57 protein-coding genes, 1 tRNA gene and 1 pseudogene (2 of these 59 running past the window's edge) are annotated in these 55341 nt (G+C 67.5%); 33 read left to right on the forward strand and 26 right to left on the reverse strand.

Annotation, left to right across the window (positions count from 1 at the left end):
* From gap to thiE, 7 genes are all read left to right on the forward strand, one after another.
* Window positions 1–512: the 3' portion of a type I glyceraldehyde-3-phosphate dehydrogenase gene (gene gap, locus G432_RS17975; RefSeq protein ID WP_015460246.1), read on the forward strand. Its footprint begins 499 nt before the window's first position; the window shows 512 of its 1011 coding nt (coding positions 500–1011); its start codon lies beyond the left edge, outside the window; the stop codon is at window positions 510–512.
* Between the two features lie 12 nt (window positions 513–524).
* Window positions 525–992 (forward strand): MOSC domain-containing protein, encoded by a 468-nt coding sequence (locus G432_RS17980; protein WP_015460247.1) that lies wholly within the window; start codon window positions 525–527, stop codon window positions 990–992.
* The gene (locus G432_RS17985) at window positions 989–2167 is read left to right on the forward strand and encodes a phosphoglycerate kinase (RefSeq protein ID WP_015460248.1); all 1179 of its coding nucleotides are present in this window, start codon (window positions 989–991) and stop codon (window positions 2165–2167) included. Before G432_RS17980 ends, G432_RS17985 begins: the two co-directional genes overlap by 4 nt.
* A 623-nt stretch (window positions 2168–2790) precedes the next feature.
* Window positions 2791–3219: a VOC family protein gene (locus tag G432_RS17990; protein WP_015460249.1), complete on the forward strand. Its 429-nt coding sequence runs from the start codon at window positions 2791–2793 to the stop codon at window positions 3217–3219.
* A gap of 68 nt (window positions 3220–3287) precedes the next feature.
* On the forward strand, window positions 3288–4202 hold the full coding sequence (locus G432_RS17995; protein WP_015460250.1) for a class I fructose-bisphosphate aldolase: 915 nt from the start codon (window positions 3288–3290) through the stop codon (window positions 4200–4202).
* A 19-nt stretch (window positions 4203–4221) separates the two neighbouring features.
* Window positions 4222–4608, forward strand: coding sequence for an antibiotic biosynthesis monooxygenase family protein (locus G432_RS18000; RefSeq protein ID WP_015460251.1), 387 nt, complete (start codon window positions 4222–4224; stop codon window positions 4606–4608).
* Window positions 4605–5306 (forward strand): thiamine phosphate synthase, encoded by a 702-nt coding sequence (gene thiE, locus G432_RS18005; RefSeq protein ID WP_015460252.1) that lies wholly within the window; start codon window positions 4605–4607, stop codon window positions 5304–5306. Before G432_RS18000 ends, thiE begins: the two co-directional genes overlap by 4 nt.
* A gap of 22 nt (window positions 5307–5328) precedes the next feature.
* On the opposite strand, the gene G432_RS18010 is transcribed toward thiE, so the two are convergent.
* The 10 genes from G432_RS18010 to G432_RS18055 form a co-directional block, all read right to left on the reverse strand.
* The gene (locus tag G432_RS18010; protein WP_041865555.1) at window positions 5329–5883 is read right to left on the reverse strand and encodes a YcbK family protein; all 555 of its coding nucleotides are present in this window, start codon (window positions 5881–5883) and stop codon (window positions 5329–5331) included.
* A 204-nt stretch (window positions 5884–6087) separates the two neighbouring features.
* Complete coding sequence (rplL, locus tag G432_RS18015; RefSeq protein WP_015460254.1) at window positions 6088–6468, reverse strand: 50S ribosomal protein L7/L12; 381 nt, start codon at window positions 6466–6468, stop codon at window positions 6088–6090.
* Window positions 6469–6527: 59 nt separating this feature from the next.
* A complete protein-coding gene (gene rplJ / locus G432_RS18020; RefSeq protein ID WP_015460255.1) occupies window positions 6528–7043 on the reverse strand; it encodes a 50S ribosomal protein L10 in 516 nt (171 codons plus the stop codon).
* A gap of 386 nt (window positions 7044–7429) precedes the next feature.
* Window positions 7430–8137 (reverse strand): 50S ribosomal protein L1, encoded by a 708-nt coding sequence (gene rplA / locus G432_RS18025; protein ID WP_015460256.1) that lies wholly within the window; start codon window positions 8135–8137, stop codon window positions 7430–7432.
* A 3-nt stretch (window positions 8138–8140) separates the two neighbouring features.
* A complete protein-coding gene (gene rplK, locus G432_RS18030; RefSeq protein WP_015460257.1) occupies window positions 8141–8572 on the reverse strand; it encodes a 50S ribosomal protein L11 in 432 nt (143 codons plus the stop codon).
* 86 nt (window positions 8573–8658) lie between these two features.
* Complete coding sequence (nusG, locus tag G432_RS18035) at window positions 8659–9198, reverse strand: transcription termination/antitermination protein NusG (RefSeq protein ID WP_015460258.1); 540 nt, start codon at window positions 9196–9198, stop codon at window positions 8659–8661.
* A 20-nt stretch (window positions 9199–9218) separates the two neighbouring features.
* Window positions 9219–9422, reverse strand: a complete 204-nt coding sequence (gene secE, locus G432_RS18040) for a preprotein translocase subunit SecE (protein ID WP_015460259.1) — start codon at window positions 9420–9422, stop codon at window positions 9219–9221.
* A gap of 167 nt (window positions 9423–9589) precedes the next feature.
* Window positions 9590–9665 (reverse strand) — tRNA-Trp (locus G432_RS18045).
* A gap of 101 nt (window positions 9666–9766) precedes the next feature.
* Window positions 9767–12061, reverse strand: a complete 2295-nt coding sequence (locus G432_RS18050) for a putative bifunctional diguanylate cyclase/phosphodiesterase (protein ID WP_236626816.1) — start codon at window positions 12059–12061, stop codon at window positions 9767–9769.
* Between the two features lie 168 nt (window positions 12062–12229).
* Window positions 12230–13990 (reverse strand): fatty acyl-AMP ligase, encoded by a 1761-nt coding sequence (locus G432_RS18055; protein WP_084673701.1) that lies wholly within the window; start codon window positions 13988–13990, stop codon window positions 12230–12232.
* A gap of 183 nt (window positions 13991–14173) precedes the next feature.
* On the opposite strand from G432_RS18055, the gene G432_RS18060 reads away from it, so the two are divergent.
* The 6 genes and pseudogenes from G432_RS18060 to G432_RS24355 form a co-directional block, all read left to right on the forward strand.
* Window positions 14174–14707, forward strand: coding sequence for a regulatory protein RecX (locus tag G432_RS18060; RefSeq protein WP_015460262.1), 534 nt, complete (start codon window positions 14174–14176; stop codon window positions 14705–14707).
* 98 nt (window positions 14708–14805) lie between these two features.
* Window positions 14806–15390, forward strand: a complete 585-nt coding sequence (locus G432_RS18065) for a cold-shock protein (RefSeq protein ID WP_015460263.1) — start codon at window positions 14806–14808, stop codon at window positions 15388–15390.
* A 38-nt stretch (window positions 15391–15428) separates the two neighbouring features.
* Window positions 15429–15923, forward strand: coding sequence for a DUF192 domain-containing protein (locus tag G432_RS18070; RefSeq protein ID WP_041865557.1), 495 nt, complete (start codon window positions 15429–15431; stop codon window positions 15921–15923).
* Window positions 15924–15981: 58 nt separating this feature from the next.
* The gene (locus G432_RS18075) at window positions 15982–16371 is read left to right on the forward strand and encodes an NADH:ubiquinone oxidoreductase subunit NDUFA12 (RefSeq protein WP_015460265.1); all 390 of its coding nucleotides are present in this window, start codon (window positions 15982–15984) and stop codon (window positions 16369–16371) included.
* A 2-nt stretch (window positions 16372–16373) separates the two neighbouring features.
* Complete coding sequence (gene mlaD, locus G432_RS18080) at window positions 16374–16886, forward strand: outer membrane lipid asymmetry maintenance protein MlaD (protein WP_015460266.1); 513 nt, start codon at window positions 16374–16376, stop codon at window positions 16884–16886.
* Window positions 16887–17173: 287 nt separating this feature from the next.
* Window positions 17174–17341, forward strand: a pseudogene (locus G432_RS24355) (DUF2155 domain-containing protein); the annotation flags it as partial.
* Window positions 17342–17376: 35 nt separating this feature from the next.
* Here the strand turns inward: G432_RS24355 and aat are convergent.
* The 6 genes from aat to aroQ all read right to left on the reverse strand — a co-directional run bounded on the left by aat (window position 17377) and on the right by aroQ (window position 21687).
* The gene (gene aat, locus G432_RS18085; RefSeq protein WP_015460268.1) at window positions 17377–18126 is read right to left on the reverse strand and encodes a leucyl/phenylalanyl-tRNA--protein transferase; all 750 of its coding nucleotides are present in this window, start codon (window positions 18124–18126) and stop codon (window positions 17377–17379) included.
* A gap of 72 nt (window positions 18127–18198) precedes the next feature.
* Entirely contained in the window at window positions 18199–18978 is a 780-nt protein-coding gene (locus tag G432_RS18090; protein WP_015460269.1) for a ParA family protein, read from the reverse strand.
* Between the two features lie 42 nt (window positions 18979–19020).
* A complete protein-coding gene (gene arsC, locus G432_RS18095) occupies window positions 19021–19362 on the reverse strand; it encodes an arsenate reductase (glutaredoxin) (RefSeq protein ID WP_015460270.1) in 342 nt (113 codons plus the stop codon).
* Window positions 19359–20714: an acetyl-CoA carboxylase biotin carboxylase subunit gene (accC, locus tag G432_RS18100; protein WP_015460271.1), complete on the reverse strand. Its 1356-nt coding sequence runs from the start codon at window positions 20712–20714 to the stop codon at window positions 19359–19361. The genes arsC and accC overlap by 4 nt, the downstream gene beginning before the upstream one ends.
* Before the next feature lie 6 nt (window positions 20715–20720).
* A complete protein-coding gene (gene accB, locus G432_RS18105) occupies window positions 20721–21200 on the reverse strand; it encodes an acetyl-CoA carboxylase biotin carboxyl carrier protein (RefSeq protein WP_015460272.1) in 480 nt (159 codons plus the stop codon).
* A 52-nt stretch (window positions 21201–21252) separates the two neighbouring features.
* Entirely contained in the window at window positions 21253–21687 is a 435-nt protein-coding gene (aroQ, locus tag G432_RS18110) for a type II 3-dehydroquinate dehydratase (RefSeq protein WP_015460273.1), read from the reverse strand.
* A gap of 115 nt (window positions 21688–21802) precedes the next feature.
* On the opposite strand from aroQ, the gene thiS reads away from it, so the two are divergent.
* The gene (thiS, locus tag G432_RS18115) at window positions 21803–22807 is read left to right on the forward strand and encodes a sulfur carrier protein ThiS (protein WP_015460274.1); all 1005 of its coding nucleotides are present in this window, start codon (window positions 21803–21805) and stop codon (window positions 22805–22807) included.
* Here thiS and G432_RS24360 read toward each other — a convergent pair.
* From G432_RS24360 to purM, 3 genes are read right to left on the reverse strand one after another with little or no spacing between them, the layout of a single operon-like run.
* The gene (locus G432_RS24360) at window positions 22804–23169 is read right to left on the reverse strand and encodes an MmcQ/YjbR family DNA-binding protein (RefSeq protein ID WP_041864993.1); all 366 of its coding nucleotides are present in this window, start codon (window positions 23167–23169) and stop codon (window positions 22804–22806) included. The two genes, thiS and G432_RS24360, sit on opposite strands and share 4 nt — an antisense overlap.
* Entirely contained in the window at window positions 23166–23747 is a 582-nt protein-coding gene (gene purN, locus G432_RS24365) for a phosphoribosylglycinamide formyltransferase (protein WP_015460276.1), read from the reverse strand. The genes G432_RS24360 and purN overlap by 4 nt, the downstream gene beginning before the upstream one ends.
* Complete coding sequence (purM, locus tag G432_RS18130) at window positions 23737–24831, reverse strand: phosphoribosylformylglycinamidine cyclo-ligase (protein WP_015460277.1); 1095 nt, start codon at window positions 24829–24831, stop codon at window positions 23737–23739. The genes purN and purM overlap by 11 nt, the downstream gene beginning before the upstream one ends.
* Before the next feature lie 59 nt (window positions 24832–24890).
* On the opposite strand from purM, the gene G432_RS18135 reads away from it, so the two are divergent.
* The 4 genes from G432_RS18135 to G432_RS18150 all read left to right on the forward strand — a co-directional run bounded on the left by G432_RS18135 (window position 24891) and on the right by G432_RS18150 (window position 30524).
* A complete protein-coding gene (locus G432_RS18135) occupies window positions 24891–26156 on the forward strand; it encodes a hypothetical protein (RefSeq protein WP_015460278.1) in 1266 nt (421 codons plus the stop codon).
* A complete protein-coding gene (locus G432_RS18140; protein ID WP_015460279.1) occupies window positions 26153–26761 on the forward strand; it encodes an HdaA/DnaA family protein in 609 nt (202 codons plus the stop codon). Before G432_RS18135 ends, G432_RS18140 begins: the two co-directional genes overlap by 4 nt.
* A gap of 22 nt (window positions 26762–26783) precedes the next feature.
* Window positions 26784–28949, forward strand: a complete 2166-nt coding sequence (locus G432_RS18145) for an RNA degradosome polyphosphate kinase (protein WP_015460280.1) — start codon at window positions 26784–26786, stop codon at window positions 28947–28949.
* A gap of 108 nt (window positions 28950–29057) precedes the next feature.
* Window positions 29058–30524 carry a Ppx/GppA family phosphatase gene (locus G432_RS18150; protein ID WP_015460281.1) on the forward strand — a complete coding sequence of 489 codons (1467 nt, stop codon included), beginning with the start codon at window positions 29058–29060 and terminating at the stop codon, window positions 30522–30524.
* A gap of 32 nt (window positions 30525–30556) precedes the next feature.
* On the opposite strand, the gene G432_RS18155 is transcribed toward G432_RS18150, so the two are convergent.
* The 3 genes from G432_RS18155 to rnd form a co-directional block, all read right to left on the reverse strand.
* A complete protein-coding gene (locus G432_RS18155) occupies window positions 30557–30868 on the reverse strand; it encodes an I78 family peptidase inhibitor (RefSeq protein ID WP_015460282.1) in 312 nt (103 codons plus the stop codon).
* 16 nt (window positions 30869–30884) lie between these two features.
* Entirely contained in the window at window positions 30885–31745 is an 861-nt protein-coding gene (locus tag G432_RS18160) for a Coq4 family protein (RefSeq protein ID WP_015460283.1), read from the reverse strand.
* A gap of 126 nt (window positions 31746–31871) precedes the next feature.
* Complete coding sequence (rnd, locus tag G432_RS18165; RefSeq protein ID WP_015460284.1) at window positions 31872–33047, reverse strand: ribonuclease D; 1176 nt, start codon at window positions 33045–33047, stop codon at window positions 31872–31874.
* Between the two features lie 96 nt (window positions 33048–33143).
* On the opposite strand from rnd, the gene aspS reads away from it, so the two are divergent.
* A complete protein-coding gene (aspS, locus tag G432_RS18170; RefSeq protein WP_015460285.1) occupies window positions 33144–34934 on the forward strand; it encodes an aspartate--tRNA ligase in 1791 nt (596 codons plus the stop codon).
* 100 nt (window positions 34935–35034) lie between these two features.
* Window positions 35035–35823, forward strand: a complete 789-nt coding sequence (locus G432_RS18175; RefSeq protein ID WP_015460286.1) for a polyphosphate kinase 2 family protein — start codon at window positions 35035–35037, stop codon at window positions 35821–35823.
* Window positions 35824–35842: 19 nt separating this feature from the next.
* Here the strand turns inward: G432_RS18175 and greB are convergent, their stop codons facing one another.
* Both greB and G432_RS18185 read right to left on the reverse strand, forming a co-directional pair.
* A complete protein-coding gene (gene greB, locus G432_RS18180) occupies window positions 35843–36331 on the reverse strand; it encodes a transcription elongation factor GreB (protein WP_015460287.1) in 489 nt (162 codons plus the stop codon).
* A gap of 13 nt (window positions 36332–36344) precedes the next feature.
* Window positions 36345–38354: a lytic transglycosylase domain-containing protein gene (locus G432_RS18185; protein WP_015460288.1), complete on the reverse strand. Its 2010-nt coding sequence runs from the start codon at window positions 38352–38354 to the stop codon at window positions 36345–36347.
* A 92-nt stretch (window positions 38355–38446) separates the two neighbouring features.
* Here G432_RS18185 and dapA point away from each other — a divergent pair, with 92 nt between their 5' ends.
* The 9 genes from dapA (at window position 38447) to G432_RS18230 (ending at window position 48616) form a co-directional block, all read left to right on the forward strand.
* Window positions 38447–39322 carry a 4-hydroxy-tetrahydrodipicolinate synthase gene (gene dapA / locus G432_RS18190; protein ID WP_015460289.1) on the forward strand — a complete coding sequence of 292 codons (876 nt, stop codon included), beginning with the start codon at window positions 38447–38449 and terminating at the stop codon, window positions 39320–39322.
* A gap of 57 nt (window positions 39323–39379) precedes the next feature.
* A complete protein-coding gene (gene smpB / locus G432_RS18195) occupies window positions 39380–39862 on the forward strand; it encodes an SsrA-binding protein SmpB (RefSeq protein ID WP_015460290.1) in 483 nt (160 codons plus the stop codon).
* Window positions 39863–39867: 5 nt separating this feature from the next.
* Entirely contained in the window at window positions 39868–40413 is a 546-nt protein-coding gene (locus tag G432_RS18200) for a DUF2062 domain-containing protein (RefSeq protein WP_015460291.1), read from the forward strand.
* 80 nt (window positions 40414–40493) lie between these two features.
* Window positions 40494–42902 (forward strand): ATP-binding protein, encoded by a 2409-nt coding sequence (locus G432_RS18205; protein WP_015460292.1) that lies wholly within the window; start codon window positions 40494–40496, stop codon window positions 42900–42902.
* Between the two features lie 88 nt (window positions 42903–42990).
* Window positions 42991–43353, forward strand: coding sequence for a response regulator (locus tag G432_RS18210; protein WP_015460293.1), 363 nt, complete (start codon window positions 42991–42993; stop codon window positions 43351–43353).
* A 94-nt stretch (window positions 43354–43447) separates the two neighbouring features.
* Window positions 43448–44521 carry a recombinase RecA gene (gene recA, locus G432_RS18215; protein WP_015460294.1) on the forward strand — a complete coding sequence of 358 codons (1074 nt, stop codon included), beginning with the start codon at window positions 43448–43450 and terminating at the stop codon, window positions 44519–44521.
* Window positions 44522–44703: 182 nt separating this feature from the next.
* Window positions 44704–45195: a MerR family transcriptional regulator gene (locus tag G432_RS18220; RefSeq protein WP_015460295.1), complete on the forward strand. Its 492-nt coding sequence runs from the start codon at window positions 44704–44706 to the stop codon at window positions 45193–45195.
* Between the two features lie 21 nt (window positions 45196–45216).
* Window positions 45217–47013 (forward strand): acyl-CoA dehydrogenase C-terminal domain-containing protein, encoded by a 1797-nt coding sequence (locus G432_RS18225; protein WP_015460296.1) that lies wholly within the window; start codon window positions 45217–45219, stop codon window positions 47011–47013.
* 154 nt (window positions 47014–47167) lie between these two features.
* Window positions 47168–48616 (forward strand): MATE family efflux transporter, encoded by a 1449-nt coding sequence (locus tag G432_RS18230; protein WP_015460297.1) that lies wholly within the window; start codon window positions 47168–47170, stop codon window positions 48614–48616.
* Between the two features lie 5 nt (window positions 48617–48621).
* On the opposite strand, the gene G432_RS18235 is transcribed toward G432_RS18230, so the two are convergent.
* Entirely contained in the window at window positions 48622–50793 is a 2172-nt protein-coding gene (locus tag G432_RS18235) for a hypothetical protein (RefSeq protein WP_015460298.1), read from the reverse strand.
* A 97-nt stretch (window positions 50794–50890) separates the two neighbouring features.
* Between G432_RS18235 and G432_RS18240 the strand changes: the two genes are divergently transcribed.
* From G432_RS18240 to G432_RS18255, 4 genes are all read left to right on the forward strand, one after another.
* Complete coding sequence (locus tag G432_RS18240) at window positions 50891–51190, forward strand: hypothetical protein (protein ID WP_015460299.1); 300 nt, start codon at window positions 50891–50893, stop codon at window positions 51188–51190.
* 105 nt (window positions 51191–51295) lie between these two features.
* Window positions 51296–52525, forward strand: coding sequence for a hypothetical protein (locus G432_RS18245; protein WP_015460300.1), 1230 nt, complete (start codon window positions 51296–51298; stop codon window positions 52523–52525).
* A gap of 75 nt (window positions 52526–52600) precedes the next feature.
* Window positions 52601–53704: a DUF2336 domain-containing protein gene (locus G432_RS18250; RefSeq protein WP_015460301.1), complete on the forward strand. Its 1104-nt coding sequence runs from the start codon at window positions 52601–52603 to the stop codon at window positions 53702–53704.
* The gene (locus tag G432_RS18255; RefSeq protein ID WP_015460302.1) at window positions 53704–55083 is read left to right on the forward strand and encodes a sensor histidine kinase; all 1380 of its coding nucleotides are present in this window, start codon (window positions 53704–53706) and stop codon (window positions 55081–55083) included. The genes G432_RS18250 and G432_RS18255 overlap by 1 nt, the downstream gene beginning before the upstream one ends.
* Window positions 55084–55119: 36 nt before the next feature.
* Here the strand turns inward: G432_RS18255 and G432_RS18260 are convergent, their stop codons facing one another.
* Window positions 55120–55341 carry the 3' portion of a sulfotransferase family protein gene (locus G432_RS18260; RefSeq protein WP_015460303.1) on the reverse strand. It continues 948 nt past the right edge of the window, so only the last 222 of its 1170 coding nucleotides appear in the window; its start codon lies off the right edge, out of view — the gene reads right to left on this strand; its stop codon occupies window positions 55120–55122.

A 55341-nucleotide genomic window follows, 5' to 3' on the forward strand; every position in this document is an offset into this window, starting at 1 on the left:
ACACCATCGGCATCGAGCGTGGCCTGATGACCACGATCCACGCCTACACCAACGATCAGAAGATCCTCGATCAGATCCACCCGGATCTCCGCCGCGCCCGCGCGGCCGCGATGTCGATCATCCCGACGACCACGGGCGCCGCCCGCGCCGTGGGCGAGGTGCTGCCGGAGCTGAAGGGCAAGCTGGACGGTTCGGCCGTCCGCGTGCCGACGCCGGACGTCAGCCTCGTCGATCTCACCTTTACGCCGAAGCGCGACACCACCAAGGAAGAGGTGAACGCCATCCTCAAGGCGGCGTCGGAAAGCGGCCCGCTGGCCGGCATCCTCGATTATACGGACGAGCCGCTCGTCTCGATCGACTTCCAGCACACCGCGGCTTCCTCGACGGTCGACAGCCTCGAAACCGCCGTGCTGGACGGCAAGCTGGTGCGCGTCGTTTCCTGGTATGACAATGAATGGGGTTTCTCGAACCGCATGGTCGATACCGGCGCCGCCATGGGCAAGCTGCTCTAAGGCAAGGCAGGCATGACCGGCCGACTCCTGGGGATCGCGCGCCATGATCGGCCGCGCGGCCCCATGGAGACGATCGATGCCGCCACCGTCACCCCCTCGCTCGGCATCCATGGCGATCATCGCGGCGCGGTGAAGCCGGGCGGCAAGGGGCGTCGTCAGGTGACGGTGATCACGCGCGCGGCCTGGGATGCGGCGATGGCGGATCTGGGGTTGGCCCAGCCGCTCGACTGGTGGGTCCGCCGCGCCAACCTGCTGGTGGATGGCATCGATCTCCCGCGCGAGGCGGGCGCCCGCCTTCTTTTCGCGGGCGGGGTGGTGCTGGAAATTACCGGCGAATGCGACCCGTGCCGCCGGATGGATGAAATCGCGCCCGGCCTGCAGGATGCGCTCGTGCCCGATTGGCGCGGCGGCATCACGGCGCGGGTGCTGGCCGGGGGCGAGCTTGCCATCGGCGACGAAGTAAGGATCGGGACATCATGACCTTCAAGACGCTGGACGATCTGGGCGATATCCGCGGCAAGCGCGTGCTGGTGCGCGAGGATCTGAACGTGCCCATGGACGGCGCGAAGGTGACGGACGATACCCGCCTGCGCGCCGCCGCGCCCACCTTGTCCGAACTGTCGGACAAGGGCGCCATCGTGCTGGTTCTGGCCCATTTCGGCCGGCCCAAGGCGCCGACGCCGGAATTGTCGCTGGCGCAGATCGTTCGCCCGCTGGCCGATGTGCTGGGCCGCGAGGTCCGCTACATCGATTGGGAAGGCGACAAGGAAGCTGTGGCGACGCTCCAGCCGGGGGACATCGCCGTTCTTGAAAATACGCGCTTCTTCGGCGGCGAGGAGAAGAATGATCCCGCCGTCGTCCAGCGCTTCGCCGCGCTCGGCGACATCTACGTCAACGACGCCTTCTCCGCCGCGCACCGCGCCCATGCCTCGACGGAGGGGCTGGCGCACGTGCTTCCCGCCTATGCGGGCCGCTCGATGCAGGCCGAACTGGAAGCGCTAGAAAAGGCGCTGGGGAAGCCCGAGCATCCTGTGGCGGCCGTGGTCGGCGGCGCCAAGGTCTCCACCAAGCTCGATGTGCTCAAGCATCTCGTTGCCAAGGTCGATCACCTCATCATCGGCGGCGGCATGGCCAACACCTTCCTCGCCGCGCGCGGCGTGGATGTGGGCAAGTCGCTGTGCGAGCACGACCTGACGGGCACCGCGCTCGAAATCCTCGACGCGGCGGACAAAGCCAATTGCATCGTCCACCTGCCTTATGACGTGGTGGTGGCCAAGGAATTCCGCGCCAATCCGCCGACGCGCACCGTCAACGTGCATGAGGTGGCGGCGGACGAGATGATCCTCGATGTCGGCCCCGCCGCCGTCGAGGCGCTGGGCGATGCGCTCAAGACCTGCCGCACCCTGGTGTGGAACGGCCCGCTCGGCGCCTTCGAGATTCCGCCCTTCGATGCCGCCACGGTGGCCCTTGCCCGGACGGCCGCCGCGCTCACCACCGCCGGCCAGCTCGTGTCGGTCGCCGGCGGCGGCGATACGGTGGCCGCGCTCAACCATGCCGGCGTGGCCGATCAGTTCAGCTTCGTCTCCACCGCCGGCGGCGCCTTCCTCGAATGGATGGAAGGCAAGGAACTGCCGGGCGTGAAGGCGCTCGGCTGAGCCTTAGGGGCGGGCGCCAATCCCCTTCTTCGTCATCCCCGCGCAGGCGGGGATCCATAGGCACCGACCCCGAAAGGGCCGCGACGTCGGACACCATGGATTCCCGCTTTCGCGGGAATGACAAAAGCGGGGGACGGGGTGTCCAGCCTTATGGCAGCCATGCCGTCCGTCGGCTGAAACGCCGGCGCCATGGCAGCCGCTTCGCTGGCAGCCCCTCCGTCATCCCGCGCAAGCGGGGACCCCCGTTGGAACGGTGCATCGCCAGAACCGCAACAGCCCCTTTCTTCGTCATCCGCGCGCAGGTGGGGATTCATAGGCGCTGACCCCGGAAGGGCCGCGACGTCGGGACGCCATGGATTCCCGCCTTCGCGGGAATGACGGAAGGGAATTCCGAAACTCGTCGCCCATGCCCCGCATGATCCCGATCTTCGTTGGAACTGTCCTACAGCCGTTGGATCATGCTAAAGTCCCTTCATGGCCACGATCGACGGAAATCGACGTAATATTAGTCGCTTGCCGGCCATACCCGGCTTCCGCCCGATATCGCTGGCAATCCTCAACTTCCTCAACTTCGTTGGATTCGGCGGGCGCCGCGCCGGACCCCGGCGGGTGGTGCCGCCGGCATGATTTCCATCGCGGCCATCGATCATGTCGTGTTCCGGGTGGTCGATCTCGATCGCATGATCCGTTTCTACACCGGCATTCTCGGCGCACGGATGGAGAAGGTGCAGGCGGAGATCGGCCTTTATCAGCTTCGCCTCGGCACCGCGCTCGTCGATCTCGTGCCGGTGGAGGGCGCGCTCGGCGCGATGGGCGGCGCTCCGCCGGGCAGGGAGGGGCGCAATGTCGATCATGTCTGCTTCCGCGTGTCGCCCTGGGATGGCGATGCGATCCTGGCCTTTCTCGCCGGCCATGGGATAGCGGCCGAAATCGCCTCGCGCTACGGCGCGGAGGGGGAGGGGCCTTCGATCTACCTCGCCGACCCGGAAGGCAATATGCTGGAGCTCAAAGGGCCGCCATGGCCTGTTGGTCCCGAACAGGACAGGATTTGACCGACAGGTCTTGTCCTGCGGGACAATTCGGATAGGGACGCGGGGACATGTCCCAACAGGAGCCGACGATGACCTTCACGCCCACCGTCAAAGCCATTCTCGACAAGTATGAAAGCGACAATCCCGGCGTTAAGGCCAATCTCGCCCGCATCCTGACGCAGGGCCGCCTCGGCGGCACCGGCAAGCTCATCATCCTGCCGGTGGACCAGGGGTTCGAACATGGCCCGGCGCGCAGCTTCTCGGTCAACGAGCCGGCCTATGACCCGCATTACCACTATCAGCTCGCCATCGATGCCGGCCTGTCGGCTTATGCGGCCCCGCTCGGCATGCTGGAAGCCGGCGCCGATGCCTTCGCCGGCCAGATCCCGACGATCCTGAAGGTCAATTCCTCGAACAGCTGGGCCACCTCCATCGACCAGGCCGTCACCGGCACGGTCGACGATGCGCTGCGGCTCGGCTGCTCGGCCATCGGCTTCACCATCTATCCGGGTTCGGACAACATCTTCGAGATGATGGAAGAAATCCGCGAGATGCGGGCGGAGGCCGCCGCCGTCGGCATCGCCACCGTGATCTGGTCCTATCCGCGCGGCGGCAATCTTTCCAAGGATGGCGAGCTGGCGCTCGACGTCGGCGCCTATGCCGCGCACATGGCGGCGCTGCTCGGCGCGCACATCATCAAGGTGAAGCTGCCGACCGACCATATCGAGCAGAAGGACGCGAAGAAGGCCTATGAGGGCTTCGACGCCTCCACCCAGGCCAAGCGCGTCGCCCATGTGGTGAAGAGCTGCTTCAACGGCCGCCGCATCGTCGTCTTCTCGGGCGGCGCGGCCAAGGGCGCGGACGCCGTCTATCAGGATGCCCGCGACATCCGCGACGGCGGCGGCAACGGATCGATCATCGGCCGCAACACCTTCCAGCGCCCGCGCGACGAGGCGCTGGCGATGCTCGACAAGCTCGTCCGCATCTACAAGAACGAGGAATAATCCGGGGAAAGGACCGGCGATGGAATTGTTGAGACGCGATTTCATCGCCGGGTCCACCGCCGTCGCGGCGCTCGCCGGCACCGCGCAGGCCGGGGCTCCGGCCAACGCGGCGATGTATGGGCTGATCGGCCGGATGATGGCACGGCCCGGCCAGCGGGGCGCGCTGGCGGAAATCCTGCTGGATGGCGTTTCGGACATGCCGGGCTGCCTCAGCTACATCGTGGCCGAGGACGGCGAGAATGCCGACGCGCTGTGGATCACCGAGGTTTGGGAAAGCAGGGAAGCGCATGCGGCTTCGCTCTCGCTTCCCGCGGTCCGTGCCGCTATCGCCAGGGCGCGCCCGCTGATAGCGGGCATGGACAACGGCCATTCGACCCGGCCGATCGGCGGACATGGATTGAAATGAACGATCAGGACGATTTCGACGACGAGGATCTGGCGCTCGACCCGCATTTCGCGGACCGTTTCGAGCAGGAGGAAAAGCCCGCCTGCCAGCTCTATTTGATCTCGCCGCCGAAGATCGACGAAGGCTTTGCCGATAGGCTGGCCGAGGCGCTGGATGCCGGCCCCGTGGCGGCCTTCCAGCTTCGCCTCAAGGGCATCGACGAACATGCCATCGCCGCGCTGGCGCCGCCGCTGCAGAAGGTCTGCGCCGATCGCGAGGTCGCCTTCATCGTCAACGATTCGATCGGCCTTGCCAAGCGCCTGAAGGCCGATGGCGTCCATCTCGGCCAGGATGACGGCGATCCCCGCGACGCGCGCGAACAACTGGGCCGCGACGCGCAGATCGGCGTCACCTGCCACGACAGCCGGCATCTGGCGATGGAAGCGGGCGAGGCGGGGGCCGATTATGTGGCCTTCGGCGCCTTCTATCCCACCGATACCAAGGAGACGGAGCACCGGCCCGATCCCTCGATCCTGGGCTGGTGGTCGACGGTGACGGGCATACCTTGTGTCGCGATCGGCGGTATCACGCCGGACAATGCCAAGCCCCTGATCGATGCCGGGGCCGATTTCCTCGCCGTGTCAGGCGCCGTCTGGAACGATCCGGAAGGGCCGGCGGCGGCCGTCAGGAAATTCGCGGCGCTGCTCTCCGCTTCCTGAGGTTTTCCGGCCGGCGGCACGTTCACCAGGTGCGGACGCGCCCCGTATCGACATGGACGAAGCCGTCGCGCGGATAATAGCCGACGCCGCCCCGGCCGATGGAAAGCGCCGCCGTGCGCAGCGTCTCCAGCCGCACGCCGGGCAGTGCGATGTCGCTCGCCTTGCCCAGCATGTGCTGGCTCTTGGTGGCGACGCCGTTGCTGCGGGCGTGCAGCGAGGCGTTGGTCTGTGGCGAGCGATAGCCGGAGATGAGGTCGAAGGAGGATCGCGGCGAGGCGCCGAGCTTGTCGCGCAGCGCCACCAGCAGGTCGATCAGATCGCGATCCATCGCGGTGACGTCGCCGGTGCGCCAGTCGCGCATGCCGTGGTTGATCTCCGCCAACCCGTCCGCATCGAAGCCGCTCGCGCCCCAATAGCGCGCGTCGATCCGCTCGTTGTTGTGGACGTTGCGGAAGGCCAGCCGCTTTTCGCCCACCATGGCGAAGGCTGCCTTCGGCGTGAGGAGCGCGCCGGCCCCGAAGGCGAGGGCGCCGGCCAGCAGCCCACGCCGATCCGTGTGTCTCGTCGCTACAGTCATGATGCCCAACCGCTTTTCAAACCCGGATCAGAAAATACGCCGGTGCGGTTGATAAGGAATAACCATGCGGGGAATCGGCCCCGCCAGCGCCACGGTCCGTCTTGTTTCCGTTAAGGCCAGGCAACGAAAAGCCGGTTTCCGGGCACAAAAAAGGGCGGCCCCGGATGGAGCCGCCCTTCCTGTTCTTCGCCGAAGCGAGGAAGCTTACTTGAGCTCGACGGTCGCGCCGGCTTCTTCAAGCTGCTTCTTGAGCTTCTCGGCCTCGTCCTTGCCGACGCCTTCCTTGATCGCCTTCGGCGCGCCTTCGACGAGCGCCTTGGCTTCGGTCAGGCCCAGGCCGGTGATGGCGCGGACTTCCTTGATGACGTTGATCTTCTTGCCACCGTCGCCGGTGAGGATCACGTCGAACTCGGTCTTCTCTTCGGCGGCAGCGCCACCGGCGGCGCCACCGGCGGCCGGAGCGGCAACGGCGACGGCCGCAGCGGCCGAAACGCCCCACTTCTCTTCGAGCAGCTTCGAAAGCTCAGCGGCTTCGAGAACGGTGAGGGCGGAAAGATCGTCAACAAGCTTCTGAAGGTCAGCCATTTAAAGTCTCCATGCGGGGCGCAGCGCCCCAGTCAGTGTCAGTGAAACGGTATCGAAAATCAGGCGTCGGTCTTGGCGGCGTAAGCGCCAAGCACGCGAGCGACTTGGCCGCCGGGCGCCTGAAGCACCTGGGCGATCTTGGTCGCGGGCGCGCTGACGAGCCCGATGATCTTCGCGCGCAGTTCGTCCAGCGACGGAAGCGTCGCCAGAGCCTTCACCCCATTCACGTCGAGGACGGTGTCACCCATCGCGCCGCCGACGATTTCCAACTTGTCGTTGGTCTTCGCGAATTCGACGACGACCTTGGCGGCCGCCACCGGATCGGCAGACGTGGAGAGCGCCGTCGGCCCCACCAGCAGATCGTTGATCGCTGTGTAGGGCGTGCCTTCGGTCGCAATGCGGGCGAGCGTATTCTTCGATACCCGATAGCTGGCGCCGGCTTCGCGCATCTTCACCCGAAGCGCAGTGGACTGCGCGACGGTAAGGCCGAGGTTGCGGGTCACGACGACCACGCCGCTCTCGGCGAAGGTGCTCTTCAGTTCGGCGACCAGGTCGGCTTTCTGAGCTCGATCCATGCCTTACTCCTTGACTGCCCCGACGGAACATCCGCCGAGGCCCCGCAGCCGGCATGCCGGATACGGGTGATTGCGCCGGCAGACGGATACGCAGTCCGCACGGCAAGTCCGAAGGGGTAGGGTAGTCTGACGCCGGGCATGGAGCCCTTGGCAGACCCGGAGGGACGGCCATTGGCCGGTCCGGAAACTCTATCCCCGCCTATGCAGCCGAATTAAGGGCCAGGGCCCAGCTGCAGTCTCGGACGGTACTTCCCTCGATTCGCCCCGCGGGGAGAAAAGAGAGACCCGCCGACGCGAGGCCGGCGGGCTTTCGTGGGCGGCCCTTAGCGCATCTCTGCGAAAAGGGCCAGCCCCAAACTTGCCCCCGAAAGGGCAAGCGATCTCGCTCAGGCGGCCGCCACGTCGGCGACGTCGACCTTGATGCCCGGGCCCATCGAGGAGCTCACGGCGATCTTCTTGACATACTTGCCCTTGGCGCCCGACGGCTTGGACTTCACCAGCGCATCGAGCAGCGCGTCGAAGTTGGCGCGCAGGTCTTCCGCCGGGAAGCTCGCCTTGCCGATGCCCGAGTGGATGATACCGGCCTTCTCGACGCGATATTCCACCTGGCCACCCTTGGCGGCCTTCACGGCTTCGCCGACGTTCATGGTCACGGTGCCGAGCTTCGGGTTCGGCATCAGGCCCTTGGGGCCGAGCACCTTGCCGAGGCGGCCGACGAGGCCCATCATGTCCGGGGTGGCGATGCAGCGATCGAAATCGATGTTGCCGGCCTGCACGGCTTCGAGCAGGTCTTCCGCGCCCACCACTTCCGCACCGGCGGCCTTGGCTTCCTCAGCCTTGGCGCCACGGGCGAACACGCCGACGCGAACGTCCTTGCCGGTGCCCTTGGGCAGCGTCACCACGCCGCGGACCATCTGGTCGGCATGGCGGGGATCGACGCCCAGGTTGACGGCGACTTCGATCGTCTCGTCGAACTTGGCGGTGGCGTGGGTCTTGGCCAGCGCGATCGCTTCGTCGACGCCATAGAGCTTGGTCTTGTCGACCGCGTTCACCAGCGTCTTCTGCTTCTTGGTCAGCTTCTTCGGAGCGAACATGTCTTAGCCCTCCACCACTTCGAGGCCCATCGCGCGGGCGGAGCCTTCGATGATGCGGGTCGCCGCTTCGATATCGTTGGCGTTCAGATCCTTCATCTTCGCGGTCGCGATCTCGGCGAGCTGCGAGCGCTTGATCTTGCCGGCCGAAGCCTTGCCCGGCTCCTTGGAACCCGACTTCAGGTTGGCGGCCTTCTTCAGCAGGTAGGACGCCGGCGGCGTCTTGGTGACGAAGGAGAAGGAACGGTCGGCATAGACGGTGATGACGGTCGGCAGCGGGGTGCCGACTTCCTCACCCTGGGTCTGCGCGTTGAACGCCTTGCAGAATTCCATGATGTTGACGCCGCGCTGACCGAGCGCGGGGCCGATCGGCGGGCTGGGATTGGCCTTGCCGGCCGGCACCTGCAGCTTGATATAGCCAGTGATCTTCTTGGCCATGGTTACTCACTCTCTTCCAAGTTTAGCGGTTCATGCGACGGCCGAGGCCGCCTCCCGCGGGCATTCCGGCTGGTGCCGGAAATCTCTTACTTCGCGCGCTCCACCTGCTCGAAATCGAGCTCGACGGGCGTCGCGCGGCCAAAGATCGACACCGAAACCTTGACCTTGTTCTTTTCGAAATCCAGCTCTTCGACCAGGCCGTTGAAGCTGGCGAAGGGGCCGTCCAGCACCTTGACGCTGTCGCCGATCTCGAAATCGACCTTGATCTTCGTCTTGGGCGCGGACGCGGCGGCCTCCTCCTTGGTGTTGAGGATGCGCGCGGCCTCGGCCTCGCTGATCGGCTGCGGCTTGCCCGACGAACCGAGGAAGCCCGTCACCTTCGGTGTGTTCTTCACCAGGTGATAGACGTCGTCGTTCATGCTGAGCTTCGCCAGCACATAGCCGGGGAAGAATTTGCGGTCGGAGGTGATCTTCTTGCCGCGGCGGACTTCCGTCACCTTCTCGGTCGGAACCTCGACGGCTTCCACGAGCTGCTCGAGACCGAGGCGCGCGGCATCGGCGAGGATCGTTTCCTTCACCTTGTTCTCGAAGCCCGAATAGGCATGGATGATGTACCAGCGCGCCATGTGCCTTGCCTGTTCCCCGATTAGTTGCCGGACGCCAGGCCGATCAGGAACTTCACGACGGCGCCGAAGAAGGAATCGACGCCGAAGAAGAAGATCGCCAGCAGCGACGTCATGATCGCGACGAGGATGCCGGTCGTGATCGTCTCACGACGGCTCGGCCAGACGACCTTCGCCGTCTCGGCACGGACCTGCCGGATGAATTCGCCGGGTGAAACCTTCGCCACCAAGAACCTCGCAATCCGTTTTCCGCCTCATCGCATCCGAATCGATCGGACGCAAACAGCGACAACGAGGCCGACGGCCGCTATCCGGTGTCCCGGCGCAGCCCGGCCTCGTCCTGCCTTTCCGGACCCTTGGACCAGCCTTTCCAGACACCTTCAGGCGGCTGGACTGGCAGGAGTGGAGGGACTCGAACCCCCGGCCCTCGGTTTTGGAGACCGATGCTCTACCAACTGAGCTACACTCCTCCGGGGTCCGGAGAGGAGGGCGACATAGCGGCGGCGAAAGGCGAGCGCAAGCCATGACGCGCAAAGATTTGCCCCTCGCCGTGGCGCGAAATGCGCGGCCGTCAGGCGGTGCGGCGCAGCGTTCCCGCGATCATGGCCCTGGCATCGTCGGGCGTTGCCGGGGCTCCGGTGAGAAAGCCCTGGAAGTGCGTGCAGCCGAGATCGCGGGCCACGCGCTGCTCCGCATCGGTCTCGGTGCCCTCGGCGGTCGTATCCATGCCGAGCGTGCCGGTCAGCGCCACGATCGCGCGGATCAGGCCCAGCGCGTCGGGGTCGCGATCGGCTGCCGCGACGATCAGGCTGCGGTCGATCTTCACGGTGCTGAACCGGCCCTGGCGGATATGGCCGAGCGCGGAGGCGCAGGTGCCGAAATCGTCGAGCGAGATCCGCACCGAAAGCGCGCGCAGCCGATCGGCGGCGGCGCTGACGGCGGCGCTGTCCTCGCGGAAGGCCTTTTCGCCCACCTCCAGCTCCAGCCGCGACGGCGGCAGGCCGGATTGGGCGAGAGCGGAAAGGATGATCGCCGGCAGCTGCGGATCGATCATCTGTTCGCGGGCGAGGTTGACGTGGAGCCGGACATGATCCGGCCAGCGCGCGGCCTCGGCGCAGGCGGACCGGATCACCCATTCGCCGATCTGGCTCAGCAGCCGGGCTTCGCTGGCGATGGGGATGAATTCGTCCGGCGCCACCTCGCCCAGCTCGGCGTGCGTCCAGCGCAGCAATGCCTCGAAGCCGCTGATGCGGCCGTCGCGGGCGCGGACGACGGGCTGGTAGCTCAGCCGCAATTCCCGCCGGTCCATCGCGTCGCGCAGCGCGCTTTCGATCGCGCGGCGCTTTTCGGCGCGGGCCAGCAGGTTGGGTTCGAAACGCTGGTGGAGGCCCCGGCCGTCTTCCTTGGCGCGGTAGAGGGCGAGATCGGCGTTGCGGACCAGCATCTCGGCCGATCGCCCATCGCGCGGGCCGATCGCCGTGCCCACGCTGGCGCCGACGCGGACGATCTGCTCGTCTATCTCGAAGGGGGCGGAAAGCGCGGCGATGATCGCCTCGCCCAGCGCGTCGATGCGGGCGATGTCGGCGGCGTTGGCGACGACCAGGGCGAATTCGTCGCCGCCCAGCCGGCCGCAGGTGTCGGCCGGGCCGATCAGGCCCAGCAGGCGCTGGGCCACGAGGCGCAGCAGCTTGTCCCCCACCGGATGGCCCAGCGTGTCGTTCACCGCCTTGAAGCGATCGAGATCGATCAGCATCAGCGCGCACTGGCCCTTTTCGCGGAAGCACCGCCCCAGCGCCTTGCGAAGGGCCTCGTTGAAGGCGGTGCGGTTGGCAAGGCCGGTCAGCGCGTCGAACCGCGCCATCCGGTCGATCTTGTCGGCCGATCGCCGCGCTTCGGTGATATCCGATCCCACCCCGTGATAGCCGGCGAAGCCGCCGCGCTCATCCTCGCGCGGGGCACCCGAAAGGCGCCACCAGCGGGTTTCGTCGAGGATCGCCACGGGAAGCTCGAACTCGATGAAGCGTTCGCGCGCGTTCATGCGATTGAGCAGCTCGCGCAATTCCTGGGGATGATCCGCCGTCTCCCAATTCTCCCCGGCGAGCAGGCGGAACAGCGGCATATGCTCCAGCGCCTCGGGCGTGGCGGCGGCGGCCTGGGCGAATGCGGGCGAAACGGAACGGAGGCAGCGCCCGGCATCGGTCTGCCAGAGCCAGCCGCCGTCGCGATCGCCGGATTCGCGGAGCAGAAGGCTTACCACCGCGCGCTTTTCGGTCAGCGCGATCTCCGCCCACTGGCGGCGGACGAAGGCGCGGGCATTGAGCAGCCCTCCGGCGGCGAGGAAGGCGGCATAGCCCACGGGAAGGGCCGCCAGCAGCCACGATCCGGTCTTGGCCATCATCGCGGTGAGCCCCGCCGATCCGATCAGGATGAAGCCCAGCATCGCCGGAGGCACGGGCGCCGCGACCATGGCGGCGCTGGCGATGATGGCCGCCGAAACGAGGCATATCGCAAGCTGCTGCTCGATCGTGCCGGTGCCTGAAAGGAAGGCCGGCGGAATGGCCCACAGCGCGCCGAGCAGGATGGCGCGGGCGACGGCCCGGCGGACGGGTGCTCCGGATGCCGCCGGCCCGGTTCCCCGGCGCGCGCGCCGGGCGAGGCGATGGATATCGATCGCGACGGCAGCGACGGCGGCGAGCCAGCCGATCAATTGCCAGGAAGGCGCGGCGCCCCAAAGCAGCGCGGCCAGCACCGCGGCGCAGCCGATCTGGGCCAGCACGGCGCCGCCGCACAGCCGCGCCAGCTCGGCGATCTGTGCGGCGCGCACCTGTTCCCAGCCGGCCGGGCGATCGCGCAACATGCGCGACATGGCCCGCCAGCCAGCTCCGGTCGTCGACGATGGATTGGATCGCTGCCGCATGATGCGGACGATCCTTAGTTGCGGCGGGTTAGCGCAAAGTAACCGCGCCGGTCATTTCATGGACGCGGATAATCGCGGCAGTTCCGCATAATTGGACGAAACTTGCCGCGATCCGTGTCAGGCTGCGATGTCGTAGGGCTGGATTTCGCCGGAAAGATACAGATTTCGCGCTTTCGCCCGGCTGAGCTTGCCGGAGCTGGTGCGCGGCAGCGTGCGGGGCGGCACCAGTTCGACCACGCAATGCATGCCGGTGATCGATCGCACCTTCTCGCGGATCTGGTCGCGCAGGCGCGCGCGCTCGGCCAGGTCCGACGTGCGGCACTGGACGAGTACCGCCGGCGTTTCCTCCCCGCCCGGCGTGGTGATCGCGAAGGCGGCGATGTCGCCGGCCTTGAAGCCGGGAATCTGCTCCACCGCCCATTCGATATCCTGCGGCCAGTGGTTCTTGCCGTTGATGATGATCATGTCCTTGGCGCGGCCGACGATATAGATGTAGCCGTCGCTCAGATATCCCATGTCGCCGGTGTCGAGCCAGCCGTCCACCATGCAGGCGGCGGTGGATTCGGGATCGCGGAAATATCCGTCCATGATCGACGGGCCCTTGCACCAGACCTTGCCGATCGCACGGTCGGGCAGGGGGCTGCCGTCCTCGTCGCGTATCTCGACCAGCATGTCCTTCACCGGCTTGCCGCAATTCACGATCGCGCGATAGCGCTGCGGCCGGCCGATCGCGGCGTCGCCGCCGGAAAGCTGGGTTTCCTCCACCAGCTCCACGACGATGCCTTCGCCGGGCGGCATGATCGAAACCGCCAGCGTCGCTTCGGCCAGGCCGTAGCTGGGCAGGAATGCCGATGCGTTGAAGCCGGCTTCGGCGAAGGCATCGACGAAGGCCTGCATCACGTCCGGCCGGATCATGTCCGCGCCGTTGCCGGCCACCCGCCAGCGCGAAAGATCGAACCGGTCGGAAGCCTTGGTCTGGCTGGACATGCGGCGGGCGCAGATATCGTAGCCGAAGGTCGGCGAATAGCTGAGCGTCGTGCCGGGGTTGCGGCTGATGAGGTCGAGCCAGGCGAGCGGACGCCGGGCGAAATCCTCGGTCTTCAGATAGTCGACCGACACCTGGTTGGCGATCGGCGACAGGAAGCAGCCGACCAGCCCCATGTCATGATACCAGGGCAGCCACGATATGCAGCGATCCTGCGGCTCCAGCGCCATGCCATGGGCGTGGGCGGCCAGATTGTTGAGCAACGCCGCGTGGGTCACGGCCACGCCGTGCGGGAAGCGCGTCGATCCGCTGGAATATTGCAGATAGGCGATGTCATGCGGCGCAGCATGCGGCAGCGGCGCGGGATCGGCGTCCCGCTGGCTGAATTCCTCGTAGCTGATGCCTTCGACATGGCAGGCGGCCGCGGCGGCGCCGGCCATCTCGCGCAATTCCTCGGGGAAGAAGAGCATCTTCGGGTCGGAACTGCCGAGCTGGACCTTGAGCTGGTCGATATAGCTTTCCTTGCCGCCGAAGCTGGTCGGCAGCGGCAGCGGCACCGGCCAGGCGCCGGCATAGACCGCGCCGAAGAAGAGCGCGGCGAATTCCGGTCCCGTCTCGGCGACGAGCGCGATCCGGTCGGCCGTCCGCACGCCGTGGGCGATCAGCCGATAGGCGGTGGCGATCGCATCCGCGCGCAGATCGGCATAGGCATAGGGGCGCACCAACGCGCCGCGCGCGTCGTGGAAGTTGAGCCCGCGCGCGCCGCTGGCGGCATAGTCCAGCGCATCGCCCAGCGTCGCGAATTCCGAGAAGATGCGCGGAAGGGCATCCTCGGTCGGCGTCGGGGCGATCGTCGCCTTGGCTTCGGCGCTGGCGGGCGTGGTGGCTTTGATCGTCGTGGCTGCGGTCTTGTTCAGCACCGACGGCGACTCCTTAGATTCTTGGTCGAACGGTAATCGTCAGCCGATCCCCGTTCGCGATTGCTGGGTTCCAGCCGCACGAAGCGGCATATTACGCACGGAATACCCCAATGGACGCGTTCTAAATCCGGCCCGACTGTGGCACAAACATGGCGCGTGGCACGATCATCATCATATCGCAACCATAAGTCGCTCGATGCCGAGGCGTTGGAGCGACTCGCCATCGCCTATGTCGGCCGCTTTGCGACGACGCGGGCGAAGCTCGCCGCCTATCTCCGCCGCAAGCTCGCCGAGCGCGACTGGGAGGGGGAGGGCGCCCCGCCCGTGGAGGCGATCGTCGCGCGCTTCGCCGAGGCGGGCTATATCGACGATCGCGGCTTCGCGGAGGCGCGCGCGGCCGCATTCGTGCGGCGCGGCTATGGCGCGCGCCACCTGGCCGATCGCCTGCGCGCCGACGGCGTGGAGGGCGAGGACGCCGCCGCCGCCCGCGATCTTGCCGAAAACGGGGCGTGGGATGCGGCGCTGGCCTTCGCCCGTCGCCGCAGGATCGGCCCGTTCGCCGCCGAGCCTCTCGATCCCGATGCCCGCCGCCGCGCGCTCGCGGCGATGCTGAGGGCGGGGCATTCGCTGGAGCTTGCCCGGAAAATCATCGCCTGCGCGCCGGATGATGTCCCGGATCGGATCAGTTGAGCGAAAGACGGTAATTGGACCTTCGTTTCGGTTGCGGCCCGTGCTAGCTTCGTCAGATGCTTACCGGGGGGGTGGGCCTAATGAAGTTTGAAAGTCAGGTGTCGCGGGCATCGGAGAATTCGACCATTGAGGATGTCGGGGTGGGCGAAAGCCTGCTTTCCGAGCCGGTGGACGAGGGCTTCTCCATCGGCGGCACCGTAAAATGGTTCGATGCCACAAGGGGATTCGGTTTCCTGATCGGAGACGATGGGGTCGGGGATATCCTCGTCCATTTTTCGGTGTTGCGCGAACATGATCGGCGGACGCTGCCGGAAGGCGCGCGCGCCACGGTCGTCGCGGTGCGCCGCGAACGGGGGCTGCAGGCGCGATCGGTGATCGATATCGATCTCACCACCGCCACCGGCCCGGATGCCGACGCGATCGCCCAGCGCAGCGCCGACCGGGTCGATCCCGCCGAGCTGGTCGAGGATGCCGGCGAATTCGAGCCCGTCGTGGTCAAATGGTTCAACCGCCTGAAGGGCTATGGCTTCGTCGTCCGTCCGGATGACGAGCAGGACATATTCGTCCACATGGAGGTGGTGCGCCGTGCCGGGCTCAGCGATCTGGAGCCCGATCAGGCGTTGCTCGCCAGGGTGGCTTCCGGCCGGAAGGGGCCGCTGGCTGTGATGGTGCAGGTGAGCTGAATCATTTCACCGGCGCCGAAATCGTCCTAATGGGGGCCATGATCAGACGCTCTCTTGCTCCGGTCGCCGCGCTGATGCTGGCGATCTCTCCCTTGGCCGGCTGCGCCGCCGCCAAGACCGCGAATGCCGCAGCCCAGGCGGAGGACCTCGTTCCGCTGACGATCGCGACGAGTTCGGGCGCGCGCAGCTTCCTGGTGGAAATGGCGCGGACCCCGGCGGAGCAGGAGCGCGGGCTCATGTTCCGCACCGAGCTAGCGGCCGATCGCGGCATGCTCTTCCCTTATGATCCGCCCCAGCCGGCCAGCTTCTGGATGAAGAACACGCTGATTCCGCTGGATATGATCTTCATACGGCGCGACGGCACGATCGCCCGCATCGCCGAGAACACGATTCCCGAATCGCTACAGCCGGTGCCCTCGGGCGAGCCGGTCGGCGCCGTGCTGGAGATTGCCGGCGGCGGCGCCGCGGCGCTGGGAATCGCCGTGGGCGACAAGGTCAGCTGGCACGATCCGCGGCGCAAGGGCATCCGCTGAACGGCATCGGCGGCTTTGCCGTTGCACCCACCCCGTCACAAAGGCTAAGCGCACACCCATGGGTCTGTTGAAAAGCATCTTCACCTGGTGGGACGGCGCCACCATCGGCACCTCGCTCTGGAGCCGCCGCAACGGCACCAGGATTGGCGAGGACGCGCTGGGCAACGTCTATTACGAAAGCCGCGCGGGCAAGTCGCCGCGCCGCCGCTGGGTGATCTATAACGGCTCGAACGATGCGAGCCGGGTGCCCGCCGAATGGCATGGCTGGCTGCACCAGACGATCGAGGAGGCGCCGGACAAGGCACTGCCTCCGGCCCGCGCCTGGCAGCAGCCGTCCCGTCCCAATGCCACCGGCACGGCCCTGGCCTATCGCCCGCCCGGCGCGTTGGAGAAAGGCGGCCATCGTGCCGCCGCGACGGGCGATTACGAGGCCTGGAGCCCGAGCTGACCATGAAAGCGCTGCTGCGGGAAAATGTCGGCGAAGCGCTGGTCGGCCTTCTGGTCGTCCTCCTCGCCGCATGGTTCGTGATGTTCGCATGGGACAGCACGGGCGGCGGCGCGCGCGCGGGCGCGGTGCGGGTCACGGCGCTCTTCCCCAATGCGGCGGGCGTCAACGTCGGCACCGATGTGCGGGTGGCAGGCCTCAAAGTCGGCACCGTGGCCGAACAGCATCTCGATCCGCAGAGCTTCCAGGTGGCGGTGACGCTGGCGATCGATCCCAGCGTGAAGATCCCGTCGGACAGCAGCGCCGCCATCACCTCCGAAGGCTTTCTCGGCGCCACCTATGTCGCGCTGATGCCCGGCGGGTCGGAGACGCCGCTGAAGACGGGCGACACGATCATCGATACCCAGGGCGCCACCGACCTGATGGGCATGATCGGCCAGTTCGTGAACGGCACGGGCCGCGATTCCGACAGTTCCGCCAAGAATGAAGGCGCCGCAGCGGACGGCGCCACGCCGTGAAACGGATCGTCGCGGCGACGGCGCTCGCCGCGCTGCTGGGCTTCGGCGCGTGGCAGGCGGCGGAGGCCCTGCAGAACGAGGCCGCGCCGCCGCAGCCCATCGTGGATACCGATCCGAAACCGGCCGCGCCCGGCGAGCCTTCCTCAACCAACGCGGACGCGCCTTCCAGGCCGCCTGCGGAAAGGCGGGCGGCTGAACCCGCCGTCCGCGCCGCCACGCCGATGGCCGATCGCATCGCGGTGATCGGCCTGCTCAACAAGCGGAACGGCATTGCCCGCGATTTCTCGATGCATCCCGGCCAGGCGGTGCGGGCGGGCGACGTCATCATCCGGCTGAAGGCGTGCGAGGAAACCGCGCCGTGGGAACCGCAGAAGCTGACCGGGGCCTTCATCCAGACCGACATTCGCGGCCGCGACAATGTGTGGCGGCGGGTATTTTCAGGCTGGCTCTACAAGGAGTCGCCCTCGCTCAACATGGTCGAGCATCCGATCTACGATGTCTGGCCCAAGAGCTGCACGATGCGCCATCCCGATGTAGGGCCGGAAACCGTGTCCGCCGGATCATCGCAGGGCGCCCCGCGATCCAGCGCGAAGAAGTCGGGCGGCCCCACGCCGTCGGGTGAAGGGGAAAGCCCTCCAACCCCGCCCACCACGCCGCCGCCCCTCGCGCCCAGCGCCGCATCCAGCAACGCGACATAATCGTCGCGGCTGATCTCGATCGCGCCCAGCGAGGCGAGATGATCGGTGATGAACTGGCAGTCGAGCAGGCGGAAATTGCCGAGCGCAAGCCGCGCCACCAGCCAGGCGAGCGCGACCTTCGATGCATCGCGCTGCCGGCTGAACATGCTCTCGCCGAAGAAGGCGCCGCCCAGCGCCACGCCGTAGAGGCCGCCGACCAGTTCCTCGCCCATCCAGCATTCCACCGAATGGGCATGGCCGCGCAGATGCAGGTCGCCATAGGCTGCCTCGATCTGCGGGTTGATCCAGGTATCGGGGCGGTCGGGGCGCGGTTCCGCGCAGCAGGAAACCACGCGGGCGAAGGCCTTGTTCACCGTCACGGTGAAGCGATCGGACCGGATCGTCTTGGCCAGCGACCGCGAAAGCCTGAACCCGTCCAGCGGCAGGATGCCGCGCCGCTTGGGTTCCACCCAGAATATCTCGCGGGCGTCACGGCTGTCCGCCATCGGAAACACACCGACGGAGTAAGCGCGTAGCAGCAGATCCGGGTCGAGGCGCGACATGTGGGCCGATCGTAACCCGCCGCGAGGCGGGAGTGAACAGCATTTACGCGCGGGCGGCCCCGCTGCCCCCGTTCATGCCTGGGCCAGGCGGCGCTCTATTCCGCGCCACAGGCTGGAAAACGCCTCGCTGGCGGGGGATTTCGGGGCGAAGGCGCCCACCGGCTCGCGTCGCGCGGCCATCGCCTCGATCGCGCTCGCCATCGGCACGACGGGCCAGTCCGGCTGTTCGGCCAGCGCCGACAGGTGCAGCGCGCGCCGGCGATCGACCATGGTGAACACCGGCAGGATCGGCGCATGGCGGCCATGCTCGCGCGTCAGATGGGCCACCACCTCGTCCAGCGCGCGGCGGGAAAGCGGGGAGGGGATCAGCGGCACGAGGATCAGCGAGGCGGCCCGCATCGCCTGATCGGCGGTCTCGGTAAGGCCCGGCGGGCAATCAAGGACGATGCGGTCATGATCGCGGCCGATATCGTCGATCAGCTTGGCCATCCGCTTCTTCTTGCCCAGCCCGAAGAAGAAATGATCGAGGCCGCGCAGCGATGCGTCCGCCGGCAGCAGCCAGAGCCGGTCTATGGCGGTAGGAGTCCGCAGCTTCGCCGGGGCGACGTCCTTGGCAAACACGGCCTGCGCCACGTTGCGGCCGGTTTCGCCGCCCAGCAGGAATGTGGAGGCCGCCTGCGGATCGAGATCCCAGAGCAAGGTCCGCCGGGAGGATTGGGCGGCGGCGCACCAGGCAAGGTTCACGGCCAGCGTCGTCTTGCCCACGCCGCCCTTCAGGCTGAAGACGGCGATGGTAGCGGCGCCTGCGCCCCCATTTGCCTGCTTGCGGTGCGGCGGGGGCGTCAGGGCCATGTCAGCTCCTCGGTTGGCTGAATCCGTCGGAAAGGACGGATGCTACAGGATTTCGCGCACCTTGTCCTGCGGGCGGGCCAGCACCACACCCTTCTCGGTCTCCACCAGCGGGCGTTCGATCAGGATCGGATCGGCCAGCATCGCATCCAGGATGGCATCGTCGCTGGCATTGGCGGCGACCAGCGCCTTCGCGCCCTCCTCCTTCATGCGCAGCCCCGCGCGCGGGCTGATGCCGGCCTTGTGGTAAAGCTCGGCCAGCTTGGCGCGGGTGGGCGGCGTCTTCAGATATTCCACCACCGTCACGTCGGCGCCGGCCTCCTCGAGGATCGCGAGCGTCTTGCGCGACGTGCCGCATTTGGGGTTGTGCCAGATGGTGGCCTTCATTCCGCGGCCTCCTGCCCGGCCAGCCACTCCTCCAGCCATTTGATGGTGTAGTTGCCCTTCTGGAAATCGGGATCGTCCAGCAGCGCCTGGTGCAGCGGGATGGTGGTCTTCACGCCGTCGATCACGAATTCCTCCAGCGCCCGCCGCAGCCGGCGCAACGCGCCCTCGCGGGTGGTGCCGTAGACGATCAGCTTGGCGATCATGCTGTCGTAATAAGGCGGGATGCGATAGCCGGCATAAAGCCCGCTATCGACGCGCACGTTCATGCCGCCCGGCGCGTGGAACTGCTTCACCAGCCCCGGCGAGGGCGCGAAGGTGCGCGGGTCTTCGGCATTGATCCGGCATTCGATGGCGTGGCCCCGGAAATGCACGTCCTCCTGCCGCAGCGTCAGGCCGTGGCCGTCGGCGATGCGGATCTGCTCGCGCACCAGATCGAGCCCGGTGATCGCCTCCGTCACCGGATGCTCCACCTGCAGGCGGGTGTTCATCTCGATGAAGTAGAAGCGGCCGTCCTCGTAGAGGAACTCGATCGTGCCGGCGCCGCGATAGCCCATCTCCGCCATCGCCTTGGCGACGATGCCGCCCATCTCCTCGCGCTGGGCGGCGGTGATGACGGGGGAGGGGGCTTCCTCCAGCACCTTCTGGTGGCGACGCTGGAGCGAGCAGTCCCGCTCGCCCAGGTGGATGGCGTTGCCCTTGCCGTCGCCGAAGATCTGGAACTCGATATGGCGCGGATCGCCCAGATATTTTTCCATGTAGACGGTGGCGTCGCCGAAGGCGGCCTTCGCCTCCGACCCCGCCTGCGCCATCAGGCTTTCCAGCTGGTCCTCGCTCGGCACCACCTTCATGCCGCGCCCGCCGCCGCCGGACGCGGCCTTGATGAGCACGGGATAGCCGATCTCGGCGGCGACCTTCCGGGCCTGATCGAAGGACGTCAGCGGCCCGTCCGACCCCGGCACCAGCGGCAGGCCCAGCTTGGCGGCCGTCAGCTTCGCCTCGATCTTGTCGCCCATCGTCCGGATATGTTCGGGCTTGGGGCCGATCCAGATGATGTTGTGGCTTTCCACGATCTCCGCAAAGCGGGCATTTTCCGAAAGGAAGCCGTAGCCGGGATGGATCGCGTCCGCGCCGGAGATTTCGGCGGCGGCGATGATGTTCGGAATGTTCAGATAGCTTTCGGCCGCCGGCGGCGGGCCGATGCACACCGCCTGATCGGCCAGCCGCACGTGCATCGCGTCCGCGTCGGCGGTGGAATGCACCGCCACCGTCTGGATGCCCATTTCATGGCAGGCGCGATGGATGCGCAGCGCGATTTCGCCGCGATTGGCGATGAGGACCTTGTGGATCGCCATCGCCGCTTACTCGATGATCAGCAGCGGCTGATCGAATTCCACGGGCTGGCCGTTTTCGACCAGCACATCGCGGACGACGCCGCCGCGCGACGCGGTGATCGGGTTCATCACCTTCATCGCCTCGACAATCAGCAGCGTCTGGCCCGCGGCAACCTTGTCGCCAGGGGAGACGAACGTCGGCGCGCCGGGTTCGGGCGCCAGATAGACCGTGCCCACCATCGGCGATTTCACGGCGCCCGGATGGTCCGCCGGGGCGGCTTCCACGATCGGCGCGGCCGGCAGCGTGGCGGCGGGAGCGCCGGCGGCGGGCGCCGGGGCGGCGGCATAGGCCATCGGGGCGGGCGACGCCGCCTTGCGGGCCACGCGGATGCGGCGATCGCCGTCCTCGACCTCGATCTCGGTGAGCTTGGTGGCGTCCAGCAGCTCGGCCAGCTGCTTCACCAGATCGACGTCGACCCGGATCGGGCCCTCATGCTTCTCGGTCATTGGATCTGACCCTTCTCTTGTCTTGCTTGTTTCAAAGTTGCGCGCGCTACTGTCAGAGCTTCGCCGCCGCGTCCAGCGCGAGCGTGTAGGAAAGCGCGCCGAAGCCCGCCACCGTGCCCCGTGCCGCCATGCCGACAAAGCTCTTGTGACGGAAGCTTTCGCGCGCGTGCGGATTGGAAAGATGCACCTCGATCACCGGCACGCGGATCGCCTTGATCGCGTCGTGCAGCGCCACCGACGTGTGCGTATAGCCGCCGGGGTTGAGCAGCACGGCCCTGGCCGGCAGCGCGTTCGCCTCGTGCAGCCAGTCGATCAGATGCCCCTCATGGTTGGACTGGCGCATGTCGATGGTGAGGCCGAGCGCGCGTGCCTGGTCCTCCAGCCGGTCGGCGATGTCGTCCAGCGTATCCGATCCGTATATCTCCGGCTCGCGCAGGCCGAGCAGATTCAGGTTCGGACCGTTCAGGACGAAAATCGTATCGGCCATGCGTGGGATGCCTTGCGGTTGCGATCGGGGTAGGGCGGTTTCTATATGGGGTCGAAGCCGATGTCCAAGCATGGACATCCTTATTGCATTCCCCCCTCGAGGAGCCTTTTCGAACATGACCATCGACGGCACCATCCAGCTTCGCGTGAATGGCGAGCATCGTCGCGTGCCGGCGGGGCTCACGCTCGCCGGGCTCGCGGCCGATCTGGGGCTGGATCCGGCCAAGGTCGCCGTGGAGCGCAACCTGGAGGTCGTGCCCCGCTCCACCCTTACCGACGTGGTGATCGAGGATGGCGATGAGCTGGAGATCGTCCATTTCGTCGGCGGCGGCGATCATGCCGCGAAGGTGGAGGAGGATAGCTGGACGGTCGCCGGCCGCACCTTCCGCTCGCGGCTGATCGTCGGCACCGGCAAATATAAGGATTTCGCGCAGAATGCCGCCGCGGTGGAGGCATCGGGGGCGGAGATCGTCACCGTCGCCGTCCGCCGGGTGAACATCGCCGATCCCAAGGCGCCGATGCTGACCGACTATATCGATCCGAAGAAGATCACCTACCTGCCCAACACCGCCGGCTGCTTCACGGCGGACGAGGCGATTCGCACCCTCCGCCTCGCCCGCGAGGCGGGCGGCTGGACCCTGGTGAAGCTGGAGGTGCTGGGCGAGGCGCGCACCCTCTATCCCGACATGCTGGAAACGCTCCGCGCGACGGAAATCCTTGCCAGGGAGGGGTTTCAGCCGATGGTCTATTGCGTGGACGATCCGATCGCGGCGAAGCGGCTGGAGGATGCCGGCGCGGTCGCGATCATGCCCCTGGGCGCGCCGATCGGTTCGGGACTGGGCATCCAGAACCGGGTGACGATCCGGCTGATCGTGGAAGGCGCCGGGGTGCCGGTGCTGGTCGATGCCGGCGTCGGCACCGCATCCGACGCGGCGGTCGCGATGGAGCTGGGCTGCGACGGCGTGCTGATGAACACCGCGATCGCCGAGGCGAAGGACCCGATCCTGATGGCCCAGGCGATGAAGGCCGCGGTGGAATCGGGCCGCATGGCCTATCGCGCGGGCCGCATGGGCCGCAGGCTCTATGCCGATCCGTCGAGCCCGCTGGCGGGGCTGATCTAAACCAGCCTTGCGAGCCTTTTCGGGGCGGCGAGGCGATAGCTTTGCCGCACCCGATCCTCGATATGATCCCAGTCGGGTTCGCCGCGGTCCAGCCGGATGCCGATCCAGCCGGAAACGCCGATATAAGCGGGCCAGTAATAGAGGCCGGGCTCGGCCTCGATCAGCATCTCCTGCTCCTCCCGGCCGCTCGTCTTCACCATGATGCTCACCGGGGCGCCGTGATGGCCGTGGTCGGCGAAATAAGCGAACATCTTCTTGCCGGCGACGTGGAAGCCATGCGCGCCGTGGGAAAGCCTGGTGCCGGCTTCGGGCAGCGCGAGGCAGATCGCGCTTATCCGTTCGAGCAGGGTTGCCGCGGTCAGCGCAGGCTCCGCGCATAATCGGCGAGCGCGCGGGCGTAGAGCGCATGCTCCTGCCCCAGCACCCGTTCGGCCAGCGTATCGGGCGTGTCGCCCGGCAGCACGGGCACGCGCGCCTGCGCGACGACCGGGCCGTCATCCAGCTCGGGCGTCACCACATGCACCGAGCAGCCGGCTTCGGCATCGCCGGCGGCGATGGCGCGGGCGTGGGTATCCAGCCCCTTGTAGAGCGGGAGCAGCGAGGGGTGGATGTTGAGGATGCGCCCCTGCCAGCCGGCGATGAATTCGGGGGAGAGCAGGCGCATATAGCCGGCGAGCGCGATCAGCTCGACATCGGCGGCGCGCAGCTCGGCATCCAGCAACGCATCGAATTCGGTGCGCGGCATCCCCTTGTGGCTTTTCGCCCAGGTCGGGATGCCGGCCGCGGCGGCGATCGCCAGCCCGCCAGCATCCTCGACATTGGAAAGCACCCGGACCACCCGATAGGAGCTGTCGGGGGCCTCGCTCGCCTTCACCAGCGAGGCCATGTTCGATCCGCGGCCCGAAATCAGTATGCCGACGCGAACCGGATCAGCCTTCATGCGTGGCCGTCCAGGCCGCCCGCGCGCTCCATGCCTCGGCCGAACCGGAAACCGTGCAGCCCTTGGCGCCCTGCGCGATCCGGCCGATGCGGAACACGGTCTCGCCCGCCGATTCGAGCGCGGCGGCAACCCCGTCGGCCTCGTCCGGCCGCACGATCACGGCCATGCCGATCCCGCAGTTGAAGGTGCGGGCCATTTCCCCAGGCTCGATATTGCCCTGCGCTTGCAGGAAGGCCATCAGCCGCGGCTGCGGCCAGGCATCGGCATCGACATGGGCGTGCAGGCCATCGGGTAGCACGCGCGGGATATTCTCCAGCAACCCGCCGCCGGTGATGTGGGCCATGGCGGCCACCTTGCCGGCGCGGACCAAGGGCAGCAACGACTTCACATAGATGCGGGTCGGCGCCAGCAGCGCATCGATCAGCAGCACGTCCTGATCGAACAGGGCGGGGCGGTCGAGCTTCCAGCCCTTGTCGGCGGCCAGCCGGCGGACGAGCGAGAAGCCGTTGGAATGGACGCCGGAAGAGGCGAGGCCCAGGATCACGTCCCCCTCGGCCACGCGCGTGCCCGTCAGCGCCTGATCGCGCTCCACGGCGCCCACGCAGAAGCCGGCGAGGTCATAGTCGCCATCGGCATACATGCCCGGCATCTCGGCGGTCTCGCCGCCGATCAGCGCGCAGCCGGCGATGCGGCAGCCTTCGGCGATGCCGGCGATCACCCGTTCGGCCACGCCGTTGTCGAGCTTCCCGGTCGCGAAATAATCGAGGAAGAAGAGCGGCTCGGCGCCCTGCACGATCAGGTCGTTCACGCACATGGCGACCAGATCGATGCCCACGCCGTCATGCTTGCCGCTGTCGATGGCGAGCTTCAGCTTGGTGCCCACGCCGTCATTGGCGGCCACCAGCAGCGGATCGGTATAGCCCGCGGCCTTCAGGTCGAAGAAGCCGCCGAACCCGCCGAGGTCGGCATTGGCGCCCGGCCGCGCGGTGGTGCGCGCCAACGGCGCGATCGCCTTCACCAGGGCGTTTCCGGCCGCGATGGAGACGCCGGCCTTGGCGTAGGTATAGGGGGTATCGTCGCTCATGACGTCCGCCTAGACATATCCTGCTTGGATTTCCACGCCCAAGTCGCCAAAAGACGGCGGTGATCTCCGCCGTTCGTTCCTTGCCTCCGCTGAATCGTGCCGGGCTCGCCTTGCTGGCGGCCGGGCTGCTGGGCGTTGCAGGCGTCGTCTTCGCCCAGATTGAAGGCAGTGACAGGGGGATAGCCCCCATCGACAGCACGTCGAGCTACGAGGTCGGCGGCGTTGCCGTGGACGTCGCCGCACGCGACGCCGATGCCGCGCGCACCGCCGGATGGCGGATCGCCCAGCGCAAGGGCTGGCAGCTTTTGTGGAGCCGCACCAACGGCCAGCCTGTGTCGGCGGCGCCAAGCCTTTCCGATTCGACCCTCGATTCGATCGTCGCCGGCATCGTCGTGGAGGATGAGCAGGTCGGCCCGCGCCGCTACATCGCCCGGCTGGGCGTGTTGTTCGACCGCGCCCGCACCGGCCAGCTCCTCGGCGCGCACGGGCAGGGGCTGCGATCGCCGCCGATGCTGCTCATCCCGGTGATGTGGTCCGGCGCCACGCCCACTAGCTTCGAAACCCGCACCGAATGGCAGCGGGCCTGGGCGCGGTTCCGCCCCGGCGGCAGCCCGATCGATTATGTGCGGCCCACCGGCACCGGCAGCGATCCGCTGCTGCTGAACGAGGCGCAGGCCGGCCGGCCGGGGCGCGGCTGGTGGCGGATGATTCTCGATCAGTTCGGCGCGGCCGACGTGATCGTCGCCGAGGTCGCGGTCGAACGGAGCTGGCCGGGCGGGCCGATCCTCGCCCGCTTCACCGCGCGCCACGGGCCGGACGATGTCGTGCTCGATCGCTTCACCCTGCGGGCGGCCAATGGCGACGGCATGGCGGCGCTGATGGACGAAGGCGTGCGGCGGATGGACGAAATCTATTCGCAGGCGCTGCGTGACGGCCGGCTGCGGCCCGATCCCTCGCTGGTGATCGAGGAGGAGCCGGCCGAGCTTTCGGACGAGGCGTTCGCCGGCGAGACGATGGCGGAGGAAAGCCCGCTTACCGCCGTCAACTATACGGTGCAGGTGGAAACCGCCGACGCCAACGCGCTCACCGTCGCCGAATCGTCGCTGCGCGCCGTGCCGGGCGTGCGCGGGGTCGATACCACCAGCCTCGCGCTCGGTGGCACATCGGTGATGCGCGTCGCTTATGAGGGCGAGATTTCGGGGCTCCGCATTGCCTTGCAGGCGCGGGGCTGGCGGGTCGATGAGGGGCCGGGCACGCTCCGTATCAGGCGGGCCGCGCCCACGCCCGCCCCCCCGCCGGCACCAGGCGGAACGCCGGGCCAATGAGCCAGATCGCCCTGCCATTCGCGTGGCCGGCGGTGGAGGATGAGCGGGATTTCTGCCGCGGCGAGGCCAATATCCAGGTGCTCCGCCACCTCGAGCATCGCGCGCTCTGGCCGGTCATGGCGACGCTGATTACCGGCCCGCGCAAGTCCGGGCGCAGCCTGTTGGGCCGCATCTTCGCCGCCAAGACGGGCGGAAGGCTGATCGACGATGCCGATCGCCGGCCGGAGGAGGAGCTGTTCCACGCCTGGAACCGCGCCCAGGCGGAGCGGCTGCCCTTGCTGCTGATCGCCGATGCGCCGCCGCCTATGTGGCAGATCGCCTTGCCCGATCTGCGATCGCGGATCGCGGCGACGCCGCATGTCGCGATCACGGAGCCGGACGACGGGCTCGCCGCGACGTTGATGGAACGGTTGCTGGGCCAGCGCGGGCTGGCGGCCGGGCCGGACGTGATCGCTTATCTGCTGCCCCGGATCGAGCGCAGCTATGTCGCGATCCTGCGGGTGGTGGATGCGCTGGACCAGCTTTCGCTCGAGCGCCGGTCGCGGATCACGGTGCCGCTTGCGCGCGAGGCGCTGCGGCTGGTGGGTGTCATCGACGATTCATGAAATTTGGCATATCGTCCCGCGCATGGATGAAGCCGTCGCCCTGCAGTCGATCGTCGAAATCGATCCCGTCACACCGGAAATCGAACCGGCCCAGCGCTATTTCAATCGGGAGATATCCTGGCTCGGCTTCAATCGCCGGGTGCTGGAGGAAGCCTGCAACACGGCCCATCCGCTGCTGGAGCGGCTCCGTTTCCTGTCGATATCCGGCAGCAATCTCGACGAATTCTTCATGGTCCGCGTCGCCGGCCTCAAGGGCCAGCTCACCGAGGATGTCGATGCCCGCTCCGCCGATGGGCTGACGGTCGCCCAGCAGCTTGCGGCGATCGAGGTCGAGGCCGATCAGCTGATGGATTCGCAGCAGCTCGTCTGGCGCGATCTTCGGGCGGAGATCGCGCGCGCGGGCATCGTCGTGCTCGCGCATGACGAGATATCGGGGGATGACGCCCTGTGGCTGGACGCCCATTTCAGGGACCAGATCTTCCCCGTGCTGACGCCGCAGGCGCTCGATCCCGCCCATCCGTTTCCTTTCATCCCGAACAAGGGCTTCAGCCTGATGTTCGAGCTGCGCCGGCTTGCGGACGGCGAGCCGATCCGCGAGCTGCTGATGGTGCCCGCCACCCTGCCGCGCTTCATCCGCCTGCCCGGCAAGGAGGCGCGTTATATCTCGATCGAGGCGGCGATCCGCCGATCCACGGCGATGTTGTTTCCGGGCTATGCGGTGGAAGCCTATGGCGCCTTCCGCGTCATCCGCGACAGCGATATCGAAATCGAGGAGGAAGCGGAGGATCTCGTCCGCTATTTCCGGTCGGCCATCAAGCGGCGGCGCAAGGGCCGGGTGATCCGGCTGGAGCTGCTGGCCGGCATGCCCGAATCGCTGGAGCGGCTGGTGAAGGACGAGATCGTCGGCACCGACGCCATCATCACCGATACCGAACGGTTCCTCGGCATCTCGGATCTCGAGCAGCTGGTCGAGGAAGATCGGCCGGACCTGAAATTCCCGCCCTTCATGCCGCGTTTTCCCGAGCGGATCCGCGAACATGGCGGGGATTGCTTCGCGGCGATCCGCGCCAAGGATATCGTCGTCCATCACCCTTATGAGACGTTCGACGTGGTGCTGGCCTTCCTCCGCCAGGCCGCCAGCGATCCCGATGTCGTCGCCATCAAGCAGACGCTCTATCGCGCCGGCAAGCAATCGGCGGTGATCCGCGCGCTGGTCGACGCGGCGGAGGCCGGCAAGTCGGTGACGGCCGTGGTCGAGCTGAAGGCCCGTTTCGACGAGGAACAGAACCTCATGTGGGCCTCGCAGCTCGAACGGGCGGGCGTGCAGGTCGTCTACGGCTTCGTCGACTGGAAGACGCACGCCAAGGTATCGATGGTCGTGCGGCGGGAGGGCGGCAGCTTCCGCACCTACTGCCATTTCGGCACGGGCAACTATCACCCGGTCACCGCCAAGATCTACACGGACCTCAGCTTCTTCACCGCCGATCCGCGCGCGGGCCGCGATGCGGCGCAGCTCTTCAACTACATCACCGGCTATGTCGAGCCGGCCAATCTCGAAATGCTCGTCATGTCCCCGCACGGCATGCGCGACCGGCTGTGCGAGCTGATCCAGGCCGAAATCGACAATGCCGCGGCCGGCAAACCGGCGGCGATCTGGGCCAAGATGAACTCGCTGGTCGATCCCGCCATCATCGAGCAGCTCTACCGCGCCAGCGCCGCCGGCGTGCAGATCGATCTGGTGGTGCGCGGCATATGCTGCCTGCGCCCCGGCGTGCCCGGCATGTCGGACAATATCCATGTGAAGTCGGTGGTCGGCCGCTTCCTGGAGCATAGCCGCATCATCTGCTTCGGCAACGGCGCGGCCTTGCCCAACAAGAATGCGAAGGTGTTCATTTCCTCGGCGGACTGGATGCCGCGCAATTTCGACCGGCGGGTGGAATATATGCTGCCGATCGAAAACCCGACGGTCCACGCCCAGATCCTCGATCAGGTGATGGTGGCCAACCTGATCGACAGCGAGCAGAGCTGGCACCTGCGCGCGGACGGCAGCTATCAGCGGGTCGATCCGGGCAAGCGGCCCTTCAACCTGCACCGCTATTTCATGACCAATCCGTCGCTTTCCGGCCGTGGCGCGGCATTGGAACGCAGCGGCGCCGTGCCCAAGCTCAGCCTTCGGCGGGGTGGATAAGGCGGATTAATCCGGGATCGTTCCGCCGCTTTTCCTTTCGGTGGAAACGAAATCCGGTTAACTTCGCATCGCATGGTCGCCGCTTCGTTCTATCGCAGGAAAGCCCCCATGGGCTCCGCTGAAGGCCGCACGGCCATCATCGACATCGGGTCCAACTCGATTCGCCTCGTCGTCTATGACGGGCCGGTCCGCATCCCTTCGATCCTGTTCAACGAAAAGGTGATGGCGGGCCTGGGCCGCGGGCTGGTGAAGGACGGCGCGCTGGACGAGGAGGCGACCGACCGCGCGCTCACGGCGCTGTCACGCTTCCAGCGGCTGGCCGCGCAGATGGGCGTCACCCAGATCCGCACCGTCGCCACCGCCGCCGTGCGGGAAGCGAGCAACGGCCCCGGCTTCATCGGGCAGATCGAGGCGCTGGGCCTCGATGTCGAGCTTCTTTCCGGCGAGGACGAAGCCAAGATGGCGGGCTATGGCGTGCTCGCCGGCATACCGGACGCGGACGGGATCGTCGGCGATCTCGGCGGCGGGAGCCTGGAACTGATCCGCGTCGGCGGGGGCCGCATCCACGAGCGCATCTCCTTCCCCCTGGGCGTTCTCCGCATCGCCGCCATCCGGGCCAAGGGGCCGAAAGCGCTGGAAAAGGTGGTGGCCAACGCGATCGGCAAGTCCGGCTGGGAAGGGCGGGGGCAGGGGCTGCCCTTCTATCTGGTCGGCGGCTCCTGGCGGTCGCTGGCGCGGCTGGACATGTTCCTTTCCGATTTCCCGCTGCCCATCATCCACCATTATCGCATGCCGGCGGAGGCGCCCGCGCGGCTGGTCCGCTCGCTCGCCCATCTCGACAAGGCCCGGCTGCGCGACGTTCCCGGCCTGTCGCAGCCCCGTATCCCGACGCTCGGCAACGCTGCCGCCCTGCTGGCGACGCTGGTGAAGCATCTCGGCTCGAGCGGACTCGTCGTCTCGGCCTATGGCCTGCGCGAGGGGCTGCTCCATCAGAGCCTGCCCGAGGATGTCCGCGCGCAGGATCCGCTGCTCTGCGCCACGCGCGAGGAAGGCGTGCGCCAGGGGCGCTTCGCTGAGCATGGCGACCTGTTGAACCGCTGGGTCGCCCCCCTCTTCAAGGAAGAAGAGCCGGCCGATGCCCGCCTGCGCCATGCCGCCTGCCTGCTGGCGGACGTGGGCTGGCGCGCTCACCCGGAATTCCGCGCGGTGCGCGGCCTCGAAACCGCGCTTCACGGCAATTGGGTGGGGGTGGACGCGCAGGGGCGGGCGAAGATGGCCCATGCGCTCTACCGCAGCTTCGGCGGCGAAGGCATCGCCCCGGTGGTCGCGGCGCTGCTGCTGCCGGAAGAGATCGCCCAGGCCGAACGCTGGGGGCTGGCCATGCGGCTGGGCCAGCGGCTCAGCGGCGGCGTGGCCGAGCCCCTGGAGACCAGCGCCTTGCAGCGATCGGGCAGTGCGCTCGTGCTCGTGCTGCGCCCGGCCGATTCCGCGCTCTATGGCGAATCGGTCGAACGCCGGCACAAGACGCTGGCCGCGGCCTTCGGCCTCAAGGCGAGCCTGGCCATCGCCGGATAGGAGGGAGGGGAGGGAGGTCCTCCCCTTGTGCCTCAGCCGCAGCGGATCGAGCGGATGAACTGCCGCGAATCGACCTCCACGTTCAGCCGGTCCGCGCGATAATCCATCGTCACGGGCTGGCCGGGGCGCAGCATCCGCACCGTTCGCGCGCCCGTCGCCTTGCGGGCACGTTCGATCACGCCGCCTTCGGCCACCTTGCCGACGAGATATTGTGCGCGGTCAGCCCGGCATTCGCCCTGCGGGCGCGGCGGTCGCGAATGTCCCGGACGGTCGTGATGATCGTCCATGCAGCCGCTCAGCAACAATGCGCCCACGCCGATGAGTGCCAGGCCCTTCACGCGCATGCTTTCCTCCTGCGTTTCAGGCGGCCGCTTTCGGTTGCTTCACCGTGCCGGGCGCGCCTTCCCCGAAATAGGTGGAAACTTCCGAGGAGTCATAATGTTCCACAGGCGGAATGTTCATGGCGGCGCGCGCCTCGTTCAGGCTCAGCCCGAACAGCGGCTCATATTTCGCGGTGAACAGCGGCCTGGCGACCCGGCCGATCTGGATGCCGCGCTCCACGAAGTCCGAAAGGGTGGCGTAGGCGGCCGGATAATGGAGCTGCACGCGGGTGAACATCGGCATGATCAGCAGCATGTTGAGCGAGACCATCTCGCCGGCCAGCTCCGGCGACATGTTGCGGTTCCAATTCTCGATCCGCATCCAGAAGGGCACGACCTCCGCCATGGCATCGAAGCCGACGCCGCCCAATATATGTTCGAAATCATGGGTCTGCGCCGACCGCAGCTCGAAATATTCGAGGTCCGTGGCCGGCCGCCAGTCGGGATCGACGCGCAGGCGTGGATCGAGCGCGATGTCGAGATCGCCCGCCACGAGATAGTCGTGGAATATCCGGCCCAGCGTGCCTTTGGGATAGTCGGCCAGGTCTTCGCGGGTGAAGGTGGAGATGAAGCGTTCCTCCATGAACGCATCGAATTCCGCGTTGCGCTTGCGCTCCTCGGCCAGCAGCCGGTTGATCTCGCCGGTATCGCGCACCTCCCAATAAGCGCGGACGATATTGGTGCTGTCCCACCCCACGCGCCGGTCGCGGCCGTTGCGGCGAAGCATCGCGGTGGTCATCGCGTCGCCCAGCCGGGGATTGTTGAGGTAGCGCGAGGAACTGACGAGAACGCTGCTTTCCGTCGGCATGTCGATCACGCCGAGACGCGAAAAATCATCCATGGTCCGTCTCCGTTGTCGCGCGCATCTCTCGCGGCCGGGGCCGGCGTGCGCAGTCGAAACGGAGTGTGCCCGCGCCCGCGCGGGGCGCCAAGCGCAAAATGAAGGGCGTTCACTCGCCGCGGTGTCTTATTCCGGCGGCGTCACCTCGGACATCACCATGCGGCCCTTGCGCACGCTGAACGCCATCCGGCCTTCGACCAGCGCCAGCGCATCCTTGCCGAACAGGTCGTAACGCCACCCTTCCAGCAGCGCGAGGCCCTCGCGCTGGCCGGCGGCGATCGCCTCCAGCTCGTCCGATCGGGCGATCAGGCGCGGCGCCACATCGGATTCGCGCGAACGCACCTTCAGCAGCAGCTTCAGCAGATCGGCCACCAGCGCGCCTTCCTTGCCCAGGCCGGGCTTGCGGTCCTCGCGCGGGGGCATCTCGTCGTCGGACAGCGGCGTCGCCGCCTCGATCGCGCCGATCAGCCGGCCGCCAATGTCGTTGCTGGCCCAGCTTGGCGAAAGGCCGCGCACCTTGGCCAGGTCCGCCTGCGATTTGGGGGGGTGGGCGGCGATATCGGCCAGCGTCTCATCCTTGGCGATGCGGCCGCGCGGCAGGTTCTTGCCCTGCGCCTCGCGCTCGCGCCACGCCGCCAGCGCCTTCAACCGGCCCAGCACATCGGCCTTGCGGCTGGGCACGCGGATGCGCGTCCAGGCCTGCTCGGGCAGATTTTCATAATTGGCGGGATCGCCCAGCCGCTCCATCTCCTGATCCAGCCACTGGCCACGGCCGGTCTTGCGCAGCCGGTTCAGCATCTTCGGGAAGATTTCGACGAGATGGGTCACGTCGCCGATCGCATAATCGATCTGGCGCTTGTCGAGCGGGCGGCGGCCCCAGTCCGTGAAGCGGGCGCCCTTGTCGAGCTTGATGCCGAGAATCGATTCGACGAGGTTCGAATAGCCGACCTGTTCCCCCATGCCGAGCGCCATGGCGGCGACCTGCGTATCGAACAGCGGGTGCGGCGTCTTGCCCGTCAGGTTGTAGACGATCTCGAGGTCCTGGCCGCCGGCGTGGAAGACCTTCAGCACGTCCTCATTATCGACCAGAAGATCAAGAAGTGGTTTCAGATCAAGGCCTTTGGCCTTGGGATCGATGGCGGCGGCTTCCTTGTCGTCGGCGATCTGGATCAGGCACAGATCGGGCCAGTAGGTGTTCTCCCGCATGAATTCCGTATCGACCGCCACGAACGGCGATTGGGCAAGGCGAGCGACGAGGGCGGCGAGCGTGGCGCTATCTGTAATCAGCGGATGAATCTGCATGAGTGGTGCATAGCCCGGTATCGCGGCTTGACAAGGCGCGCATGCACGCGCGAAGCGCGGGCCACGCGAATAATTCCAAAAAGTCGAAAGAACCCGATGCACGCTTACCGCTCGCATAACTGCGCCCAACTGCGCGCCGCCGATGAAGGCGCCACGGTCCGTCTCTCGGGCTGGGTCCACCGCAAGCGCGATCATGGCGGCGTGCTCTTCGTCGATCTGCGCGACCATTACGGCCTCACGCAGATCGTGGCGGACGGCGATTCCCCGGCTTTCGCCACGCTGGACGCGGTGCGCGTCGAATCGGTGATCACCATCACCGGCAACGTCAAGCTGCGCGCCGAAGGCACCACCAATCCCAACCTCGCCACCGGCGAGATCGAGGTCTATGCCCGCGAGGCGACCGTCCAGTCGGCCGCGGCGGAACTGCCGCTGCCGGTGGCCGGCGAGGCCGAATATCCGGAGGATATCCGCCTGCGCTATCGCTATCTCGATCTGCGCCGCGATCGCCTGCACAAGAATATCGTCCTGCGCTCCAACGTCATCGCCTCGCTGCGCCGGCGGATGATCGACCAGGGCTTCACCGAATTCCAGACGCCGATCCTGACGGCCTCGTCGCCCGAGGGCGCGCGCGACTATCTCGTCCCCAGCCGCGTCCATCCCGGCAAATTCTACGCGCTCCCGCAGGCGCCGCAGATGTTCAAGCAGCTGCTGATGGTCGCCGGCTTCGACCGCTATTTCCAGATCGCGCCCTGTTTCCGCGACGAGGATGCCCGCGCCGATCGTTCGCCGGGCGAGTTCTACCAGCTCGATTTCGAGATGAGCTACGTCACCCAGGAGGATGTGTTCGCCGCGATCGAACCCGTGCTTCATGGCGTGTTCGAGGAGTTCGCCGATTTCGAAGGCAAGGGCCGCACCGTTTCGCCGCTGCCGTTCCGCCGCATTCCCTACAGGGAATCGATGCTGAAATATGGCAACGACAAGCCGGACCTGCGCAATCCGATCCTGATTTCGGACGTGTCGGGCTATTTCGAAGGTTCGGGCTTCGGCCGCTTCGCCTCGATCGTCGAGGCGGGCGATGTCGTCCGCGCCATCCCGGCACCGAATACGGCGGACAAGAGCCGCAAATTCTTCGACGACATGAACGCCTGGGCGCAGTCGGAAGGCTTTGCCGGCCTCGGCTATGCCACCCGCAAGGGCGGCGAATGGGGCGGCCCGATCGCCAAGAATCATGGCGAAGAGGGCATGAACGCTATGGCCGACGCGCTGGGCCTCGGCCCGGACGACGGCCTGTTCTTCGCCGCCGGCAAGGAAGCGCAGGCCGCCAAGCTCGCCGGCCTCGCCCGCACGCGGGTGGGCGAGCAATTGGGCCTGATCGATGCCAGCCGCTTCGAATTCTGCTGGATCGTCGATTTCCCGATGTTCGAATATGACGAGGACGCGAAGAAGATCGATTTCAGCCACAACCCCTTCTCGATGCCGCAGGGCGAGCTGGAGGCGCTGGAAACGAAGGACCCGCTCGATATCCTCGCTTATCAGTATGATATCGTCTGCAACGGCGTGGAATTGTCGTCCGGCGCGATCCGGAACCACAAGCCGGAGATCATGTACAAGGCGTTCGAGATCGCCGGCTACAGCCGCGAGGATGTGGACACCAATTTCGCCGGCATGATCAACGCCTTCAAATATGGCGCGCCGCCGCACGGCGGATCGGCGCCGGGCGTGGACCGCATCGTCATGCTGCTGGCGGACGAGCCGAACATCCGCGAGGTGATCGTCTTCCCGATGACGCAGAAGGCGGAGGACCTGATGATGCAGGCGCCCGCGCCCGCGACGATGAAGCAGCTGCGCGAGCTCAACATCCGCGTCGTCGAGCCTTCGAAGGGCTGACCGTCCCGCAGCGGGGCAAGGGGCGCGCCGCCGAGCGGCTTGACTTGGCGGCACCCTTTGCCCACGCCTTTCCCTTCCCGCAGGCGTGAGGGGAAAGCGTATGGCGATCGATCTTTCGGACTACGAAAAGGGCGAAAAGTTCGACGGCGACTATGATAAGGCGCTGGAAAGCGTGCAGGAGCGGCTTGCGCGCGTGCAGGTCGCCCATATCATCCACGGCCGGCGCAGCGTCGTCATGTTCGAAGGGTGGGACGCGGCCGGCAAGGGGGGCATCATCCAGCGCCTCACCGCCAAATGGGACCCCCGCCATTTCGAGGTCTGGCCGATCTCCGCGCCCACCGAGGAGGAGAAGGCCCGCCATTTCCTCTGGCGCTTCTGGAAACGCCTGCCGGGCCAGGGCGAGATCGGCGTGTTCGATCGCAGCTGGTATGGCCGGGTGCTGGTGGAGCGCGTCGAGAATTTCGCCACCGAAAAGCAGTGGCGCCGCGCCTATGACGAGATCAACGAGTTCGAGGCGCAGCAGAAGGAAGATGGCACGCCCATCATCAAGCTGTTCCTCCACATCACCCAGGATACCCAGGACGAACGCCTCAAGGAACGCCTCCTCCATCCGTGGAAGCGGTGGAAGACCGGGCGCGAGGATTTTCGCAACCGTTCACGCCGGCCGGAATATCTGACGGCGATGCACGAGATGTTCGAGCATACCGACACGCGCTGGGCACCGTGGCACGTGATCGACGGCAACAACAAGAAGGCGGCCCGCATCGCGGCGCTCAACCTGATCGCCGAAAAGCTGGAAAAGGCCGTGCCGATGAAGCCGCCGCCGCCGCCGCCGGAACTGGTGGCGATCGCCCGCACGGCATTCGGCGTCGATTTCGAGATGGAATGACGGAAGGCCGCGGGGGGCCTCAGCCCGCCGGCGGATAGCTGATCGCCAGCACTTCCCATTCCTTGGGACCGGCGGGGAGCTGGACGCTGCGCACGTCGCCGACGGCCGCCCCCTTGAGCGCACGGGCGAAGGGGGAGCGCCAGCTTATCCGGCCCTGGCCGGCATCGGCCTCATCCTCGCCGATCAGGGTGACGATACGCTCCTTGTCGTCCTCGTCCACCAGCGTCACCGTGGCGCCGAACCACACCCGGTCGCGATCGGCCTGGGCGGCCGGATCGATCACCTTGGCCGCCTTCATCCGGCGCGAGAGGAAGCCCAGCTCCCGATCGATCTCGCGCAGTTTCTTGCGGCCGTAGATATAGTCGCCATTCTCGGACCGGTCGCCATTGCCCGCCGCCCAGGAAATGGTTTCGACGAGCTTCGGCCGCTCGATGGCGAAAAGCTGGTCATAGCGTTCGCGCAGGGCCCTCAGCCCGGCGGGGGTGATATAGTTCGGGCGGTCGTTCATGTGCCCGCCGATATCAGCCCGGCGTCGATTTGCCGAGATAGACCGACAGCTTGTTGCGCGCCGGCATGCGGGCATATTGCGGGTTCATGGCGGAATAGACGACGGCGTTTTCCAGCACGCGCTGCACATAGCCGCGCGTTTCGCTGAGCGGGATCGCTTCGATCCATTCGACGACATCGATGCCGCTCATCCGGGGATCGCCGTTAGTTTTCAGCCACTTGTTAACATTTCCTGGGCCGGCGTTGTAACTCGCCACCGCCAGCACGTGGCTGCCGCCATAATAATCGAGCAAGCGCTGGAAGAAGCTGGAGCCCAGCATGATGTTGTAGGACGGGTCCTTGACCAGCCGGTCATAATCATAGGGCAGGCCCATCTTGCCCGCCTGCTCGCGCGCGGTGCCCGGCATCAGCTGCATCAGCCCGCGCGCGCCGGCATGGCTCACGGCCTCGCGGTCGAACTGGCTCTCCTGCCGGGTGATGGCATGGATCATCACCCAATTGTTCCGCTCGGTCGGCGGCACGGCGATCTGGGGGAAGCCGGTGGGCACGAAATCGCTGACGCCGGTGTTGCGGGCGTTGCGGGCCACCATCACCCCCAGGTCGGGCCGCCCGATCTCGCGCGACAATTCGGCCGAAAGGGCGTGATCCGCATCGGATTTCGCGTCCTGGGCTATCGCGCGCAGGAACTGGCTCTGGTCGCGCCACGATCCCAGCTCGCCCAATATGCGCGCGGCCCGCACGATCGACCGTTGCGCAAAGCTCGTGCGCTCGGCGGGGGTTATGGTGATGGGGTCGACATGGGGCGTCTCCACCGTCCGGCCCAGCCGTTCGGCGGCAAGCTGGCCGTAGAACTGGTCCGCATGCGATGCCGCCTCGGTGAAGTAGCGGTTGGCCGCCGTGGGATCGCCCGCCGCCAGCGCGGCACGGCCGGCCCAGTAGAGCCCCTTGGTCTGCGTGCCGGGCGACTGCGCGGCGGCGGCGTAGCGGCTGAAGAGCGTCACGGCGTCGGCGGGGCGGTTCATCTTCTTGAGCGCGGTCATCCCGCCAAGCCAGACGAGGTCGGTATATTTGTCCCGCTCGCCAAAGGGGCGGTCGCGGATCACGGTGCCGGGGGCGAAGGCGCCGTCCGCCTGCTGGGCCATGCCCAGCGCGTAGCTGGTCTGGTTGTCGTTGGCCGCGCCGCGCGCGTTCGTCACCAGCACGTCCAGCCATTTTTCGGCATCGAGCGGCGGGCTGGCGAAGCTGCGCCGCTGCGCCAGCCAGGACCGCGCGTTCACGCTCTGGCCGTTGTCGCGCAGCCAGCGGGCGCGATCGGCGACGAAACCGGGATCGCTGTTGCCGGTCGTGGCGAACACCATCGCCTTGTCGGCGGCGTCGGCCCGGTTGGTCTGCATGGCCAGCCGGGCATCGAACAGCGCCTGCCGCACCGGCGACGTGCGGGCCATCTGGCGCTGGGCGGCGGTCGTCTGCCGGTTCCACAGCAGCCGTTCCATCCGGAGATCCTGGTCCGCCTGGGTAAGTTGTCCGCCGAAGCGGGCGATCAGGCGCTGTTCTTCCGCGTCGCTCAGCGATCCGCCGGTCCAGGCCGCGCGCGCCGCGGCAACGGCGTCGGCCGACCGGCCGATCGCGGCCAGCGCCTCGGCCTGGCGCAGCCGGCCGCTGTTGGTCAAGGGCGGGAAGCGATCGAAGAATCGCGCGACGTCCGCCGGCGCGCCGGGCAGCGTCTCCAGCTGGCGTTCGGCCGTCCGGCGCATCGCCGATTCGCCGGGCCAGCCGGGGAAGGCGATCAGAAAGCTCGCATATTCGGAAAAGGGCAGGCTGTCCGTCTGGCGCAGGCGGCTCCAGCGGACCACCCCTTCGGCCACGGGATCGGCGGCCACGCCGGCGGCCGGAATCCCGCTGGCGGCCGACAGCCCCAGCCGCCCGCGATACCAGTCCCGCTGCTCCGTGGTCAGCGTCGCGGCGCCGGCCACCGACGCCATAAGCACACCCAGGCTCAAAACGCGCTTCAACATGCTGGACATGATGTGGCTGGCATCCTTATCAGCCGCTGAACATAACCGGCCCATATCGCGCACTATGCCGCGCCCTGGGCTTCAGGTGAAGGGAGTGCATGATGTTCAGCGGGTCGATTCCGGCTCTCGTGACGCCGTTTCGCAACGGGCGGTTCGACGAGGCGGCCTTCCGCGCCTTCGTCGATTTCCAGATCGAGAACGGTTCGTCCGCGCTCGTGCCCTGCGGCACGACGGGCGAAAGCGCCACCATGTCGATCGACGAGCATAATCATGTCGTCGCGGTGTGCATCGATCAGGCGGCCGGCCGCGTGCCGGTGATCGCGGGCTGCGGATCGAACGACACCAAGGTCGCGCTGGAACATATGCAGCATGCCAAGGCGGCCGGCGCCGCCGCCGGGCTGGTCGTGCTGCCTTATTACAACCGTCCCAACCAGGATGGGCTGATCGCGCATTACACCTACCTCGCCGAAAATTGCGATCTGCCGATCATCCTCTACAACGTGCCCGCGCGCACCGTGACGGATATCACCGTGGATACCATGGCGACGCTCGCCCGGCTTCCCACCATCGTCGGCATCAAGGATGCCAGCGGCAAGGTGGAGCGGGTGGCCGCCCAGCGGCTCGCCTGCGGGGCGGATTTCTGCCAGCTTTCCGGCAATGACGATATGGCGCTGGGCTTCATGGCGATGGGCGGCGTCGGCTGCATCTCCGTCACGGCCAATGTCGCGCCCCGGCTGTGCGCCGATTTCCAGGCCGCCTGCCTTTCCGGCGACTGGAAGGGGGCGCTGGCGCTTCAGGACCGGCTGTTCCCGCTGCACAGCGCTCTGTTCACCGATGCTTCACCCGGCCCCGTCAAATATGCGCTCAGCCGTACCCGCCCGGATTTCCCCGTGGAATTGCGCCTGCCGATGACCTGGCCGTCGGAAGCGAGCCGCAAGGCGGTGGATGCGGCGCTCGCCCATGCGGGGCTGGTGTAACAGCTACCGTCCCCCATATGGGCGCATGACGCGATTCTGCGCCCAAGAAAGCAAGAGATGGCCCGCCCCAAGCCCGCAACCTTTGAAAAAGTGAAGACGGTCGCCGAAAACCGGCGGGCGCGGTATGAATATTTCCTGGAGGAATTCTTCGAGGCGGGCATCGCGCTGACCGGCACCGAGGTGAAGTCGCTGCGGTTCGGCGAGGGATCGATCGCTGAAAGCTATGCCGAGGTGAGGGACGGGCAGGCCTGGCTCATCAATTCCAACATTCCGGAATTCAGCCACGGCAACCGTTTCAATCACGAGCCGAAACGGCCGCGCAAGCTGCTGCTGCACGAACGAGAGATCGAAAAGATGCGCAACGCCGTCTCCCGCGAGGGGATGACGCTGATTCCGCTGTCCATCTATTTCAATCCGCGCGGCCGGGCGAAGGTGGAACTCGCGCTCGCCAAGGGCAAGAAATTGCACGACAAGCGGGAGACGGAAAAGTCGCGGGACTGGAAACGCGAACAGCAGCGCCTGCTGCGCGACCGGGGTTAGGCGCGATGTTCGAGAGAATGCGCGCCTGGTCGGAGCGCAACATGCCCACGCGCGAGACGTTCGAGCGGATCGGCTGGCTGCGGCCGATCGCGCACCGCATCCTGCTGCCCGAACTGTGGCGCTTCCACCGCCGCTCGGTGCCGCGCGGCGTGGCGCTGGGCGTGCTGGTCGGCGTGCTCATCCCCGTGGCGCAGACGGTGTTCGCCGCGATCTTTGCCTTGCCGTCGCGCGCGAACGTGCCGGTGGCGGCGCTCACCACCTTCATCACCAATCCGTTCACCACCCCCGCCATCTGGGCCTTCTCGATCTGGATCGGCCGGATGATGCTGGGCCATCATGGCGGCGATCCGGCTGTCGTCGAAGGCGTGAACAAGGCGATGGGCTGGAGCGAATGGCTGCTGCGCGACGTCGGCCCGGCGCTCGGCCTCGGGCTGGTCGTCGTGGCGGTCGTCGGCGCGGTGCTCGGCTATCTGGTCGCCTCCATCACCTGGCGGATGTGGATCGCCCACAAGTGGCGGCACCGCCGGCATGAGCGCCAGCGTAACGATTGAGCCCTGCCGGTCGCGGCATCGGATGGATCGCCGCCGCCGCGCTTGACGGGCCGCGCCTTGCCGGAGGATGAAACAGGATCATGGCAACCGCCTTTCCGTCCCTCCCGGTCCAGGCTTCCGAACGCGGCGATCGCGCGATCCTGCTGGGCGTGGCGGGCCTCGGCCTCGGCACGGCGCTGCTGCTGCTCTGGCTGCTCGGCGATGCGCTGGCGGCCGGCGTCTTTCTCCTCGTATTCCTCGCGGCCGGCGGGCTCATCCTGCTGCTCGGCCGGCACCGGTCCGGCCTGGCCGACGCGGCGACCATGGGCGATATTGGCCTGCTCAATGCCGCCATCGGCGATTCGTCCGAAGCGGTCGCGATCACCGACAGGTCCGGGCGGCTGATCTGCGCCAACCGCACCTTCGGCGAATGGTTTCCCGGCCTGCCGGCGCCGCCGGGGCTCGCGATCGGCGATCATGGCGACGATCGTCTGGCGGAGGCCGGCCGGTCGGCATGGCGCGACGGCTGGGCCGAGGTCGAGGGGCTGGCGACCGGGCGTGGACGGCTTTCCGCCACCGCGCTGCGGGCGGGCACGGCGCAGGACCATCTCGTCTGGCGGCTGCGGCGGATGCGCGGCGGCCAGCTGGTCGATGAAACCCGCAGGCTGGTGGAAGGCGAGGGGGGGCAGCGCCTAGGCGCGGCCGGGATGATGGCGGCCATCGCCGATGGCGGCGGCCGGCTCGTCGCCGCCAACCGGGTATTCCTCCAGCGCGCGCTGGGCAATGAGGAAGCCGGCATCCACGCGCTTGCCGATCTTTTCGACGACAGCGGCGGCGATGTGATCCGTTTCCGCCATGAAGGGGATGAGGCCACCCCGTTGCGGGTGGTGCAGGTGCCGCTGGACGACGGCGTCGGCGAAAGCCCCACCCTGTTCCTGTTGCTCGACGATGCCGGCGCGCTCCGGCCGGCGGCCGATGCCGCCTCCGATCATGTCGAAGCCCTGCTGGCGATGCTGCCGCTGGGCCTTGCGCTGGCGGAGCGCGACGGCCGCATCCTCTTCATGAACGATGCCTTCCGGCGCGCGGCGGGGCTGCCGCAGGGGCAGCCGGTGCTCTATCCCAGCGATCTCGTGGTGAAGGAGGACAAGGCCGCCGTCGCCGATGCGGTGCGCCGTTTCGCCGCGGGCCAGCGCATGTCCGGCGACATCGCCGTCCGTCTCCGCTATCGCGCGGACGAGGCGGTGGCGCTCACCATCGCCGGCGCGCGCGGGCTGGGCGAGGCGGCGGTGCTGCTGAGCCTCAAGGACAATAGCGAGGAATCGCGCCTCAAGAACCAGGTGGCGCAGGCGACGAAGATGCAGGCCGTGGGCCAGCTCGCCGGCGGCGTCGCGCATGATTTCAACAATATCCTGACCGCCATCATCGGCCATTGCGATCTGATGCTGCTGCGCCACCGGCCGGGCGAGAGCGATTATGACGATATCCAGCAGATCCGCCAGAATTCGAACCGTGCCGCCGGCCTGACCCGCCAGCTCCTCGCTTTCTCCCGCCAGCAGACGCTGCGTCCGCAGGTGCTGCAACTGCCGGACGTCATTTCGGAAATTTCCAATCTCATCAAGCGGCTGCTGGGCGAGCGGGTCCGCCTCGTCGTCAAGCATGGCCGCAATCTCGGTCAGGTCCGCGCCGATCCGGGCCAGCTCGAACAGGTCATCGTCAACCTGGCGGTGAACGCGCGCGATGCGATGCCGGATGGCGGCACGCTGACGGTGCAGACCTATGGCGTCACCGCCGCGGAGGTGCGCCGCCTCAACAGCGATATCCTGCCGGTCGCCGATTATACCGCGCTCAGCGTCTCCGACACGGGCACCGGCATTCCGGCGGAACTGCTGGGCAAGATATTCGAACCCTTCTTCACCACCAAGGAAGTGGGCAAGGGCACCGGCCTCGGCCTGTCCACCGTCTACGGCATCGTCAAGCAATCGGGCGGGTTCATCTTCGCCGATTCCAAGCCCGGTGTCGGCACCAGCTTCGTCATCTATCTACCCGTCCATCGCGCGGACCCCATGCTGGATGCGCCGCCCCCGCCCAAGAAGCCGCGCCAGGGCGAATTGTGGGGAACGGGGACGATCCTGCTGGTCGAGGACGAGGATATGGTCCGCGCCGTGGCCGAACGCGCGCTCACCCGCCAGGGCTACAAGGTGTTGACCGCTGCCAATGGCGAGGAGGCGCTGGAAGTGCTGCAGGGCATGGCGGCCGATGGCGGGGAGACGATCGACCTGCTCGTATCCGACGTGGTGATGCCCACCATGGACGGGCCGACGCTCGTCCGCCATGCGCGCGAGATGTTCCCCAGGCTGCCGATCCTGTTCATGTCCGGCTATGCCGAGGAGCAGCTTCGCCGTTCGATCGATCTCGATCGGGTGGCCTTCCTGGCCAAGCCCTTTTCGGTCCAGCAACTGGCCGAGGCGGCGCGCGATGCGCTGGGCGCCGAGGGGACGGCGGCTTCCTGAGCGGGCGGCGAAGCGGTTTGCCGCATCGGCGAACGGAGGGCGCGGCAGGCACTGGTCGGCGCCTTGTTGTCATTGTATGACCATCGAAATGAACCAGACCCTCCGTATCTTGGTCGTCGAGGATGAACCGCTGATCGCGATGGTCCTCGAAGACTATCTGGAAAGTCTCGGTCATGAGGTGGCCGGCGCCGTCGATTCGGTCGAAGGCGCGCTGGCCATGGTCGCCGGCGGCGATTTCGATGCCGCGATCCTCGATGTCCACCTGCGGGGCGGCGAGGCGAGCTGGCCGGTTGCCGATGCCCTGGTGGCCGCGTCCAAGCCGTTCCTGCTGGCGACGGGCGGCCATGTCGAGCCGCCGCCGGGCCGGCATGCCCAGGCGCCCGTGCTCATCAAGCCCTTCACCATGGACGGGGTGCGCCTGGGGCTGGACGGGATAGCCGCTACCGCCTGACCGTTCGTTCCCCTCTTGTTCTCATGGAACAATCCGTGTACGAAGCTGCCTGTTGAACCGCGCCGATGCGCGATCTACGAGGGGAGCTGACCGGATGGCCGCACAGTTGAAGCTCATCGGTTCCGAAAAGGAAAAGGCCGATATGGATAGGCAGAAAGCCCTCGAAGCCGCTCTCGCGCAGATCGATCGCGCGTTCGGCAAGGGCTCCGCGATGAAGTTGGGAAGCCGCGAGAAGATCGAGATCGAGGCGATCTCGACCGGATCGCTGGGGTTGGATATCGCGCTCGGCATCGGCGGCCTGCCGCGCGGGCGCATCATCGAGATCTTCGGCCCGGAAAGCTCGGGCAAGACGACGCTGGCGCTGCATGCCATTGCCGAGGCGCAGAAGGCCGGCGGCACCGCCGCCTTCGTGGATGCGGAACATGCGCTCGACCCCGTCTACGCCCGCAAGCTGGGCGTGGACATTGACGAGCTGATCGTGTCGCAGCCCGACACGGGCGAGCAGGCGCTGGAGATCACCGACACGCTCATCCGGTCGAACGCGATCGACGTGCTTGTGGTGGACTCGGTGGCCGCGCTGGTGCCGCGCGCGGAAATCGAAGGCGAGATGGGCGACAGCCATGTCGGCCTGCAGGCCCGGCTGATGAGCCAGGCGCTGCGCAAGATCACCGGATCGATCAGCCGGTCGCGCTGCCTGGTGATCTTCATCAACCAGATCCGCATGAAGATCGGCGTGATGTACGGCAACCCGGAGACCACGACGGGCGGCAATGCGCTGAAATTCTATGCGTCGGTTCGCCTCGACATCCGCCGCACCGGCCAGATCAAGGATCGCGACGATATCGTCGGCAACGCGACCCGCGTGAAGGTGGTGAAGAACAAGGTCGCCCCGCCGTTCAAGCAGGTCGAATTCGACATCATGTATGGCGAGGGCGTTTCCAAGGTAGGCGAAATCCTCGACCTTGGCGTCAAGGCCGGGATCGTCGAGAAGTCCGGCGCCTGGTTCAGCTATGATTCGATCCGCATCGGCCAGGGCCGCGAAAATGCGAAGACCTATCTTCGCGAGAATCCCGAGGTCGCCGAGCGCTTGGAAAGGGCGATCCGCGGCAATTCGGCGGACGTGGCCGAAGCGCTGATGTCCGGGCCTGAACCTGACGACGATCTCTGAGGGAACCGGCTTCGGAAAACTGAAGGGGCGGCTGCGACCAAGGTTGCGGCCGCCTTTTTCCTTGCCCGTGAAGGAGGCATCCGGGAAGGAGGCGAGGGCGATCCGCCGCGGCCCGGCAGCAGGGAAGGGCCGCGCGGCACCATCCGATTGACGTTGACGTGAGCGTAAACTAGCATGGCGGCATGCCTGTTCATGCCACGATCGACACGCCCGACGCGCAGAATCGCGAATCCTATACGATCTCGGACCTGTCCGAGGAGTTCGGGGTCACGGCGCGCGCGCTGCGTTTCTATGAGGATGAAGGCCTGATCGCGCCCGAGCGCGTCGGGCTGGCCAGGGTTTATTCGAAGCGGGATCGCGCCCGCCTCGCCTGGATATTGCGGGGCAAGCGCGTGGGTTTCAGCCTTGCCGAGATACGCGAGATGATCGATCTCTACGATCTCGACGATGGCCGCGCCACGCAGCGCCATGTCACGGTGGAGAAGTGCGAGGCGCGCATAGAAGCGCTGCGGCGCCAGCGCGAGGACATCGACGCCGCGATCGCCGAACTGATGGATTTCGTGGAACTGGTGAACAGCGCGCAGGATGATCCGAAGCGCGTAGAGGCGGCCGAGCGGGAAGCCCGCCGCCTGGCCGAAAGCAAGCGCGCCCGGAACACCGGAAACGACGCCTGAGAGCAAGAGCAGGAGCCTGCAATGCCAATCTATTCCGCGCCGGTGCGCGATACCCGCTATGTGTTCGACGCCATCATCGGCCTCGACCGCTATTCCAATCTTCCCGGTTTCGAAGCCGCCTCGCCAGACATGGTCGAGGCGGTCCTCACCGAGGGCGCGAAATTCTGCGAGGAAGTGCTCTTCCCCCTCAACCAGGTGGGGGACCACGAAGGGTGCACCCGCCATCCGGATGGGAGCGTGACGACGCCCACCGGCTTCAAGGCGGCTTATGACGCCTTCCGCGAGGCGGGGTGGCCGACGCTTTCGGGGCCGACCGAATTTGGCGGGCAGGGCATGCCCCATGTCGTCGCGACGGCCTTCGAGGAATATCTGATCAGCGCCAACATGGCCTTCGCCATGTATAACGGCCTCACCATGGGCGCCACGGCGGCGATCCTCGCCAAGGGTTCGGACGAGCAGAAGGCGCTCTACACGCCGAAGATGATCTCCGGCGAATGGGGCGGCACCATGAACCTGACGGAGCCGCATTGCGGCACCGATCTGGGGCTGATCCGCACCAAGGCCGAGCCGAAGGGCGACGGCACCTATGCCATCACCGGCACCAAGATCTTCATTTCCTCGGGCGAGCATGACCTGACGGAGAACATCATCCACCTGGTGCTGGCCAAGGTGACGGGCGCGCCGGACAATGTGAAGGGCATCAGCCTGTTCATCGTCCCCAAGTTCATGGTGGGCGCGGACGGATCGATCGGCGATCGCAACGCCGTGTCGTGCGGCTCCATCGAGGAGAAGATGGGAATCCACGGCAATTCCACCTGCGTCATGAACTATGACGGCGCCACCGGCTTCCTCGTGGGTGAGGAGAATAAGGGCCTTGCGGCGATGTTCATCATGATGAACGCCGCGCGCCTGGGCGTGGGCCTGCAGGGCCTGTCCGTGGGCGAGGTCGCCTATCAGAATGCCGTGCAATATGCGAAGGATCGCCGGCAGGGACGCGCGCTCACCGGCCCGAAGGAGCCGGACCAGAAGGCCGATCCGCTGTTCGTGCACCCCGACGTCCGCCGCATGCTGATGGAAAGCAAGGCCTGCCTGGAAGGCGCCCGCGCGCTGTGCCTGTGGGGCGGCCTTCAGGTCGATCTCGCCCACCATGCGGCGACCGAGGAGGAACGGCAGCAGGCCGATGACCTGATCTCGCTGCTGACGCCGGTCATCAAGGGCTATGTGACCGACCTGGGTTACGACATCGCCACCAAATCCCAGCAGGTCTATGGCGGCCACGGCTACATCCGCGAATGGGGGATGGAGCAATATGTGCGCGATGCCCGCATCTCGCAGATCTATGAGGGCACGAACGGCGTGCAGGCCATGGATCTGGTGGGCCGCAAGCTGCCGATGAACGGCGGCCGGGCGATGATGGCGCTGCTGGCCCTGATCGGCGAGGAGATCGCCCAGGGCAAGGCGACGCCGGAAACGGCCGATCTCGCGGGCAGGCTGGAAAAGGCGGTGGGCGAATTGCAGGCGGCCAGCATGTGGCTGATGCAGAACGGCCTCGCCAATCCCGACAATGCCGGCGCCGCGGCCTATAGCTATATGACGCTGCTGGGGATCGTGTCGCTCGGCTGGATGTGGCTGAAGATGGCCCGCGCCTCGACGGCCGCGATCGCGGCCGGGGACGGCGGCGACCGCGCCTTCCACGAAGCCAAGCTCGTCACCGCGCGCTTCTTCGCGGAACGCATCCTGCCGGATGCGGGCGCGCTGCGCCGCAAGATCGAAAGCGGCGCCGAAAGCATGATGACGCTTCCCGTCGAAGCCTTCTGATCCCGATCGCCCCCGGCCCGTTTTCGTCATCGGGCCGGGGGCGAGACTTCGGTCCCGAAATGTCGGGGGCCTGCGATCGGTGCCTTGCCCCGCCGGCGCCAGCGGCTACACACGCAGGGCCCGGTATCCGCCGGCGTGGGACGGAGAGTAGGATATGGCGACACGCCCGGGGCGGGACCTTACGCAGGGGCCGATCGCCCGCACGCTGCTGCTGTTCGCGCTGCCGACGCTCGGGTCCAGCATCCTCCAGTCGCTGAACGGATCGATCAACGCCATCTGGGTCGGCCAGTTTCTGGGCGAGGCCGCGCTGGCGGCGACGGCCAATGCCAACCTCGTCATGTTCCTGATGTTCTCGGCCGTGTTCGGGTTCGGCATGGCCGCGACGATCCTGATCGGGCAGCGCATCGGCGCGCACGACGTGGATGGCGCGCGGCGCGTGATCGGCACGACCATCGGCATGTTCGCCGTGGCGGCATCGCTGGTCGCGCTGGCCGGATGGCTGTGGGCGCCGTCCCTGCTCCACCTGCTGGCCACGCCGCCGGAGGTATTCGGCCTCGCGCTGGCCTATCTGCGCATCATCTTCCTCGGCCTGCCGCCCAGCATGATCGTGGTGCTGATCACCATGGGCCTGCGCGGATCGGGCGATTCGCTGACGCCGCTGTGGTTCATGATCCTGTCGGCAGTGATCGACGTCATACTCAACCCGGTGCTGATCCTGGGGCTGGGGCCGGCCCCTCAACTCGGCATCCGGGGATCGGCGGCGGCCACCCTCATCGCCAATATCGTCGGCCTTCTCGCGCTGGTCGCTTATATCTACCGGCGCGATCTGCCGCTGCGGTTGCGCGGGCGGGAGATCGGCTATCTCCTGCCCGACCTTCGCCTTCTGAAAACGATCGTGTTCAAGGGTGTGCCGATGGGCCTGCAGATGCTGGTCGTATCGGTTTCGGCGCTGGCAATGATCGGGCTGGTCAATCGGGAAGGGGCGGCGGTGACGGCTGCTTATGGCGCGGCCAACCAGCTCTGGACCTATATCCAGATGCCGGCGATGGCGCTGGGCGCGGCGGTGAGCGCCATGGCAGCCCAGAATATCGGCGCGAACCGCTGGGATCGGGTGAGCCAGGTCACCCGCGCAGGCATCGGCATGAACGTGCTGATGACGGGATCGGCCGTGCTGCTGCTGCTGCTCGCCATCGATCGCCACGCCCTGTCGCTGTTCCTGGGGAATGACGGGCATGCCATGGCGATTGCCCGGCACATGAACCTGATCGTCAGCTGGGGTTTCATCCTGTTCGGCATCACATCGGTGCTGTCGGCCGTGGTGCGGGCGAACGGCGCGGTGATGGTGCCCCTCCTGATCCTGGTCATCGCCTTCTTCCCGGTCCGGCTGGGGCTGGCCGCCAGCTTCCAGCCGCGGATCGGCGCGGACGCGATCTGGTGGAGCTACAACGCCGGTTCGCTCACCACGCTGGTATTGACGATCGCCTATTTCCGGTTCGGCGGATGGCGCGCGCTGCGGATGATGCCGCCGACCGATCCGATCGAGGCGGAGGAGATGGTGATTTCCAGCACCGATCCGGCCGGCCGCGCCCAGCCGAACGGCTGACGGGATCAGGCCCGCAGCCGCTCGATCGCCTGGGCCAGCGCCACGTAGAGCTTGCCCATGTCGGAGGACAGCAAAGTCACGCTCAGCGGCGCGCCGTCGCGCTGGGCGAGCACCCGGCGCAGCATCGCCTCGAAATCGTGGACGTAGCGGTTCACCTGCTCCCGGAACTCCGGCTCTTCCTCATAATGCCGGACGATTTCCTTGCTCTCGGCCGTGTCGAGCAGCCGCACGGCGCGGCGGGTGAAGATGCTGCGATCGCCCTTCAGATAGGATGTCCAGGCGCTGTCGGTCACGTCGTTGGACAGGATCTTGGCGATGTCGATCGCGGTGGAGTTCAGCGATTCCACCAGCAGGGCCGCGCGGCGGGAGAAGCTTTCCTCGTCCGCCTCGGCCACCTGCGCCTGAACCTCGTCGATCCGCGCATCCACGGCGGCGGCGGTATCGCGGATGGCGAGAAGCTGTTGCTGCAGCCGCTCGTTGGCCGATGTCGCGGCGGAAACGGCGCGGTCGGCGGCCGTGGCTACCTCCTCCAATTGCGTGCCGAGCGCCTCGCGCATCGCCTTCTCGATCGCGTCGCGGGCGGCGGCGCCCAGATCGGTCGCGGCGGAAGGAATGACGGTGCCGATGGTCTCGCGGGCATGGTCCGCCGCCTGAACGGCCGTCTCCCGCACGCGGAGCAGCGCTTCGACGAGCTGCGGCCCGGCCTTTTCGGCAAGCTGCTTCGCGCTGTCCTCGGCCTGGGCCAGGCTTGCCTGCAACTCCTCCGAACGGGTGCGGACTTCGGCCAGCCGGTCGCCGGCGATGCGATGCATATCCTCGATCACCGCGCGCTGATCCGCCAGCGACTGGCCGGCATCGGCGATGCCGCCGGTGGCGAGGGCGAGGGCGCGTTCCAGCGCGCTTGCCTCGGGCAGCAGCGCCGTGATCGCGGCATGGCTGCGCCCGGCCTGAGCCTCGATTCCGGCAAGCGCGGCGGGAATGTCGCTGCCGATGCCGGCGGTGCTCGCATCCAGCGCGGATTTGAGCGCCGCCGCGCGCTCGACGAGGGCCTCCGTCGCCGGGGCGGCGGTGGCGAGCCGATCGGCCAGGCCTTCGCTTTGCTCGCGCAGCCGGCCGACTGCTTCGGTCAGGGCCTGGACGGCATCATTGCCCTTGCCGGACAGCCCGGCGAACCGGGCCTCGATCTCGTCGAGCGACCGGGCGATGGCGTCGATCGCGGCCTGGCTTTCGGCATTGCGGGTGGCGAAGCCGCCGGCAAGGGAATCGATCCGGCTGCCCATATCCTCGATCCGCGCGGCGAGCGCGTTCGCCGCTTCGGCCATGCGCGCATCGATCCGGGCGCCTTGCTCGTCGATCCGGGCGATCTGCTCCGCAAGCTGCCGCGCCGCGCCCGATGCCGCCTGGTCGGCCTTCTCGCTCTGCGTCTCCAGCGCCGCAAGCTGGGCCTGCAGAGCATTCACCCTGCCGCCGGCCTCGCCCGCCGTCTCGCGCAGGCGATCGGAAATGCCGCGAACCTGCTCGTCCATGCGGGGCAGATCGTCGATCAGCACGCCCAGATCGCTGCGGGCGATTTCGGCGGCGGTTTCCAGATTGTCCGATTCCGCCCGCAATATCCTGGTCTCGCGCCCCATGGCGGCCGCGATCTCGCTCAGGCGAAGCGCGGTATCGTCGCCCAGCGACATCAGCTGCTGGGCCTGATCCGCCAAATCCTTCCGGCTTTCGGATATCCGGTCGGCCAGCCGGCCGATCACGCTTTCCAGAAGCGCGGACTCGGCCCGCATCGCCTGGGCCGTCTGGCCGAACCGGGCGGCTTCCTTCCGGCTGGAGCGCTGCAGGACGATGAAGATCACGCCCAGCAGGGCCAACGGCCCGCTCGCGAGCGAGATGAGCGCCGTCGCGCGGGTGAGGGGCGATCCATCCGCCTCGACGGAGGTGCCGACCGCCACGATCCAGATCGCCGCCGCCACGAGCAGGACGGCTGCCGTCACGCGGCCCTGCCAGGACGAGGCGGGCTCGATCGCGGGTTCTGCCTCCGGTTCCGGCGCCTGGGGGGCGACCGCGACGCTTTGGGGCGGGGCCTCGACGGCCGTGGCGGCGTCTTCACGATTGCGCGAAATGGCTTCGAGCAGCGCGCGGTGCTCGCGCCATTGGTCGGTGGATCGGACCCCCTGGTTCATGATCTTTGTTTATCAGCTTTCGGGCGTGGCGAAAGGGCCGAGAGCACGGCGATGGCATGCAACGCCCTGTTAAGGCGTTCATGCGAGACTGGCGCCCATGAAATATGATCCGCGCGCCCTTGAAGCCACGCTTTCCGCCGCCGTGGGAGACGATGCCATGCTGGCCGCGGAGCTGCGCCAGGCCTTTCTTTCCGGCGCGCGCGGCCATGCCGATGCGATGGGCCGCACGGCGGACGTGGCGGAATGGCGGGCGTCGGCGATGCGCCTCCAGGGGCTCGCGGCCAGCTTCGGCGCGTTCGAGCTGATGGACCTGGCCGAAAAGGCGACGCAGGATACGCCCGGAAACACCGTGCTTTCCCGCGCCATCGACGCGGTTATCGGCGGCCTCGCATCCTGAAGCCCTTTGCCGCCGGCCCCGCCGGCCGGCCTTTCGTCGCGGGCGGCTTTGCATCATCCGGTTTCCCGGCTTATCGCTGAGGCGCGATAGGATCGGGGGACGCTTGTGGCGCTTGCGGCGCTGATATCTGCTTACCGTTATGCGAATGATGAGGCCGAAGGGCTGCGGTCTACCCTGCCGCTTGCCGGGCGGACCTTGTTGGAGCATCAGGCCCGGCTGGCGGCCCTCGCCGGTGCGGACAATGTGGTCGTGCTGGCGGAACGCGTTCCCGTGGCCCTGGCGCAGGCGGTGGAGCGGCTGCGGCGCAGCGGCATGCGGGTCGAGATCGCGCGCGGGGTGAACGACGCGGCGGACCGCATCCATCCCGACGAGGAGCTTCTGGTGGTGGGCGACGGCTGCCTGGCCTCGCCCCGATTGTTCCGCAGGATGGTCAAGGCGCGGGCGCCGGCGCTGCTGACGGTGCCGGACGAGCCCGATCGCGCGATGTTCGAACGGATGGACGCCACCGTCCGCTGGGGCGGGCTGATGCTGGTGAGCGGCGCCTTCCTGCGGGATACCGCCGCGATGCTGGGCGATTGGGACGTGGAATCCACCTTGCTGCGCCGTGCCGTGCAGGGCGACGCCGAACGAGTCGACGCCACCGCCGGCAATGCGGTCGGCAGGACGCCGCTGCTGGTGGACGGGATAATCGATCTGGAGGGATTCGACCGGCACATGCTCGCCACCGCCAGGCCGCGCGGGCACGATTGGCCATGGCGGCATGTTTTCCCGTTGATCGAGGGCGTGGCCGCGCCGCCGCTGCTCCGCCGGGGAACCGACCCGATCTGGTTCGCGGTCGGCGCCGTCACCGCCGCCGTCGCGGCCGGCATATTGATCGCGGCGGGATGGCGTCTTGCGGGCCAGGCGGCGCTGATGCTTTCCGGCCCGATCGCCGCCGTCGCCGAACGGCTTGCCGGCGCGCGCCTGTCGCCGCTGCGCTGGTCGGGCGCCTTCTTCATCGCGCGGTCCCTTGCGGCGGTGGCGGCGCTCCTGATCCTTTCGTTCGATCTGGCGAAGGAAACCGGCTGGGGAGCCTGGCCCGTGGCGGCGATGCTGCTGCTCGCCATGGCCGCGCTGGCGGGCGAGCAGCGCATCCTCCGGCACCTGCCGGGCGGTTCGGCACCGCACTGGATCGCCAGCCTCGACGGGTTGATCTGGGCGATGCTGCCCTTTGCCCTGATCGGCCAATGGCTGGCGGGCATCGCCGTGCTGGCGGCCTATGCGCTCGCCTCCTTCGGTTTCGTCCAGCGCGAGGTGGCGATCCGCGTCGCCGCGCAGGCAAGCGAGCCCGCCTGAACATGGCCAAGTGATCGCATCCGTTCGCCAATTTCGTTTAAGCCCGCTTTAACCGCGTCGCGATAAGCCGTGGCAATGGTCGCCTTCGTTCCGGATTCTGTTGACGGTGCCGAACGCCTTCTGGGCGATGCCGCGCGCGCGCAGGTGGCGGGCCGCGAACGCATCCGGCTGGCCCTGATCGACCTGTTCCTGCCGGATGGCCGCCGCTTGCGGGATATCGAGCGGATTGCCGCCGCCAACCTCCTCCAGCGGCTGATCTGCACCGTCGAGGATGATCTGCGCGATCGTATCGGTCAAAGGCTGGAAGCGCGCGATCCCGTGCTGGCCGCCGCGATCACCGCCGGCGCCGTGCCGATCGCCGCGCCGATGATGGAGCAGGCCGGCCTGCTCCGCGATGCCGAGCTGGTCGGATTGGTGTTGCGGCGGGCGGAAGAGCATCGGCTGAGCGTCGCCCTGCGCCTTGCCGCCGCGCGCATGGCGGCGATCGCCCCGGAACCGCCGCTGATCGACCTGCTTGTCGAGGATGCCGAACCGGCGATCGCGGAAGCCGCCATGGCGATGGTGGTCGCGGAAAGCCGGCGGATAGATCGTTTCCAGGATCCCGTGCTGGCCCGGACCGATCTGCCCGCCGATATCCAGCATCGGCTGATCTGGCGGGTGGCGGCCTGCCTGCGTCGCTACATGATCGATATCGGCCGGCTCGATGCCGCCACCGCCGATCGCGAAGTCGGCCTCGCCGCGCAGCATCTGCTGTCGGGCTATGATGAAAGCGCCACGCTGGAAGGGCGGGCGATGGCGCTCGCCTTGCTGCTGCGCGCCGGCGGGCGCCTCACCGATGCGGTGATCGCGCGCGCGCTGGGCGAAGGCCGGGTGGCGCTGACCGTGGCCGGGCTGGCGCTGCGCGCGGGGATCGAATTCGGCGCGGCGTGGGACATGCTCTTCGACGCCGACGGCAGCCGCCTTGCCGTGCTGCTGAGCGCCATCGGCATGGAGGCGGAGGCGGCTGCCGACATCCTGTTCCGCTGCGTGCCGAGCGATGTCGACCCCGATACTGCCGCCGCCCGCATCGAAGCCTTCATGATGCTCGACCGCAACCGCGCGGACGAAGTGCTGCGGCCATGGCGGCTGGAGCCGGCGTTCCGCGCCGCAATCGACGAACTCGACGCGGGGCTGCGATGATGATGGCCCCCATCCATGGGCGCCTGGACCGGGATTTCCGGCTGGTCGAGGCGGATGCCGCGCTGGAAGGGCTGCATTTGCGCGCCGGCGGCCTTGCCGGCGGCGTGCTGGCGGTTCCGCAGGTGGCCAGCATCGCCCGGCTCGCGCGCCGGCTGGGGATCGTGGTCTCGCGCGGCGTGATCGCGGCCGATGGCGAAACCGATCTCGAGCTGTGGGTGCGCGCCGAACCGCAGGGGGAGGGCGTGGCGCTGGCGATCGCCGGATGGACGGCGCGGCCCGCCGCCGACTCCTTCCCGGCCACGACGATCGACCGCGAGCATGATTTCATCCGGGCCTCCGCCGACTGGCTCTGGGAAACCGATGACGCGCTGAAGATCACCGCTCTGTCGCCCGGCGTGGTGCCGTCCCGCGAATCCATGCTTGGCCAGCCGCTGACCAAGCTCGTCACCTTGCGGGAGAATGAGGCCGGCGTGCTGCCCATCCTGGACGCGATCGCCACCCAGCGCCGCTTCGACGATCAGGAGGGCGAACTGCGCGAAGGCGGGGGCGGGGTGCGGCTTTCGGCGGTGCCGATCTTCGATGCCGCCGGCCGCTTTGCCGGGCTGCGCGGCGCGGCGGTGGCCATATCCCCGCCCAGCGCGCCGGTGCTGCTGCCCGTTACCGACAGCGGCGGCACCAGCGTCGATCGGGTCCAGGCCGAAGCCTTCGGCCGGCGGCTCGACACGGCGCTGCGCGATCCGCTCGACCGGATCATCGCCAGCGCCGAACATATCCGCGCCCAGGCCGACGGCCCCCTGCGGCGCGATTATGCCAATTATGCTGCCGATATCGCGGCCGCGGGCCGGCACCTGCTGGCGTTGGTCGACGATCTCGTCGATCTCCAGGCGATCGAGCGGCCGGATTTCGCGCCGGCGATCGAGCGGCTCGACATCGCCGATGCCGTGCGCCGCGCCGCAGGGCTGCTGGGCGGGCGGGCGGCGGACCGGGGCGTGCGGATCGATCGGCCTGCGGCGGACGAAGCACTGCCCGTCCAGGGCGATTTCCGGCGGGCGCTGCAGGTGCTCGTCAACATCATCGGCAATGCCGTGCGCCATTCGCCCGAAGGCGGGGCGGTGTGGCTCAGGTGCGAACGACAAGGGAGCTATGCGGCGGTGACAGTGGCGGATCAGGGCCGGGGCATCGACCCGGCGGATCATGAGCGCATCTTCGAGAAGTTCGAGCGGCTGCAACCGGGCGATGGCGCGGGGACCGGGCTCGGGCTCTATATCGCGCGGCGGCTGGCGCGGGCGATGGGGGGCGACCTGACGGTGGAGAGCCAGCTGGGGCAGGGCGCGCGCTTCACCTTCACCCTGCCCGCGGTGGAACCGGGGCAGGGTTGAGGTAACGGATTACGCGCGCAACGGTGCGCGCCGGGATCAGGCCGGGGTCTTTTCGAGGAAGGCCTCGCGATAGCTGCGGAATTTCTCCTCCACCTGCGCGCGGGTGAGGCCGAAATCCTCGAGCGAATATTTATGCGGCGCGCGATCCTCGCGCTTGTTGGCTTCGATCCACTCGGCCATGCCGGCCTCGATTTCCGGCGTCACGGTGATGCCGGCCTGTTCCAGCACGTAACGGCCCACCTTCACCGGTTCCGAAAG

Origin of the sequence: Sphingomonas sp. MM-1, from assembly GCF_000347675.2 — a bacterium.
Taxonomy (GTDB): Bacteria; Pseudomonadota; Alphaproteobacteria; order Sphingomonadales; family Sphingomonadaceae; genus Sphingomonas_E; species Sphingomonas_E fennica.

What these genes read in the sequence shown, in the direction of transcription:
- G432_RS18220 (WP_015460295.1), top strand. Translation starts at nt 44,704, where the DNA reads ATGCCTGTTCATGCCACGATCGACACGCCCGACGCGCAGAATCGCGAA.
- G432_RS17990 (WP_015460249.1), top strand. Translation starts at nt 2,791, where the DNA reads ATGATTTCCATCGCGGCCATCGATCATGTCGTGTTCCGGGTGGTCGAT.
- accB (WP_015460272.1), bottom strand. Translation starts at nt 21,200, where the DNA reads ATGACCGAGAAGCATGAGGGCCCGATCCGGGTCGACGTCGATCTGGTG.
- nusG (WP_015460258.1), bottom strand. Translation starts at nt 9,198, where the DNA reads ATGGCGCGCTGGTACATCATCCATGCCTATTCGGGCTTCGAGAACAAG.
- rplK (WP_015460257.1), bottom strand. Translation starts at nt 8,572, where the DNA reads ATGGCCAAGAAGATCACTGGCTATATCAAGCTGCAGGTGCCGGCCGGC.
- rplL (WP_015460254.1), bottom strand. Translation starts at nt 6,468, where the DNA reads ATGGCTGACCTTCAGAAGCTTGTTGACGATCTTTCCGCCCTCACCGTT.
- G432_RS18240 (WP_015460299.1), top strand. Translation starts at nt 50,891, where the DNA reads ATGAAATATGATCCGCGCGCCCTTGAAGCCACGCTTTCCGCCGCCGTG.
- smpB (WP_015460290.1), top strand. Translation starts at nt 39,380, where the DNA reads ATGGCCCGCCCCAAGCCCGCAACCTTTGAAAAAGTGAAGACGGTCGCC.
- G432_RS18000 (WP_015460251.1), top strand. Translation starts at nt 4,222, where the DNA reads ATGGAATTGTTGAGACGCGATTTCATCGCCGGGTCCACCGCCGTCGCG.
- G432_RS18235 (WP_015460298.1), bottom strand. Translation starts at nt 50,793, where the DNA reads ATGAACCAGGGGGTCCGATCCACCGACCAATGGCGCGAGCACCGCGCG.
- rnd (WP_015460284.1), bottom strand. Translation starts at nt 33,047, where the DNA reads ATGCAGATTCATCCGCTGATTACAGATAGCGCCACGCTCGCCGCCCTC.
- G432_RS18210 (WP_015460293.1), top strand. Translation starts at nt 42,991, where the DNA reads ATGAACCAGACCCTCCGTATCTTGGTCGTCGAGGATGAACCGCTGATC.
- arsC (WP_015460270.1), bottom strand. Translation starts at nt 19,362, where the DNA reads ATGAAGGCCACCATCTGGCACAACCCCAAATGCGGCACGTCGCGCAAG.
- G432_RS18145 (WP_015460280.1), top strand. Translation starts at nt 26,784, where the DNA reads ATGGATGAAGCCGTCGCCCTGCAGTCGATCGTCGAAATCGATCCCGTC.
- G432_RS17995 (WP_015460250.1), top strand. Translation starts at nt 3,288, where the DNA reads ATGACCTTCACGCCCACCGTCAAAGCCATTCTCGACAAGTATGAAAGC.
- G432_RS18205 (WP_015460292.1), top strand. Translation starts at nt 40,494, where the DNA reads ATGGCAACCGCCTTTCCGTCCCTCCCGGTCCAGGCTTCCGAACGCGGC.
- G432_RS17985 (WP_015460248.1), top strand. Translation starts at nt 989, where the DNA reads ATGACCTTCAAGACGCTGGACGATCTGGGCGATATCCGCGGCAAGCGC.
- G432_RS18140 (WP_015460279.1), top strand. Translation starts at nt 26,153, where the DNA reads ATGAGCCAGATCGCCCTGCCATTCGCGTGGCCGGCGGTGGAGGATGAG.
- purN (WP_015460276.1), bottom strand. Translation starts at nt 23,747, where the DNA reads ATGAAGGCTGATCCGGTTCGCGTCGGCATACTGATTTCGGGCCGCGGA.
- G432_RS18070 (WP_041865557.1), top strand. Translation starts at nt 15,429, where the DNA reads ATGATCAGACGCTCTCTTGCTCCGGTCGCCGCGCTGATGCTGGCGATC.
- G432_RS18225 (WP_015460296.1), top strand. Translation starts at nt 45,217, where the DNA reads ATGCCAATCTATTCCGCGCCGGTGCGCGATACCCGCTATGTGTTCGAC.
- rplA (WP_015460256.1), bottom strand. Translation starts at nt 8,137, where the DNA reads ATGTTCGCTCCGAAGAAGCTGACCAAGAAGCAGAAGACGCTGGTGAAC.
- G432_RS18200 (WP_015460291.1), top strand. Translation starts at nt 39,868, where the DNA reads ATGTTCGAGAGAATGCGCGCCTGGTCGGAGCGCAACATGCCCACGCGC.
- thiS (WP_015460274.1), top strand. Translation starts at nt 21,803, where the DNA reads ATGACCATCGACGGCACCATCCAGCTTCGCGTGAATGGCGAGCATCGT.
- G432_RS18050 (WP_236626816.1), bottom strand. Translation starts at nt 12,061, where the DNA reads ATGTCGCGCATGTTGCGCGATCGCCCGGCCGGCTGGGAACAGGTGCGC.
- G432_RS18255 (WP_015460302.1), top strand. Translation starts at nt 53,704, where the DNA reads ATGATGGCCCCCATCCATGGGCGCCTGGACCGGGATTTCCGGCTGGTC.
- G432_RS18090 (WP_015460269.1), bottom strand. Translation starts at nt 18,978, where the DNA reads ATGGCCCTGACGCCCCCGCCGCACCGCAAGCAGGCAAATGGGGGCGCA.
- aat (WP_015460268.1), bottom strand. Translation starts at nt 18,126, where the DNA reads ATGTCGCGCCTCGACCCGGATCTGCTGCTACGCGCTTACTCCGTCGGT.
- G432_RS18010 (WP_041865555.1), bottom strand. Translation starts at nt 5,883, where the DNA reads ATGACTGTAGCGACGAGACACACGGATCGGCGTGGGCTGCTGGCCGGC.
- purM (WP_015460277.1), bottom strand. Translation starts at nt 24,831, where the DNA reads ATGAGCGACGATACCCCCTATACCTACGCCAAGGCCGGCGTCTCCATC.
- G432_RS18150 (WP_015460281.1), top strand. Translation starts at nt 29,058, where the DNA reads ATGGGCTCCGCTGAAGGCCGCACGGCCATCATCGACATCGGGTCCAAC.
- G432_RS18160 (WP_015460283.1), bottom strand. Translation starts at nt 31,745, where the DNA reads ATGGATGATTTTTCGCGTCTCGGCGTGATCGACATGCCGACGGAAAGC.
- rplJ (WP_015460255.1), bottom strand. Translation starts at nt 7,043, where the DNA reads ATGGATCGAGCTCAGAAAGCCGACCTGGTCGCCGAACTGAAGAGCACC.
- mlaD (WP_015460266.1), top strand. Translation starts at nt 16,374, where the DNA reads ATGAAAGCGCTGCTGCGGGAAAATGTCGGCGAAGCGCTGGTCGGCCTT.
- aroQ (WP_015460273.1), bottom strand. Translation starts at nt 21,687, where the DNA reads ATGGCCGATACGATTTTCGTCCTGAACGGTCCGAACCTGAATCTGCTC.
- G432_RS18185 (WP_015460288.1), bottom strand. Translation starts at nt 38,354, where the DNA reads ATGTCCAGCATGTTGAAGCGCGTTTTGAGCCTGGGTGTGCTTATGGCG.
- G432_RS18230 (WP_015460297.1), top strand. Translation starts at nt 47,168, where the DNA reads ATGGCGACACGCCCGGGGCGGGACCTTACGCAGGGGCCGATCGCCCGC.
- G432_RS18075 (WP_015460265.1), top strand. Translation starts at nt 15,982, where the DNA reads ATGGGTCTGTTGAAAAGCATCTTCACCTGGTGGGACGGCGCCACCATC.
- G432_RS18175 (WP_015460286.1), top strand. Translation starts at nt 35,035, where the DNA reads ATGGCGATCGATCTTTCGGACTACGAAAAGGGCGAAAAGTTCGACGGC.
- recA (WP_015460294.1), top strand. Translation starts at nt 43,448, where the DNA reads ATGGCCGCACAGTTGAAGCTCATCGGTTCCGAAAAGGAAAAGGCCGAT.
- G432_RS18250 (WP_015460301.1), top strand. Translation starts at nt 52,601, where the DNA reads ATGGTCGCCTTCGTTCCGGATTCTGTTGACGGTGCCGAACGCCTTCTG.
- G432_RS18155 (WP_015460282.1), bottom strand. Translation starts at nt 30,868, where the DNA reads ATGCGCGTGAAGGGCCTGGCACTCATCGGCGTGGGCGCATTGTTGCTG.
- greB (WP_015460287.1), bottom strand. Translation starts at nt 36,331, where the DNA reads ATGAACGACCGCCCGAACTATATCACCCCCGCCGGGCTGAGGGCCCTG.
- thiE (WP_015460252.1), top strand. Translation starts at nt 4,605, where the DNA reads ATGAACGATCAGGACGATTTCGACGACGAGGATCTGGCGCTCGACCCG.
- G432_RS17980 (WP_015460247.1), top strand. Translation starts at nt 525, where the DNA reads ATGACCGGCCGACTCCTGGGGATCGCGCGCCATGATCGGCCGCGCGGC.
- aspS (WP_015460285.1), top strand. Translation starts at nt 33,144, where the DNA reads ATGCACGCTTACCGCTCGCATAACTGCGCCCAACTGCGCGCCGCCGAT.
- dapA (WP_015460289.1), top strand. Translation starts at nt 38,447, where the DNA reads ATGTTCAGCGGGTCGATTCCGGCTCTCGTGACGCCGTTTCGCAACGGG.
- accC (WP_015460271.1), bottom strand. Translation starts at nt 20,714, where the DNA reads ATGGCGATCCACAAGGTCCTCATCGCCAATCGCGGCGAAATCGCGCTG.